The sequence below is a fragment of the Acinetobacter sp. A3 genome (assembly GCF_012371415.1).
GTDB lineage: Bacteria > Pseudomonadota > Gammaproteobacteria > Pseudomonadales > Moraxellaceae > Acinetobacter.
The window spans coordinates 36,180-84,360 of record NZ_JAAZQW010000009.1; the positions used below are offsets into that span (position 1 = coordinate 36,180).

The 48,181-nt window shown below is 42.3% G+C and carries 41 protein-coding genes, 1 tRNA gene and 1 pseudogene; 15 read left to right on the forward strand and 28 right to left on the reverse strand.

The window, feature by feature from the left end:
- The first annotated feature begins 283 nt into the window (after window positions 1-283).
- Window positions 284-360 (forward strand) — tRNA-Arg (locus HHA42_RS04960).
- 91 nt (window positions 361-451) lie between these two features.
- Here HHA42_RS04960 and HHA42_RS04965 read toward each other — a convergent pair.
- Window positions 452-1,750 (reverse strand): SRPBCC family protein, encoded by a 1,299-nt coding sequence (locus tag HHA42_RS04965; protein WP_168418760.1) that lies wholly within the window; start codon window positions 1,748-1,750, stop codon window positions 452-454.
- 157 nt (window positions 1,751-1,907) lie between these two features.
- Between HHA42_RS04965 and HHA42_RS04970 the strand changes: the two genes are divergently transcribed.
- Both HHA42_RS04970 and HHA42_RS04975 read left to right on the forward strand, forming a co-directional pair.
- Window positions 1,908-2,405: a YcxB family protein gene (locus HHA42_RS04970; RefSeq protein ID WP_168418759.1), complete on the forward strand. Its 498-nt coding sequence runs from the start codon at window positions 1,908-1,910 to the stop codon at window positions 2,403-2,405.
- 39 nt (window positions 2,406-2,444) lie between these two features.
- On the forward strand, window positions 2,445-3,083 hold the full coding sequence (locus HHA42_RS04975) for a fumarylacetoacetate hydrolase family protein (protein WP_168525601.1): 639 nt from the start codon (window positions 2,445-2,447) through the stop codon (window positions 3,081-3,083).
- 78 nt (window positions 3,084-3,161) lie between these two features.
- On the opposite strand, the gene msrA is transcribed toward HHA42_RS04975, so the two are convergent.
- From msrA to lgt, 7 genes are all read right to left on the reverse strand, one after another.
- Complete coding sequence (gene msrA / locus HHA42_RS04980) at window positions 3,162-3,683, reverse strand: peptide-methionine (S)-S-oxide reductase MsrA (protein ID WP_168525603.1); 522 nt, start codon at window positions 3,681-3,683, stop codon at window positions 3,162-3,164.
- A gap of 66 nt (window positions 3,684-3,749) precedes the next feature.
- A complete protein-coding gene (locus tag HHA42_RS04985; RefSeq protein ID WP_168525605.1) occupies window positions 3,750-4,214 on the reverse strand; it encodes an META domain-containing protein in 465 nt (154 codons plus the stop codon).
- Between the two features lie 153 nt (window positions 4,215-4,367).
- On the reverse strand, window positions 4,368-5,423 hold the full coding sequence (locus tag HHA42_RS04990; RefSeq protein WP_168525607.1) for a DUF4105 domain-containing protein: 1,056 nt from the start codon (window positions 5,421-5,423) through the stop codon (window positions 4,368-4,370).
- 69 nt (window positions 5,424-5,492) lie between these two features.
- Entirely contained in the window at window positions 5,493-6,005 is a 513-nt protein-coding gene (locus tag HHA42_RS04995) for a dihydrofolate reductase (protein ID WP_168418754.1), read from the reverse strand.
- A gap of 84 nt (window positions 6,006-6,089) precedes the next feature.
- Window positions 6,090-6,932: a thymidylate synthase gene (gene thyA / locus HHA42_RS05000; RefSeq protein ID WP_168525609.1), complete on the reverse strand. Its 843-nt coding sequence runs from the start codon at window positions 6,930-6,932 to the stop codon at window positions 6,090-6,092.
- A gap of 100 nt (window positions 6,933-7,032) precedes the next feature.
- On the reverse strand, window positions 7,033-7,416 hold the full coding sequence (locus tag HHA42_RS05005) for an AzlD domain-containing protein (protein WP_168417882.1): 384 nt from the start codon (window positions 7,414-7,416) through the stop codon (window positions 7,033-7,035).
- A gap of 108 nt (window positions 7,417-7,524) precedes the next feature.
- Entirely contained in the window at window positions 7,525-8,334 is an 810-nt protein-coding gene (gene lgt, locus HHA42_RS05010; RefSeq protein ID WP_168459987.1) for a prolipoprotein diacylglyceryl transferase, read from the reverse strand.
- A 94-nt stretch (window positions 8,335-8,428) separates the two neighbouring features.
- Here lgt and HHA42_RS05015 point away from each other — a divergent pair, with 94 nt between their 5' ends.
- Window positions 8,429-9,211, forward strand: coding sequence for an NRDE family protein (locus tag HHA42_RS05015; protein WP_168417926.1), 783 nt, complete (start codon window positions 8,429-8,431; stop codon window positions 9,209-9,211).
- A gap of 58 nt (window positions 9,212-9,269) precedes the next feature.
- Here the strand turns inward: HHA42_RS05015 and HHA42_RS05020 are convergent, their stop codons facing one another.
- From HHA42_RS05020 to rdgB, 5 genes and pseudogenes are all read right to left on the reverse strand, one after another.
- The gene (locus HHA42_RS05020) at window positions 9,270-11,516 is read right to left on the reverse strand and encodes a PhoX family phosphatase (protein WP_168417884.1); all 2,247 of its coding nucleotides are present in this window, start codon (window positions 11,514-11,516) and stop codon (window positions 9,270-9,272) included.
- Window positions 11,517-11,697: 181 nt separating this feature from the next.
- Window positions 11,698-12,483, reverse strand: a complete 786-nt coding sequence (gene tatC, locus HHA42_RS05025) for a twin-arginine translocase subunit TatC (RefSeq protein WP_168417885.1) — start codon at window positions 12,481-12,483, stop codon at window positions 11,698-11,700.
- 194 nt (window positions 12,484-12,677) lie between these two features.
- A pseudogene (tatB, locus tag HHA42_RS13620) lies at window positions 12,678-12,941 on the reverse strand (Sec-independent protein translocase protein TatB); the annotation flags it as partial.
- 18 nt (window positions 12,942-12,959) lie between these two features.
- The gene (gene tatA, locus HHA42_RS05035; protein WP_104852566.1) at window positions 12,960-13,184 is read right to left on the reverse strand and encodes a Sec-independent protein translocase subunit TatA; all 225 of its coding nucleotides are present in this window, start codon (window positions 13,182-13,184) and stop codon (window positions 12,960-12,962) included.
- A gap of 185 nt (window positions 13,185-13,369) precedes the next feature.
- Window positions 13,370-13,996 (reverse strand): RdgB/HAM1 family non-canonical purine NTP pyrophosphatase, encoded by a 627-nt coding sequence (rdgB, locus tag HHA42_RS05040; RefSeq protein WP_168417886.1) that lies wholly within the window; start codon window positions 13,994-13,996, stop codon window positions 13,370-13,372.
- A 129-nt stretch (window positions 13,997-14,125) separates the two neighbouring features.
- Between rdgB and HHA42_RS05045 the strand changes: the two genes are divergently transcribed.
- Window positions 14,126-14,371 carry a cytoplasmic protein gene (locus HHA42_RS05045; protein WP_252726299.1) on the forward strand — a complete coding sequence of 82 codons (246 nt, stop codon included), beginning with the start codon at window positions 14,126-14,128 and terminating at the stop codon, window positions 14,369-14,371.
- A gap of 50 nt (window positions 14,372-14,421) precedes the next feature.
- Here HHA42_RS05045 and HHA42_RS05050 read toward each other — a convergent pair whose 3' ends face one another.
- The 8 genes from HHA42_RS05050 to HHA42_RS05085 form a co-directional block, all read right to left on the reverse strand.
- Entirely contained in the window at window positions 14,422-15,009 is a 588-nt protein-coding gene (locus tag HHA42_RS05050; protein WP_104852563.1) for a tetratricopeptide repeat protein, read from the reverse strand.
- A complete protein-coding gene (gene metW, locus HHA42_RS05055; protein WP_104852562.1) occupies window positions 15,006-15,599 on the reverse strand; it encodes a methionine biosynthesis protein MetW in 594 nt (197 codons plus the stop codon). Before metW ends, HHA42_RS05050 begins: the two co-directional genes overlap by 4 nt.
- A complete protein-coding gene (locus HHA42_RS05060; RefSeq protein ID WP_168525613.1) occupies window positions 15,599-16,759 on the reverse strand; it encodes a homoserine O-acetyltransferase in 1,161 nt (386 codons plus the stop codon). The genes metW and HHA42_RS05060 overlap by 1 nt, the downstream gene beginning before the upstream one ends.
- Before the next feature lie 93 nt (window positions 16,760-16,852).
- Window positions 16,853-18,550: a 2-isopropylmalate synthase gene (leuA, locus tag HHA42_RS05065; protein WP_168525615.1), complete on the reverse strand. Its 1,698-nt coding sequence runs from the start codon at window positions 18,548-18,550 to the stop codon at window positions 16,853-16,855.
- A gap of 235 nt (window positions 18,551-18,785) precedes the next feature.
- Window positions 18,786-19,886 carry an alpha-hydroxy acid oxidase gene (locus HHA42_RS05070; RefSeq protein WP_168525617.1) on the reverse strand — a complete coding sequence of 367 codons (1,101 nt, stop codon included), beginning with the start codon at window positions 19,884-19,886 and terminating at the stop codon, window positions 18,786-18,788.
- Window positions 19,883-20,566, reverse strand: a complete 684-nt coding sequence (locus HHA42_RS05075; RefSeq protein WP_168525619.1) for a Fe2+-dependent dioxygenase — start codon at window positions 20,564-20,566, stop codon at window positions 19,883-19,885. The genes HHA42_RS05070 and HHA42_RS05075 overlap by 4 nt, the downstream gene beginning before the upstream one ends.
- 159 nt (window positions 20,567-20,725) lie before the next feature.
- On the reverse strand, window positions 20,726-22,960 hold the full coding sequence (locus HHA42_RS05080; protein ID WP_168525621.1) for a catecholate siderophore receptor Fiu: 2,235 nt from the start codon (window positions 22,958-22,960) through the stop codon (window positions 20,726-20,728).
- Window positions 22,961-23,253: 293 nt separating this feature from the next.
- Entirely contained in the window at window positions 23,254-25,458 is a 2,205-nt protein-coding gene (locus HHA42_RS05085) for a TonB-dependent receptor (protein ID WP_168525624.1), read from the reverse strand.
- A gap of 265 nt (window positions 25,459-25,723) precedes the next feature.
- On the opposite strand from HHA42_RS05085, the gene tig reads away from it, so the two are divergent.
- From tig to HHA42_RS05105, 4 genes are all read left to right on the forward strand, one after another.
- The gene (gene tig / locus HHA42_RS05090; RefSeq protein ID WP_168417894.1) at window positions 25,724-27,055 is read left to right on the forward strand and encodes a trigger factor; all 1,332 of its coding nucleotides are present in this window, start codon (window positions 25,724-25,726) and stop codon (window positions 27,053-27,055) included.
- 190 nt (window positions 27,056-27,245) lie between these two features.
- Window positions 27,246-27,851: an ATP-dependent Clp endopeptidase proteolytic subunit ClpP gene (clpP, locus tag HHA42_RS05095; protein ID WP_004974855.1), complete on the forward strand. Its 606-nt coding sequence runs from the start codon at window positions 27,246-27,248 to the stop codon at window positions 27,849-27,851.
- A 29-nt stretch (window positions 27,852-27,880) separates the two neighbouring features.
- Window positions 27,881-29,191 carry an ATP-dependent protease ATP-binding subunit ClpX gene (gene clpX / locus HHA42_RS05100; RefSeq protein ID WP_168417895.1) on the forward strand — a complete coding sequence of 437 codons (1,311 nt, stop codon included), beginning with the start codon at window positions 27,881-27,883 and terminating at the stop codon, window positions 29,189-29,191.
- A gap of 193 nt (window positions 29,192-29,384) precedes the next feature.
- Window positions 29,385-30,101: a DUF2846 domain-containing protein gene (locus HHA42_RS05105; protein ID WP_168417896.1), complete on the forward strand. Its 717-nt coding sequence runs from the start codon at window positions 29,385-29,387 to the stop codon at window positions 30,099-30,101.
- A 101-nt stretch (window positions 30,102-30,202) separates the two neighbouring features.
- Here HHA42_RS05105 and HHA42_RS05110 read toward each other — a convergent pair whose 3' ends face one another.
- Window positions 30,203-31,729: a fumarate hydratase gene (locus tag HHA42_RS05110; protein WP_168417897.1), complete on the reverse strand. Its 1,527-nt coding sequence runs from the start codon at window positions 31,727-31,729 to the stop codon at window positions 30,203-30,205.
- Window positions 31,730-31,965: 236 nt separating this feature from the next.
- On the opposite strand from HHA42_RS05110, the gene HHA42_RS05115 reads away from it, so the two are divergent.
- Window positions 31,966-32,577, forward strand: coding sequence for a class I SAM-dependent methyltransferase (locus HHA42_RS05115; protein WP_168417898.1), 612 nt, complete (start codon window positions 31,966-31,968; stop codon window positions 32,575-32,577).
- A gap of 121 nt (window positions 32,578-32,698) precedes the next feature.
- Here the strand turns inward: HHA42_RS05115 and pta are convergent, their stop codons facing one another.
- The 4 genes from pta to HHA42_RS05135 form a co-directional block, all read right to left on the reverse strand.
- A complete protein-coding gene (gene pta, locus HHA42_RS05120) occupies window positions 32,699-34,840 on the reverse strand; it encodes a phosphate acetyltransferase (protein ID WP_168417899.1) in 2,142 nt (713 codons plus the stop codon).
- 56 nt (window positions 34,841-34,896) lie between these two features.
- Window positions 34,897-36,111 (reverse strand): acetate kinase, encoded by a 1,215-nt coding sequence (locus HHA42_RS05125; protein WP_168417900.1) that lies wholly within the window; start codon window positions 36,109-36,111, stop codon window positions 34,897-34,899.
- Between the two features lie 338 nt (window positions 36,112-36,449).
- Window positions 36,450-36,860 carry a hypothetical protein gene (locus HHA42_RS05130; RefSeq protein ID WP_168525626.1) on the reverse strand — a complete coding sequence of 137 codons (411 nt, stop codon included), beginning with the start codon at window positions 36,858-36,860 and terminating at the stop codon, window positions 36,450-36,452.
- Between the two features lie 172 nt (window positions 36,861-37,032).
- A complete protein-coding gene (locus tag HHA42_RS05135; RefSeq protein ID WP_168459999.1) occupies window positions 37,033-38,298 on the reverse strand; it encodes a glutamate-5-semialdehyde dehydrogenase in 1,266 nt (421 codons plus the stop codon).
- Between the two features lie 303 nt (window positions 38,299-38,601).
- On the opposite strand from HHA42_RS05135, the gene HHA42_RS05140 reads away from it, so the two are divergent.
- Window positions 38,602-39,936, forward strand: a complete 1,335-nt coding sequence (locus HHA42_RS05140; RefSeq protein WP_168525628.1) for an alpha/beta hydrolase — start codon at window positions 38,602-38,604, stop codon at window positions 39,934-39,936.
- Between the two features lie 59 nt (window positions 39,937-39,995).
- Here the strand turns inward: HHA42_RS05140 and HHA42_RS05145 are convergent, their stop codons facing one another.
- Together HHA42_RS05145 and nagZ are read right to left on the reverse strand one after the other, a co-directional pair.
- The gene (locus HHA42_RS05145) at window positions 39,996-40,910 is read right to left on the reverse strand and encodes a class I SAM-dependent methyltransferase (protein WP_168525630.1); all 915 of its coding nucleotides are present in this window, start codon (window positions 40,908-40,910) and stop codon (window positions 39,996-39,998) included.
- Between the two features lie 227 nt (window positions 40,911-41,137).
- Window positions 41,138-42,217, reverse strand: coding sequence for a beta-N-acetylhexosaminidase (nagZ, locus tag HHA42_RS05150; RefSeq protein ID WP_168460003.1), 1,080 nt, complete (start codon window positions 42,215-42,217; stop codon window positions 41,138-41,140).
- Between the two features lie 194 nt (window positions 42,218-42,411).
- Between nagZ and HHA42_RS05155 the strand changes: the two genes are divergently transcribed.
- The 4 genes from HHA42_RS05155 (at window position 42,412) to HHA42_RS05170 (ending at window position 48,089) form a co-directional block, all read left to right on the forward strand.
- Window positions 42,412-44,610, forward strand: a complete 2,199-nt coding sequence (locus HHA42_RS05155; RefSeq protein WP_168460004.1) for a carboxy terminal-processing peptidase — start codon at window positions 42,412-42,414, stop codon at window positions 44,608-44,610.
- A 337-nt stretch (window positions 44,611-44,947) separates the two neighbouring features.
- Entirely contained in the window at window positions 44,948-47,014 is a 2,067-nt protein-coding gene (locus tag HHA42_RS05160) for an EAL domain-containing protein (protein ID WP_168460005.1), read from the forward strand.
- A gap of 198 nt (window positions 47,015-47,212) precedes the next feature.
- Window positions 47,213-47,602: a hypothetical protein gene (locus HHA42_RS05165; RefSeq protein ID WP_168460006.1), complete on the forward strand. Its 390-nt coding sequence runs from the start codon at window positions 47,213-47,215 to the stop codon at window positions 47,600-47,602.
- A 40-nt stretch (window positions 47,603-47,642) separates the two neighbouring features.
- Window positions 47,643-48,089 (forward strand): hypothetical protein, encoded by a 447-nt coding sequence (locus HHA42_RS05170; RefSeq protein ID WP_168525632.1) that lies wholly within the window; start codon window positions 47,643-47,645, stop codon window positions 48,087-48,089.
- Window positions 48,090-48,181: the final 92 nt, after the last annotated feature.

A 48,181-nucleotide genomic window follows, 5' to 3' on the forward strand; every position in this document is an offset into this window, starting at 1 on the left:
TAGCTCAGCTGGATAGAGCACTTGGCTACGAACTAAGGGGTCGGGAGTTCGAATCTCTCTGAGCGCACCAACTTGAACAATCAACCGCTTTATTGCGGTTTTTTTGTGCCTGAAATTTGGTGAATATTGGTATATGCATTTACCCGAAGCCAAGCCAGTACAATAGTTGTTTTACGGTAAAATTCTTTTGATTCGTCCAATATCTGTGCATTTGATTGCAAAATGATGAATTAATACTTAACAGCCAGAAAAAAACACGTATAATGCACCCCATCAAGTCGTCGCGCTCATAGCTCAGCTGGATAGAGCACTTGGCTACGAACTAAGGGGTCGGGAGTTCGAATCTCTCTGAGCGCACCAACTTGAAATAAAAAACCGCACTTTTGATGCGGTTTTTTTGTGTCTGAAATTTTTAAACTTTTCTATAAAAATGAATCTTTCTGTTTACTTATTATCTTAATTTTTGCTGTACTTTCAAAGCATATACGGTATTGCCACCTAATGCGGGTAAAACGTCATGATAGGGCATACTGCGCATGGCGCGTAATAAAAACGGTGCCTGATCATGAATCTTCATACTGCTGGTAATATGAAATAAGGTGCCATCTGACTGGGGGAGTAAGCGCATGCTACCTTTTACTAACTTTAAGTCACCGCCATTGGCACTGAAGTGGTTTTGCAGCGCATCAGGTTGGTAAAAACGCATTTTGAAATTAAACGGAATTTGAATGACCCCTAAACCTACCGAGACTTTATAGTTGGCATCTATGTTTTGGGGATTGACTGGATGTAGCTCGACTTTTTTGATCTGCCGAGGAAAAAGTTGCTGGGTCGCTTCAGCCATTAACCACGGTTGTAATTTTTCAACTGGATTTGGAAAATATTGATAGGTACTGCTGAATCTTAAATTCTCTGACGCTGCTCCATCTTTTACCTGATGATTCGGCAATAAAAAGCTGACAGGTTGACCTGATTTTTGACTGAGTTGAGCAATTTTCTGTAGCTGTTGAGCATTGAATTTCATCTGCGGAACTTGGGTTGCCAGTGCTGTAGCATGTTTATTTTTAAAACGTTGTTGCAGTGCTTCTAGCAGAAAGGCATTGGTGCTCGGAGGAATGCCAAGTTTGGCCTCAGGTAATGCATTCAGAATTTTGCTGAATAAAAAGCCTTTAGGTTGATTCAGGTCACCCCATTGCGTGACTGTCACCAGCGTTTTATGTGGGCCTAGTGCAAACCATTCCAACTTTCCAGCACCATAAGGAATTGGAGCATCAATAATCAAGCTGCTGATACTGTTGTTAGCTTGGTGATGCTGCATTACCACACTTTCTTTAAAATTCAGGACTGGAATTGGGGTAGGGATATGAATTTGATATTTAACTTGCTGGATCGAACCTTGTTGCTCCAGTACCTTGGCCGATTTTAATGTCGGAAATAGCCCCACATAATTGGGATAATGTTGCAATAATTTTTCGACTTGCGCTTCAGCCACAGGTAGCACGACAGCAGCACTGTAATATTGGGCCTTGCTGGCCGCATTATTGTTTAAAGTGGGGAGTTGGGTGTAACGTGTCGGATGGGCATAAATCAAAATCCGCTCGCCAGTCAGCTCTGCCAGTTGCTGAGCATTGCCTGAATAAGCACTGAGACTACTTGGGACTTCGGCATTCCAGGGAATAATCTTGGCCAGTGCTGTAGCAGATGTTCCTAAAAGTACACCAATGAGCATACATTGCTTTAATTTTTTCATTCAACATCCTGTTGCGTATTTTTTGTTTTAATTGCTGTTTATTTAAAACCAAATACACTCATTTCCAAAGCAAAGTTATGTAATTGATGCCACAGCTCATAAGGTGGGCGATATTTTGGTATAGTATTGGGCAAGATTTTATTTTTAATGTGATGCTATGACTGAGTCAGCACCAACTTTATCGACCCGTTATTTTCTGACTTTAGAAGAATCTCAAGATGGGTTTGCGCTTGCCACTTTTGGTAAAAAACAATTTACCCGATTTATTACCCCATTTATTAGTGTGGCGATTATCGCTTGGGGCTTTTATTTAGGTTTAGATGGTGTAGGTCGTTACTACATTGCACTTGGTGCTTTCTTTTTGCTGTTGCAAATTTTAATGCGCTACTGGTTTTTACCGATGATGTTTAAGCGTCAGTTTGTGAAATACCAATTTGGTAAAAGCGAGCAAGGTATTGATTTATTTCAGGACTATGCCGAACTGTATGCCAATGGCCGTAAACAAGTATTTCATTATAACGAAGTGCAAAATTTTGCTGTGGGTAAACTGACCTATATGCTGGAATTAAAAAACCGTACTGTGGTGATTGTACCGAAACGTGCATTTAATCAGGCCGCAGAGCAAACCATGTTTGAAAATACTTTTAAAAAGTAAGTTTTAATTTTTCCTATTTGTAAATATCAGAGGATGACCATGAGTACACGTCCATCTAAAATTGTCTGTGTCGGTCGCAGTTATGCAGACCATGCCAAAGAATTAGGTAATGCCGTACCTGATCGTCCTGTGTTATTTATTAAGCCGCCAAGCAGTTTACGCAGTTTAAATGATGGCATTTCTTGGAATAAAGTCTGGGGCAATTGCCATTATGAATGTGAACTGAGTTTACGTATTGATCAGCCATTAAATGCAGAAACAGACCCTGCCAAAGTGCTTGATGCTGTTGGTGCAGTGACTTTGGGCTTGGATTTAACCTTGCGTGAATTGCAGGATGAACTCAAGAAAAAAGGACAGCCATGGGAACGTGCTAAAGCCTTTGATGGTTCTTGTGTGTTGGCAGATTGGGTGGATGTATCAGAAATTCAGGACTGGAAAAACGTGCATTATCGTTTAGACATTAATGATGAGTTACGTCAGCAAGGCAACACAAGTTTATTGATTTTTGATATTGCTACGTTGTTGGCCGATATTAGCCAAGTGTTTAGTTTGGAGCCTGGAGATGTGGTGATGACAGGCACACCTGCGGGAGTGGCGGCATTACAGTCGGGTGATCAGTTAAAGATGAGCTTAGAGGGGCAAACGCAGGCATTTGTCTGGACGACTTTTGTGAAATAAAGTGTACGCTATAGCGGTGATGGCTTGAGCAATGACCATCACCGTGTAGAACTATTTAAATCTGATTAAATCTGACTTTTATTTTCTGAGTAAATGCTGAAATTTACTGTGTAATTTATTCAGTTTGGGTGGAATTGAAAAATTACAGTAGCCCTGATTCGGGTTTTTAGCAAAAAAATTCTGATGATAATCTTCTGCAGGGTAGAACATAGGTGCTGCACTGAGTTCTGTCACAACATTTAAACCTTCTGCTTGCAAAGCTGCAATCATGTCGGCTGCCGCCTGTTGCTGCGCTGCATCTAAATAGTAAATTACAGAGCGGTATTGCGTGCCGACATCATTCCCTTGACGGTTTAATGTGGTTGGGTCGTGTGTCGCAAAAAATACGTCCAGTAATTGTGAATAGCTGATCTGCTGTTCATCAAAATCAATCAAAATGACTTCGGCATGTCCGCTGTCGCCACGGCAAATATCTTCATAGCTTGGGTTTAAGGTGTGTCCACCCGCATAGCCACTGGTGACCTTCTCTACACCTTGCAGTTGTAAAAACACGGCTTCAACACACCAAAAACATCCGCCACCAAACAATGCTTGTTGCATGATTTTGTCCTTATATTTTATGAATGAATCGTGTGAAACCCGTTGATTTATCAACGGGCTTAAGCCTTAACGGGCAGCAGTTGCTGTGGCAAACTGAATCAGTAAATTTCCATGAAGATCTAGCAATTTCAGGGTTTTGCCATAAACCTGATAATGCGTCACTTTATTTAGCGCTTCATGGAATTTTTGATCCAGATTATTGTTGTTTAAACAAGCCATTCGTGTAGTTGCCAACTGACCGAGTTGTAAGGTGTCACGTCCTGCGACATAGCTACCACTTAAACGATTACAGCTATCTGAACCCGTAACGCTTTGTGTTGCTGCATCAAATTGTAACTGTGGTAAATTCTGAGTTGCTGTGCTGCTGAGCATGGTGTTGCCCAATTGTGTTGCAGTCCAAGTGCGCTGAGCTAAGTTGGCCTGATTGATTGCCGTGATTTGGCTGGCGCTAGTTTGGGTTGGCATATTTTCACATCCAGAGAAGAGTATGACTGAAGCAAATATTGCGATACCAAAAGATTTTTTGAACATGGGATGCTCACTTATTTTTAGGAAATTGTTGCTATCTAAACAAATTATGCATGATTGCTCTAGTTGAATTTGTAGCTTTGCTGCAATTTTGTTGAGGATACTTGGCGTTTTATGGTTGTGCTGATGTTAGCAGAACCAAATGACCAAAATAGGTCAAGGCATTACTTTGGTTTGATAGGTCGGGTAGTGATAGGTGGTTGCCTGCTTTGGCACAGCATCAAGCTGTACACCTTCGCGAATCAGACTGGAAAAGTCCTGACTGTGGATATCTTTTAAGTTTTCCACATGTGGATTAATATGCGCCTGTTGATACCAAGTTGGCATATCCCAGCGATGATCTAATGCCTGTAAGTCGTACAGATAATTAGGTAAATAGCCCGAAGCAAACAGACGGTAGTCGGCAGGGAAGCGCTTTTGGGATACGGCCTGAATCATATCAAACAACAGTGTGGTGCAATTACTGGTCAAAGTGTTGTACCAACGTGGCTTAGCTGCCAAAGCATCGGCTTTACGCAGATATTCCTGAAACAAAGCCTGCGCTTCTTGAGGGTTCATCTGAATTGGGAAAAAGTAAACTTGCTCACCCCGAATATTACTGCGGGTGTAGATAATATCTTTTTCATCGGCAGCGACTAGACTCAGTTCATATTGTCGAAAAAAGCCACCAATTGCAGAAAACTCTTCGTGTTTTTCTTTACGAATTTCAATGGAAAAAGTCAGAGGTGCTTGATTTTCAAAGTCGAAGCTGACAAGGGTGTGGGCAATTTTAGGTCCCATCCAATATGAAGTGATAATATTCACCCCAGTAATCTGTTTGAGATTAAATTGGCGGGTTTCCCAGTGTTCGGTATAGCTGCCATCGGCATGCCAGTCAAAATTACGGACATTGTGCAGCGTGACCTGATCTTGTACTTGTTCATAATGCAGCATACGTGCGACTTCAGGGTTCCAGTCACGGTCTTGCTTGGCATCCATCCCAAAATACCAGAACAGCCCCAAAGCAAAACCCAATAGATAAACCAGAATATCTTGATTGCGGCTCAGCAAATGTTGAGTGATATAAATGCCCAAAATGCTGAGCGTAAAAGCCAGCCAAGTTCCAATCAGCACACGGGTCATCAGCCAACCCAAAGGCTGATGAATCCATAAGGCCATACTCAGCCAAATAGAAGAAAGAATGACACCTAAACTGAAGATGAAATGCAGCATCCGCCATTCCTGAGACAAGTTAAATTCCGTTTAAGTCATCATAATCAAAGATTGCCAAGGCTGTCAGCATTATTTTTGGTAGCGGGCAAACTCAAAGGCAATGCCTGATTTTTCATCGACATGCTGTTCAGAGGCTACTTTTTTAAACTCGGCTGGAATGGCCGGATAATACGCATCACCCTGAACATCTAGTTCAATATGAGTCAGTTCTAGACGGTCAGCGATTGGCATGGTTTGGCTAAAAATTTCACCACCGCCAATAATAAATAGCGTATTTGGCTTTTCTGAGACTTGCACATCGGCAACGGCTTGCTGCAACGCATCTTCAATACTGTTTGCCACTTTTGTGCCTTCAAAAGCCCAGTTTGGGTCACGGGTGATCACCCAATTAACACGTTTAGGTAGAGTGCGTCCCATCGACTCCAAGGTTTTACGCCCCATAACTACCACACCACCTTGGGTGATTTCTTTGAAGTGTTTGAGGTCTGCCGAAATATGCCACGGCAATTGGTTGCCCTGACCAATGCAGCGCTGTTGATCCATCGCCACCACGTGTACAACTTCTAAATTTTGAAATGACATAAATTTGGCTCGTATTTTCTGGGTCTGCAATGCGTCTTTTCGGACGTGAAAGCAGGGCTTTTTTAATGTTGAATGAACAGTTGATTAGACGGCTACGGGTGCTTTAATTGCAGCGTGTGATTCATAGCCTACAATTTCAATATCTTCAAATTTAAAATCGAAAATATCTTTAACTTCAGGATTCAATTTTAACTGACATAAAGCCATTGGCTCACGACTGAGCTGTAACTGTGCCTGTTCAAAGTGGTTGGTATATAAATGGGTATCGCCACCTGTCCAGACAAAATCTCCCACTTCTAAATCACAGACTTGTGCAATCATGTGGGTCAGCAAAGCATAGCTGGCAATATTAAAGGGTACACCTAAAAAAACATCGGCACTTCGTTGATACAACTGACATGAAAGTTTGCCGTTGTGTACAAAAAACTGGAACAGGGTATGACAAGGAGGTAACGCCACTTGTCCTGCTTCTTGCGGGTTCCAGCCCGATACGATCAAACGACGTGAATTTGGATTGGTTTTAATTTCATTGATTAACCATGCAATTTGGTCAAAACCATCTTGCTCATACAAACCATTAGCTTTTTGTGTGGCACCAAAGTTACGCCATTGATGTCCGTACACAGGGCCAAGTTCACCTTCAGGACGACCAAAGCGTGCAGTTTGTTCTGCAGTAGACCATTCATCCCAAATGCTGACTTTATGTTCTTGTAGGTATTTGACGTTGGTATCACCTTTTAAAAACCATAACAATTCAATCACGATAGAACGGAAATGCACTTTTTTGGTGGTGAGCAGGGGAAAGCCTTGCGCTAGGTCAAATCGCATTTGATGCCCAAACACTGAACGCGTGCCAGTTCCAGTACGGTCGCCTTTATCGCCACCATGGTCAAGAATATGTTGGAGTAGGTCTAAATACTGGCGCATAGCGTTCTCTGGTCAAGCAAAAGTGAATATTTTGTGGGCTGGGCCATTCTAGGCTCAATAAATCAGAAAGAATAATAGCAGAGTTTTTAAAGTTGTGACTTTATTGTGTGTCGGAAGCTTGATGTTGATGCAGCAAAGACAACGGTGAAAACAGACAAATGGCCAAAGCGGTAAAGCCAATGCCTTGTGCACCTGAAATTAAGATTTCGCCATGTTGGATTTGCATAAAAATCAATGCGAGTAACAAAGCCAGTGGAATCCAAGTCAAAACACGTGCAATCCAGCCTGTTGGATGGTGCTGAGTAAAATGAATTTTACAGTAACGGCAAATCAGGAAAACAAGACCTGCTGCCAGAAACATTAAAATTGCATCGAATTGGAGTGGTTGTAGGGTGTATAGGCCTGCGGTAACTAGGGCAATGATAATCAGCAGGGCAATTTTCTTTAGCACTGTAACCTGAGGGTTAAACCAAAATTCCAGCATTTGAGTTCTTCAATTGTGTTCAATGAGCATTCAGAATTTGCACTGTAGCATAAAAAAAGGCGAAGATTGACTTCGCCTGAATAGATCAAATACGCAGTGCAGGGCTGCTTAGCTGTTCTTCTGCGGTCCCCAATCATAAATTTTCTTTTGATAGGCATACCACATCATCCACATGCCCACCAAAATCATTGGTAAGCTCAGGAATTGACCTTTACTCATCCATGCAATAAAGAGCTGACCGTGATCTGGCTCTCGGAAAAACTCGACTACAAAGCGTGCTAAGCCATAACCTATTAGGAATAGGGCAGAGACTGCCATACGTGGACGCGGTTTGGCGCTGAACCACCACAGCAGAATAAACAGCAGCAGCCCTTCAAATAGCGCCTGATACACCTGCGATGGATGCCGTACCAGCTGCAATGGATCGGTCGGGAAAATCATGCCCAGTGCAAAGTTTGGATCACTGACCGGACGGCCATATAACTCGCCACCAATAAAGTTGCCGATACGTCCAAACATGAGCCCGGTCGGGACACAGGGTGCAATAAAGTCCAGGGTTTGGAACCAGGTCATCTGGTATTTTTTACACCAGAACAGCATAGCCAGCATGACCCCAAGGAAGCCACCATGGAAACTCATGCCCCCGGTCCAGACCTGAAACAGCCACACCGGATTGGCCAGAAACTGCTCAAAGCCATAAAAGAACACATAACCGACGCGGCCGCCAATGACCACACCCAGCGCGCCGTAAAAGATCAGATCCGAAACCATGTCCGGTGTCCAGCCACGCTGCTTGGCGCGATAGGTGGCCAGACCCCAGGCAAATAAAAAGGCCAGTAAATACATTAGTCCATACCAGTGGACTTGTAAGGGACCCAGCGATATCGCCACCGGATCAATATTTGGATAGGTCAGCATTCCTGTTCCTTGTCATTCTGTTTTGCACAGATTTTAGCTGAATAAGATGAAAAATGTTGTACATTCAATGTGTAAAGATAGCGAGCAGGAAATTATGTGTATTGTGGCCTTTGCCTGGCAGGTTCTGGATGAGCTGCCTTTATGTTTAATTTCAAACCGTGATGAGTTTTATCAGCGTCCGACTGCGGCGTTGCATGCCTGGGAAAATAGCCCGATTTATGCCGGACAGGACTTGCAGTCGGGTGGCACCTGGATGGGCGTGACCGCCAGAGGCCGCTGGGCCATTGTTACCAATTTTCGTAATGGACAGGATCAGCACAATTATCCGACCTCACGCGGCCATCTGATTCAGGATTTTCTGGAATCTGAATTAAGTCCAATTCGCTTTGCACAAGCATTGGAGCCGCGCCAGTGCGATTATGCCGGCTTTAATTTATTTGTCGGCGACCGGGAACAGGCGGTGTATATGTGCAACCGAGGGGAGGCGCCGCAAGTGCTGGCCAAAGGGGTATATGTAGTGTCCAATGGCTTAATGGGCGAGCACTGGGAAAAAACTGGCCATTTGCGTAAACGCTTTACCCAGGAATTTTTACCGATGTTACAGCAAGCCCAGATGCCAGAAGCAGATCTGCAGCATGCTGCCTGGGATATTCTGGAAGATGAACGCAAGGTGATTGCAGATTTATTGCCAGAAACCGGCATTTCTGTCGAGCTGGAAGAGTTATTGTCGTCGACCTTTATTCAGAGTCCGGCGTATGGTACACGCTGTTCCAATATTTTAAGATTAAATGCTCAGCAATGGCACTGGTTAGAGAAAAGCCAGCAGGGTGAAACCGCCGGGCAGATCGTGGAGCTGAATATTCCACTACAGAAATAAAAAATACCGGCATCAAGCCGGTATTTTTTAAGTATAAGGATGCTTAAGCGAAAGTGTTTTATGCTTGCTCTAGTGCCTCACCTGCAATCGGACCACCGTCTTTACGGGTGATGACTACAGTAGCTGAACGAGGAACTTTACCTAACGCACTGTAGCGGGTACTTTGGTTTGCTGGCCAAGCACCACCTGGATGCTGAACATTGACAAAGATCGCTTTATAGTCAGGTGTAATGGTTACCCCGGTAATTTCACAGCCAGATGGACCAACCAGGAAGCGGCGGACACGGTCATTAGATAGCTGTGCGCCCACAATTGTTTCTTGACCACCTGCTTTGGTACTTGCTGCAATCGCGGTACCGCCATCACCGACTGAACCTGGAAGTGCTGCAAGCATCATACAGTTGGTTTCATCTGTATATTGACCATCATCGGTTTGAATCCAAAGGATACCACGTGGGTCAAACCACATACCATCCGGGCTAGAGAAGTCGTTCATATCGTCTAGACCAGACAGGTTGATGTTTGACTCAGCGCGTGCTTCAGCACCAAATAAGAAGATATCCCATTTAAATGTTGTAGCAGCTACCGTGTCGCCTTCTTCACGGAAGCGAATAATATGGCCATTCATGTTGCCGGAACTACTTGCGCTTGTGCCCTTGAAGTCAATATAGCTACGTGGGTTAGCGGCATCAGTTGGATACGAACGACCACGGCTGCTGTTATTGGTTAAGGTGACATAAACTTCGCCATTTTCCGGGTTCACTGCAACCCATTCTGGGCGGTCCATTTTGGTTGCACCCACGTGGTCTGCAGCAAGACGGGCATGAACAACGACATCATCCTGACCGGAGAAAGGATAGATTGCATTCGCAGAGGTGAGGCCATTCTGGTTATGCGACAGTTCTAACCATTCACCGGTACCATCATCATTGAACTTGGCAACATATAATGTACCGTTATTCATATATTTGTCGCCTGCAGCATAGCCGCCGTTGACATCTTTAGGGTCCCACACTGCATCTGATACGAACTTATAGATATATTCACCTGTCGCATCATCACCCATATAGAACGCTAATGGCTGACCAGGGATCGGGTTACTACAACGACAATCTTCATGTGCAAAACGGCCGAGTGCAGTACGTTTTACTGGACGTTCAGTTGCGCTAAACGGGTCAATTTCAACAATAAAGCCACAAGTGTTCATGACATTACGGTAGTCTGCTAGCGCGTTTTCACCTTTAACTGAAATATCCCAACGATCATACAGATCTTTGTCACGAGTTAACTCGGCAACTGGAGTGTTCCATAAATATTGCGAAGAACGGGCATTAGCACCACCACGACCATAACGTGATAAGGCAATTTCTTCTTTTGCAATGGCACGTGTGTCATTGGCTTGACGAGCGAAATAACCGCTCCAGTTTTCTTCTGCAGTCAGATATGTCCCCCAAGGTGTATAACCGTTACCGCAGTTTGCAAATGTACCACGTGTTAAAGTACCGTCTTGAGAGAATCGGGTTTTAACCAGATCAGAACCGCGCGCTGGACCACGGATTTCCATTTCAGTTGCGGCAGTAATACGACGGTTAAATTCAGAATTTAAATTAATTTTAACGTCTTGGGTATTTTCATCTTTGCTAATTTCAACAACAGATACACCGTGAGCATTTACTTCACGTAAAACCTGATCTTCAGGGCGGATGCCATCTACTGAAATCGTGCCCACAGGGGTATGTAACTGAGATTGCTGCAGATACTCATGGTTTAATACCAGCAAGCCTTGTTTTGATTCTTTGGCAGCATAGTTTTTGTTGGTTGGATGCATACCGAAGAAGCTCATACCATCATGGTTATCACCGGCACGGAATTGATAAGATGCACCTGATGGTAGTTCAGCATCGGTTTTTTCTGGATAAGTAGGGTTAATTGGATCGCCTACTGCATATAACACTTTTAGCTGGTAGCCTGCAGGAACACTGAAGAAGTTCGCTGTATTTTTTCTCACAGGTTCAAAGGTTAATTTATTCGGGCGGGCGTTCAGATCGCTCCACTCATGCTGGTCAGGAGAGGTTGTGTCTGGAGGAGTAGTTGGATTTTCACCTGAATTAGCAGAATCATTATCATCATCTGAACAGCCGCTCACGCTTGCTGCAAATGCTAATGCCATTGCCCCACTTGTAGTTTTTGCAATAAAACCACGACGATTCATATGTTGATCAAGAATCGTTTGAAAATGCGTATTATTTGAAGTGTTACTATCTTCGGTCAGATCCTGACACGGAATCATTTCATCGTTGTTCATTTAAAAGTCCTAGCTTTTCTTTAATGGCTTGGTTGCTGCTTAAAAGCTAGAAATAAACTACCCGCTGAATATGACAGTACCTTGAAGAAAATATTTCAAAAAAGTTAAATAAGAACAATGGTTTACTAAAATAAAAAAGAGCAGCCGGAGCTGCTCTTTTTTTAATCGGGTTTGTAAAAACTTATTCTGCAGTCAGCCGACGCTTCTCAATCAGCTTGCCAGCAAATAAGCCCAATTCGAATAACATCCACATTGGAATGGCCAGCATAATCATCGACAGCGCATCCGGTGGGGTAACAAACATCGAAACAAAGAAACAGCCGACAATAATAAAGCGACGTTTTTCGACCAGCTGCTGGGTACTAACCACACCAATTAAAATCAGCAATAGGGTAATAATCGGAATTTCAAAGGTAAATCCGAACACCAAAAATAGCTTCAAACAAAAGGTCAGATAGCTATTAATATCCGTCATCGGGGCAACCGTTTCCGGCGACACACTGATGAAAAAATGCAAAATTGACGGCAGTGCAACAAAATAGGCAAAACTGATGCCGATATAAAACAGACAAATACTGCCAATCAACAAAGGTAAGGCCAAACTTTTTTCTTTCTCATATAGTGCAGGTTTTACGAATGCCCAAAGCTGATACAAAATAAATGGCATCGCTATCAGCAGCGCCACAAAAAAGTTCAGTTTAAATGGCGCCATAAAGGTTGCCGTGACATCGGTTGCAATCATGGTCGATGTATGTGGCAATTGCGCACGTAAGGGCTCTGATAAGACCTGATAGGTTTTATTGGCAAATGGCAATAAACAAAAGAATAAGGCAATAATTAACCCGACAATTTTAAAAAGATGCTTACGCAGCACCATCAGGTGCTTGGTAATTGGCATTTCTTCTAATGCAGGTTGCTCAGACTTCACCGCTAAATGAGGAAGCTGAGTAGAATTGGGCTGACTCATACCGCGACCTTCATTTCAGTATATATTGTATTTTGAATGGGGGAGATAGATGCTGATGCAGTCCGTACTGGCGCTTTAGGGATGCGTACCATGCACTGTTTTTCTGTATTTTCAACAGGTTGATAAAACTGCTGTTGTAAGTTGTTTAAAGATGCCTGTTTTGAGTCTGTCGATGATTTTGCATCATCAAAGATTTTTTCATTTTTCATTTCAGACATCTGAGCCTGCATTTTTGCTTCAAGCTCTTGAATACGTGCCATTTCTTGCTGCATTTGTTCACGTAATTCAGATAAACGCAATTCACGGTCGATGTCGTTTTGAACATTGCTGACCATACGTTTTACTTTGCCATACCACTTTCCAACAAAACGCGCAGCTTCTGGAAGTTTCTCAGGACCCAGCACCAATAATGCAATGATGCCGAAAATCAGCAGTTCTGTCATTCCAATATTGAGCATAATCTCAAACCCTCAGCCTTAGTGTTTTACTGTCGAATTGACATCACTGCTATTGGCCTGATGTTCGATGGTACGCGGTTCTTTGAGTTGAGCTGTTTCAGCTTCATCGTCTTTAATTGATTTTTTAAAATCTTTGACTGCACCACCGACATCTTTACCCAAATTTTTCAGTTTAGATGTACCAAATAATAAAATGACCACAATTGCAAAAATCAGCACGTGCCAAATAGATAATCCTGCCATGATTTAGACCTCTCAATAGTTGAGCCTATCTCAACAGGTCTGTATGACAATGCGGTGACGAATGTGTTGCGATTTAAAGACAGGGGATTAAAGAATATAAATGGGAAAAAAAGAAACAGCCTGTACATGACCGCAGGCTGTTGTATTTGAATAATTAAAATTTGACTTAACTGATGTTCATGCAATTAAGCTTGTAGACTATCTTTAAACTGTTGCATGGCCTGACCACGATGGCTGATTTTATTTTTTTCTGCTTTTGACATCTCAGCACTCGACACACCTAATTCAGGTAACCAAAACAGTGGGTCATAGCCAAAACCATTTTCACCACGGGTTTCTGCTAAAATTTCCCCTTTCCAAATCCCCTGAAATATTTTAGGGAGTGGGTCATCGGCATGTTCAACCAAGGCTAAAACACAGACAAACATGCCTTCAATGGCTTCACCATCTTGACGTAGTGGTTTGAGTTTATTGAGCAGTTTTTCATTGTTGGCAGTATCATTACCATGTTCGCCTGCAAAACGTGCAGAATAAATGCCTGGTGCACCACCTAGAATTGGCACACATAAACCTGAATCATCGGCAATGGCTGGCTTGCCTGAAATTTTTGCGGCATGGCGAGCTTTTAAAATGGCATTTTCGACAAAGCTCAAACCATCTTCCACCGCATCTTCAATATTGAGCTGACCTTGCGGAATCACCTGTACAGGTAAATCGAGCTGTGCAAACAAGGTTTCAAATTCTGCAATTTTGCCTTTGTTATTGCTTGCTAAAACCAAAGTTCCTTGAGCGCGCCAATCAGTTGCAGTCATAATTTAGATCTAAATTGAAAACAATAGGGCATATTTTAACGGATTTTTCAGATTTAAAAGGTTAATCTTGCATAGATTTATTTTCATACATGCTAATAATATTTAGGTTGCAAAAAGTAGGGAATCATGATGAGCAAAATTTCAGAACTATATCGTGATTCAAGTCAGCATCGCGCATTACTCCAGCAAAGTGAGCATTGCGGTTGCTTTTATTGTCTTGAAATTTTTGATTATAATGAAATTGAACATTGGTGTGATGACGAGCAAACCGCAATTTGCCCGCATTGTGGTATAGACACCGTATTGGGTTCTGCATCGGTAGAAGCATTAACCCCTGAACTGTTACAGGCCATGCATCAGGCTTATTTTGAATAAAATATAAAAGCACCCGAAGGTGCTTTTAATGAAATTAAACGCAGTTAAATTTATTGCGCTTGAATCCACTTGTCGGCACGGTCACGTGCTTGACGAATTTGTTCTTGAGTCAAGTTGGCTGCCAATGCAGTTTTCTTACCTTCAGACAAAGAAATCACTTTGTTATCGAGCATGCCATCACGGGTAGATAATTCATACCACTGATATGCGCCCATATAGTTTTTCTTTTGTTCTTCCATCATGGCAAGGTTAAAGCTTGCGCGGTTGTCGCCACGGCTGGCTGCTTTTTCAAAATATTGACGCGCCAAGACTTCGTCTTTTTTCGTGCCAATGCCATCTGCCAACATACGGCCTACATTCAATTGTGCTGCAGATAAACCTTGATCTGCCGCAGCTTTGTACCAAGCAAACGCTTGACGGCTGTCTTGCTGTACGTCTTTACCTTGTTGATATTTAGTCGCTAAGTAAAATTGTGCGCCTGCCTGACCTGCTTTGGCTGCTTTCGTCAAGCCGTTAATATCCATCACAGAATATTGTGCTGCTTGGCTTGCTACAGAAGATGGTGGAACATAATCTGCATGGGCTTGAATGCTCAACAGTCCAACCAATAGCGTGGTGCTTAATAATAGTTTTTTCATAGAGCGCTCACTCGATAAATTGCGACTTCACCAAACAAATTAGGCAGATGCTTACTGAGTAAACTATCTTGTTGATTCCCATTTACGGCAAGTCGGTTAATGATGCGAATATTATTTTCGGCACAAAGTGCCTCAAAATCACGAAACGTACATAAATGAATATTTGGGGTGTTGTACCACATATAAGGTAATGCGTCTGAAACAGGCATTTTTCCTTTTAAGGCGAGAAAAGAGCGAGTCTTCCAATGCGCAAAGTTTGGAAAGGTAATAATTGCCTGTTTAGCCACACGCACCATATCTCTTAATAATACGTCAGGTGCATCTACTGCTTGCAAGGCTTGTGCCATGACCACATAGTCAAAAGACTGGTCGGCAAAGCGGCTAAGCCCCAAATTCAAGTCTTGTTGGATGATATTTAACCCGCGACTGATCGCAATTGCAATCTTTTCTTGATCAATTTCTAATCCGTATGCACGAATATTATGCTGTTTGCTCATGTGTGCCAACAGTTCACCATCGCCACAACCCAAATCGAGTACTTTAGAATTGGGTTTAATCCACTTTTCGGCAAGTTGCTGATCAAGACGCATTACACGGCCTCCTGTGGGGTTGCTTGAAGATGTTCTGTTCCACCCAAGAATGCACGCATGGCTTTCACGTATAGTGGAATTGGGAACAAGAACGAATCGTGTCCTTGTTCGGCATCAATATCTAAATAGCTGACAGGCTTATGATTGCTAATTAAGGCATCCACAATTTCCTGCGAACGCTCAGGGCTAAAACGCCAGTCGGTGGTAAAAGACACCACTAAAAACTTGCATTTTGTGTTCGCCATGGCTTTTTGTAAGGATTGTTCGTATTCACGTGCAGGATCAAAATAATCCAGTGCCTTAGTCATAATTAAATAGGTATTGGCATCAAAATTACGGCTAAATTGTTCGCCCTGATAGCGTAAATAGCTTTCGACCTGAAACTCGACATCAAAGCCATACATAAACTTGCCAGATTTTAAGTCACGACCAAATTTCTGTTTCATGGCTTCTTCAGACAAATAAGTGATGTGTCCAACCATGCGCGCCAAAATCAATCCACGTTTTGGATAGCTGTCATGTTCCAAATAACGCCCATGATGAAAATCTGGGTCAGATAAAATCGACTGACGCGCGACTTCGTTAAAAGCAATATTTTGTGCGGAGAGTTTTGGTGCACTGGCAATAATGACGCATTTTTTCAGACGATCAGGATAATCAACCGACCATTGCAAAGCCTGCATGCCACCTAAAGAGCCGCCAATAATTGAATACCAAACCTCAATGCCTAAACGGTCAGACAGCATGGCTTGGGTTTTGACCCAATCTCGCACAGTGACCAATGGAAAATCTGGGCCATAAGGGCGATTGTCATTTTCAGGGTTTGGCGATGTTGGACCAGTCGAGCCGTTGCATCCGCCAATATTGTTTAAGGCCACCACAAAAAAGTGGTTGGTATCAATGGCTTTTCCCGGGCCAATACAGGCATCCCACCAGCCTGCTTTTTTATCGTCGGCATGATGATAACCTGCAGCATGATGATGTCCTGACAACGCATGACAGATCAGAATTGCATTGGATTTTTCGGCATTAAGCGTGCCGTAGGTTTCGACCATCAGTTCGAAGCGGGGTAGAACACGGCCACATTCGAGCTCTAGGGGTTCTTCAAATTGGAATTTTTTTGGAACAACAATGCCTACTGAGTCAGCTGGAAAAGACACGGGAATAATTCGCCTTAAATCCTGAGGATGAATAAACAAAAGGATACCACTTGGGGTATCCTTTTCAAAATGCTTTTATGTGTTTGCAGCGCTTTAAACTGCAGCAGCAACCACTTGATCCGTGCTTAAAACACCTTGCTCAATCAAGCGATTTGTACAAGCAATGATCGCATCAATTGATGAAGTCACAATGTTGTCGTGTACCCCTGCACCAAAGGCAGATTTACCTGTGCCTTTCACTTGCAATTCAATTAAAGCCAACGCTTTTGCATGTGCGCCCGAGCTAATGCTGCGCTCTTCATAGTTCAAGACATCAATTGGCAATTGCAATGCATTCAAAATTGCTGAAATTGGACCATTGCCTTCGCCGCGTAAGCGTTGCATTTCGCCGTTTACCACAACATCTAGTTCAATGACTTGATTGCCATTTTCATCAGACAATTTGTAGTTTTGCGTTGCATATTGCGCATCTTTTACCGCAACGTAAGTTTCTTTAAACAAGTTCCAGATTTCGCTTGCGCTAATTTCTGTACCTTGTTCATCGGTACGTTGTTGCACAATTTGCGAGAATTCGATTTGTAAACGACGCGGCAAAGTCACGTTGTAGTTCGATTCTAACAAGTAAGCAATACCGCCTTTACCCGATTGTGAGTTGACACGAATCACTGCGTCATAGTCACGACCTAAATCTTTCGGGTCAATTGGTAAGTAAGGCATATCCCAAATTTCTTCGTTTTTCTGGAACTCAAAACCTTTCTTAATTGCATCTTGGTGTGAACCAGAGAATGCAGTAAAGACTAAGTCACCTGCGTACGGATGACGAGGGTGTACTGGCAAGCCTGTGCATTCTTCAACTGTTGCAATAATTTCGTTGATGTTTGAGAAATCCAACTCTGGTGCAACACCTTGGGTGTACATGTTCAACGCAATCGCAGCAACGTCTACGTTACCTGTGCGCTCACCGTTACCAAATACACAACCTTCTACACGGTCTGCACCCGCCATGATGGCCAATTCAGAAGCGGCAATACCACAACCACGGTCATTGTGACAGTGTACTGAAATGATCACGCCATCACGACGCTCAATATTACGGTGCATCCATTCAACTTGGTCTGCATACACGTTTGGTGTAGACACTTCCACTGTTGCAGGCAAGTTTAAAATCACTTTATTGGTTGGCGATGCTTCCCAAATTTCAGTTACCGCATCACATACATCTTTAGCCACTTCTAATTCAGTTGCAGTAAAACATTCTGGGCTGTACTGGAATACCCACTCAGTTTCAGGTTGCTTCGCTGCATATTCTTTTACTTTGGTTGCAGCGTTAATGGCCAATTGTTTGGCACCCGCAACATCTACATTTAAGACTTTTTGGCGGAAGGTAGGCGAGTTGGCATTATAAATATGCACAATTGCACGTTTCGCACCTTGTAAAGATTCAAAAGTACGTGCAATTAAATGGTCACGTGCTTGTACCAATACTTCAATATACACGTCATCTGGAATATGACCTTCTTCAATCAATTTACGCGTGAAATCGAAGTCAACTTGAGATGCCGATGGGAAACCAATTTCGATATGTTTAAAACCAATTTTCACAAGCATTTGGAACATTTTGAATTTTTGTTCAATGTTCATTGGCTCAAAGATCGCTTGGTTGCCGTCACGTAGGTCGGTACTCATCCAGACTGGCGCTTTGGTAATTTCGTTATTTGGCCATTGGCGGTCTGGTAAGTCGACACGCTGGTACATACGACGGTATTTTTTACTTGGATCTGCCAACATCATGTGAAAACTCCTTGAATAGTAGCGGTTGCATCGGTCGTGGATAACGGCAACTTACTATAAATATAGATTGTGTCTATTCTATCAATTTACAAGTTGTTTTCAGGAGACTATCGCTAAAAGTCGAATCATGGCACTTGTAAACCAATATCTGTATGTTAATCGATCTGCAAGGGTAATAATTCCCTGTTTTTTACAAATATAGCCATAGCTGTGAAAATTTTTTCTGCTATTTGTTTTATTTCTGATAAATATAACTGTCGTTAATCTGTTCGATGCAGCTTGTTCCCATGAGTGCCATGCTCACTTCAAATTCTTCTTTTAAGAGCTTGATGCTATGTGCTGCCCCTAGTGCACCTGCAACTGCCAATCCATAAATATATGGCCGTCCAATTAATACTGCATTTGCCCCTAAGGCCAATGCCTTAAAAATATCTGTGCCACGACGGATACCACTGTCCAATAGAATAGGGAAATCGTGCGGTAAAATTTTTCGCATCGTGCTTAAAACTTGAATTGGACTGACAACGGTATCTAAAACTCGACCACCATGATTAGACACAATAATCCCTTGTACGCCGTATTGATGCGCCTGTTGTGCATCGGCAGGGTGTAAAATACCTTTGAGTAAAATAGGGAGCGGGCTGCGTTGTACCAGCCAAGCAATATCTTCCCATGTGGCGGCTTGCTGCATTAAGCCATCAAATAGAGCATGCTGATTGTCTTTGAGGGTTGCTGTACTCACAGGATGATGATGCACTGCCTGAATATGTGCGGGTAACTGAAAGTAAGCGCGACGTTCCCGATCTCGAATACCCATGTGGGGAGCATCTACAGTCAGAACAATGGCTTGATAGGCATAATGTTGCGCTTGAAAAATCAAATCCAAAGCGGCTTTACGACTGCCTTGCCAATACAGTTGAAACCATTTTGGCGCAGATGAAACCTGATCAAGCGTTGCCACTGAGGTGGTGCTTAAATGACTGAGAATCATGGGCGCTTGCATAGCGGAAGCTGCTTGTGCTGTGGCAATTTCCCCCTGCGGATGAAATAGCTGTTGATAAGCCACGGGGGCTAAAAAAATCGGGTGGGGATAGTGTTCGCCTAAAAGTTGAATCTGCGTATTGGCATCTTTAAAAGAATTTAAGTGACGTGGTAATAATTGAATATTGGCAAAAGCAGTTCGGTTATTATTTAGACTGTATTCATCGCCCGCAGCGCCTTCTAAATTGGCCCATGTGGCTGCATCCAAGTGTAGTTTCGCCTGTTTTTGATAGTCGGCAATCGTTTGTAAATGTGGGGGAATATGGTTTAAGGCTGCCAATGGTGCGGTATTCATAATTGACTCCATTGACGAATCAGATTGTGATAGTGCGCAGTCAGGGACAATACTTCTGCGGTATCACCAAGTTGTTGACGTAATTGCAGAATGGTCATGTCTAAATTGAACAACATACTGCGCTGCCAGTCATCTTTCACCATACTTTGACACCAAGTAAATGCCGCAATTCTTTGGCCTACTGTTACTGGTTCAACCCGATGTAAACTGGTCGCAGGATACACAATCGCATCGCCCGCACTGAGTTTAACTTCATGACTTCCATAGTTGTCTTCAATAATCAGTTCACCACCCTGATATTCTTCGGGTTCACTTAAAAATAAAGTCATAGAAACATCAGTACGAATCGGACGTTGTGCCTGCGCACAATATTGCACCGCACTATCGACATGATTGCCATAAGTTCCTGTGTTTTGATAACAATTGAACATTGGCTGAAGAATATGCAGCGGCAAGGCAAATGACTGCAATAAAGCCTGTTGTTTGAGAGCGCTAAGTATTTCTTGCGCCAGTACTGCATAACTCGGATGTTTGGGATCAAACTGCAAATTTTGTTTAATTTTTTGTGCTTGCGCGCCTGCGCTGAATTGGCCATTTTGCCAAGCCGATGCACTGTCTAACTCAGCCCGAATTTGCTGGACTTGCACTTTACTGAGTACGTTAGGAATGTGAAGCATCATATTGATTCTTCCTGTGAAAGTTATAATTCAAAAAATTGAATACTCGACATTATGGTTCAGTAGTAAAAGTTCGAGCGATCTGTGCTATGAAAGCGACTCATCGCCCGAACCAATCTATATAGTCTCTTTTGAGCTACGCTATAGATTTATTGCAATTACTTAGAACTTGTAATTCAAGCTAAGCGTTGCCGAGCGTGGCTGTCCAAGAACCACACGACCACCACCATTGTTAAGGGTGCTGATATATTCTTTATCGGCAAGGTTGTAGAGGTTCAGATTTAGTGAAGCGTGTTTGTTAAAGTTGTAGCCTACCAAAGCATCAAAGACGACATAGCCTGGGATATTCGGCATGTTGGCAGGTGCGGTACTGTCAGTGACTACACGTTTTTGTTCATCAACATAACGAGCGCCTAAACCAAATTTAAAGCCTGCCCAGTCGTAGGTTGACCATAAGCTTGCAGTCCATTCAGGTGACCAGCGTTCAGATAGTGTTGTGCTACTCGATGAACGTTGATTCAGTTGTTTAACTTTCATGTGGGCAACGCCTGCAGAAATATTCCAGGCATCGGTAATTTGCCCCACAGCACTTAGCTCAACACCATCGACACGTTTTTTACCTTCCTGCACGGCTAGCTGGGAAATCGGATCAATGGTCGATTGATTTTCATTTTCTGTACGATACGCAGCAGCAGCCATAGCAAGTTTGCCTTGCAATAACTCCCATTTGCTGCCTACTTCATAATGATGGGTTTCTTGAGGCTGCGCATTAATGGCATCATTGCCTGATTCAGACAGCGTGAAGTTGGCACTGCCTGGCGGAGTCAGTGATTTTGCGTAAGATGCATAAACACTGCTATTTAAAGTAGGTTTATACACACCGCCAAGTTTCCAGCTTAACAATGTGTCGTGCGTACTGAGGTCTTTGGCCACCAAAGCATTTCCCCCACGTGGCAGAGTAAGCCCTTGATAATCGGTTTCATAATAATCGACCCGTACGCCACCATTCAGTTGAAAACGCTCCCCAAATTTTAGAGTATCAAATAAATATGCGGCTGCCGTTTGGGTTTCACCATCGGTATAACCACCATTGTAAATTAGTGGTGGCATGGCTTGATTGCGGTCAGGTCGATAAAGATTAGCCCAAGGTGTATTGACGGTCGCTTCACCTGGCAATTGTGTGGCCAACAGTTTGCTGGATTGCTGTTCTTTTAAAAACTCCATACCTGCAACAACATCATGTTCAACAGCGCCAGTTTGTAGATCGAAATTTAAAGTGGTTTGGTTAGCCAGAATCTTATTTTCCTGATCTACGCCTTGGCGGGAGCGATTCACTTCCCATTGTGCTGGGTCAGATGAACCATTGGCTCTTAAACCACTAGAACCAGTATTGATCCCTGTCAGCACCCGATTCATCTGCGTTTTGCCTACACGGGTGGTGTTGGTCAGTTTGAGCCGATCCGTTAAATCACTTTCAATTTTTGCCGTAAACATATCTGCATCGACATCTTCATAGTCATTGACATGACCATAAAAGTTTTCCCGATTGACTTTAGGTGCAGTCGCTAACAGCGAGTCTGAGTTATAAAAGCCCTTCATGCCGATTGTTGGAATACCACTATCTGGAATGTTCCGCTGTCTGATGTGTTGAGAATACAAATATAAACGAGTGGCCGTGTTTAATCCGAAAGCAAGAGAAGGAGCGATGGCATAACTGTTATTTTCGATATAGTCACGTCCTTCCACACCACCTTCTTGCCCCATCACGTTCAGGCGAAACGCCGTATTGGGGTTGATGACTTGGTTAATGTCTGCAGAGAGTCGGGCATGTTCTGCGGTGTTATAGCTGGCAGAAATTTCCTGACTGTTTTCACTTTGCGGTAATTTACTCACCAAATTGATATAACCCGAAGCCGCACCACGACCTGCTTCTGAACCTGATGGGCCTTTGACCACTTCAATTTGATCAAGGTTAAAGACATCACGGCTGATAGCACCTAAATCTCGAATACCATCGACATAAGTAGAGGTTTGGGTAGAAAAACCTCGCATTTGAAAGGCATCGCCTGCGCTGGTATTACCATTTTCACCAAGTTGCAGGGTAATGCCTGGAGTGTTGCGTAAGGCTTCAACCAACGAGGTTGCACCTTGCTCCTGCAAGATTTCTTTTTTAATCACAGAAATTGTTTGTGGGGTATCTAACAACGGCTGAGTGTATTTTGCGGAACTTAAGTTATCTGCCTTGTATTTGCTTTCGGCTTCCGATTTAACTGTAATGGTGGGTAAGTGGGTGACGTCATCTTCAGGGCTTGCGGCATGTGCAAGTAGTGGAAGAGAGGCGGCTAAAGCCATCAGTTGCGCAGAGCGATTGTGTTTGCGGCTTTTGATCTGTGCCATTTATGGTATTTCCCTAAATGTAAACCAACAGGAGACCACGCTTTATTCAGCGTTTTTAGTTCAAAATGAATAAAGTGTGAAGTTGTTGTTATGACGTCTATAACAATTGATGCCAATTGTATTGAGAATCATTATCAACAACAATGTACAGGTTGGTGCTTTTCTTTAATTCTTATTTGAAAATAATAATCATTATCAGTATTTTTATTTAATAAAACGATGTGAACGTGAAAGGCTTGGGAGTAAAGACAGAAAACCCTGCCGAAGCAGGGTTTAAAAAAGAAATTTAAGGCTTAGAAGTCATAAGAAACAGAGAGCCAGTAATTGCGACCTGCTAAATATGTGCCCGAAACAGCTGAACCAATGTCTAAGTATTTATAGGCAGTTGCAGTTTGAGTTTTACCTTTGTTGACATAGGTATAGCTCTGATTATCTTTGGTGAAGTCCTTATCTAATAGGTTATTCACTGCCATATTGAAACGAAGATTATCTGTTACTGTATAGCTTGCACCTAAGTTAAATACGTTATAGCCACCAAATTTATCGCCCATGATTTTGTATTCTTCAAAATCGCTAGTTTGTGGTGTTGTTGGTAATTGTTTGAAGCGCAAACGGGCTGACTTGTATTCGTGTTGTAACCACACATCAACGTTCGGATTAATGTGCCAAGTCGAGGTCAGGTTAAAGGCATTGCGAGGATTGTTGTTATAGTACAGTCCTTCATCCTTACCATCTGTAATTTCACTTTTGGTGTAAGTATAGGCCGCTTTAATATCCCATTCAGGAATAATGCTGTACTGTAAAGACGTCTCAGCACCATAGATTTTGGCTTCGTTGGCATTTACACTTCTAGAGCAATCATCTACAGGGCAAATCGCTAAATTAGAGATGTCTTGGGAAACAATCGCATCTTCAATTTGGCTGTAAAAGCCTGTGGCGGTAAAATTAAGCTGATCATTAGGCTGTAAATTAAAACCAAGTTCGTAATTGGTCGATGTTTCTGGTTTTAAAGCAGCGTTACCAAATACATAGGTCGAACCCTGACCACTCATATTGATTAAACCATCGTAGAGTGCCTTAGGCGAAGGTGCTTTATAACCTGTGCTGACACCACCCTTAATGGTTAAAATATCATTGGTGTTCCAGACTAAATAAGCACGTGGACTAAACTCGCCACCAAAACCAGAGTGGTCTTCATAGCGTGTACCAAACGTGAAGGTCAAATTGTCGAGTAAGCTCCACTCATCTTCGGCATAGATTGCCCAAGAGTCTTTCTCAAATTCATCTTTGCCGCTTTTATGTTGAGCAATATTGTCACGAATGGTGAGCTTTTTATATTCTGCACCGACTGTAACTTTGTGCGCACCAAAGGTCGAAATCAGATGGCTATCTGCAACCAGATCGGTATTTTCTAAAGTACGGTCACTGCCAATTAGAGGGTTTAAAGCCTTGATTTCATCTTCTTCAAATGCGGCAGTTGGTAAAGTACGACCTTTGGTTTCAGTCTCTGAATGGCTAACATAGCTTTTCCAAATCCCAAAATCGTAATCACCTTCATGTCCCAACGAAATTTGAGTACGGTTAAATTCCAATTCATCTGTATAACCACTTGCGGAAGGAAGTTTAGTTTTATCTTTTAAAGTAATATTCGTTGTCCAATCCAAAGTCCCTAAACGGTTATCTTCATTTTTATATTGTTGGCTAGAATGAAAACTATCAATCCAAAATGAATTTTGATCATCCAGTTTAAAGTCGAGTTTAGCACCAACATCGTAATTGTCTGCTGTACTTGGGCGTGGGTCACGACCTGTTGAGCCCTGAATGCGTTCTGAACGCTGACGGTCTAAATAGCTACCACGTAGTTGTAAGCCTAAACGTTCATTGATCAGTGGGCCATTGACAACAAAATTGGTTTTCCATGAATCTGCTTCGGCATTACTTTCCATCACATTACCGCTGACAGTGACATTTCCATTCCATTCATCAGAGACTTTTTTGGTAATGATATTGATCACACCGCCCATTGCCTCTGAACCATAGCGTGTTGCCATAGGGCCGCGAATCACTTCAATGCGTTCAATTGAGGCAAGAGGGGGTAAATAGCCACTCGCAGTTTCACCAAAACCATTCGGGGTTACATCCGAAGATGTGGTTTGGCGACGTCCATCAATCAGAATCAGGGTGTATTCTTGGCCCATGCCGCGTAAACCGATATTCAGGTTTGAGGTTTTACCTACACCGTTACGAATATCAACGCCGGGAACATCTGCTAATAAATCAGCAATACTGGTTGCATTTTTTTTCTCAATATCTTCTTTACTGACTACACTTATAGATGCGGGTGCATTTTTTAGCTCTTGTTCAAAACCTGCCGCTGAAACCACAATTGTGGAAAGTTGGTGGGTTGAAGTCGCATCGGTAGAGGTATTTGCGAAAACAGCAGTAGAGGTTGCCCCAAGTAATGCAAGACACAGCGGGTGTAGGTTGAACTTAGTCATAAAATTATATCTCTAATATGAATCAATGATCCTAATTCAGACCTATATGGTAATTAGAATCATTCATGAAGGAGTTGGCTAATAATAATGATAAGGATTCTTATTTACAACAAGAAATATACACAAAGTTGAAAATTTACAGAAAATAGCGTGCCGATTAAAAAAATTCAGTCGAGATCAGAACGTATTTTGTATATCCTTTAATGTTGTCATATAATGTGGCACTTTTTTATAAACTGTTATTACTAACTATATCGAGGAAGCCATGCAAGTAACTTCTGAAGCGGTTTCGGGCGTTGCCCGTCGTTTAAATGTATCTGTACCGACGAGCCGTATTAACGAGCAGTTTGAAGCTCGCTTGAAACGCACTGCCAAAACTGTGAAGATTAACGGCTTCCGTCCAGGTAAAGTGCCTGTAAACGTTGTTCGTCGTGAATACGGTGCGGGTATTTATCAAGAAGTGGTGAACGATATTATTCGTGACACCGTTTTTGAAGCAATCCAACAAGAAAAAATCAACGCTGTTGGTATGCCAAACATCGAAAAAACTGAAATGAAAGACGACGCTTTAGTTTACGAAGCGACAGTTGAAGTTTATCCAGAAGTTGAAGTGAAATTTGAAGGTTTAGAAGTTGAACGTAAGTCTTCAGAAGTGAACGACAAAGACGTTGAGCAAATGCTTGAAAATCTTCAAAAGCAACGTGCTTCTTGGGCAGAAACCAAAGGCATGGCGAAAAAAGACATGCAAGTGACTTTTGATTTTGAAGGCACTGTAGATGGCGAGAAGTTTGAAGGCGGTGCTGCTGAAGACTTTAAACTGGTACTTGGTTCTGGTCGCATGATTCCTGGTTTTGAAGATGGCATCGTGGGCATGAAAAAAGGCGAAGAGAAAGTTATTGATGTAACTTTCCCTGAAGACTACCAAGCAGCAAACCTTGCAGGTAAAGCAGCTCAATTCAAAATCACTGTGAAACTTGTTGAAAAGCAAAAACTTCCAGAAATTGATGCTGAATTCCTACAAATCTTCGGTATTTCTGAAGAAGATGGCGTAGACAAATTAAAAGCTGACGTTCGTAAAAACATGGAACGTGAAGTGAAAAATGGTTTACGTAACCAAGTGAAAGGCGCAACTTTTGATGCTTTGGTTGCTGCAAACGAAGTTGAACTTCCAGCAGCGATGGTTGCTCAAGAAGTTGACCGTCAACGTCAGCAAATGATTCAGCAATTCACTCAGCAGTTTGGTGCGCAAGGTGCAAAAGCATTTGACTCAAGCATGCTTCCAGATGAATTGTTCAAAGAACAAGCTGAAAAATCTGTAAAACTAGGCGTATTGGTTAGCAAAGTATTGGCAGATGCTAAACTTGAAGTTGACCAAGCACGTGTAGATGCTTACATCGAAGATATGGCTTCTTCTTATGAAGATCCAAACGAAGTAATTGAATACTTCAAAAATGACAAACAACAGCGTTCACAAATCGAAGCAGTTGTTTTAGAAGATCAGGTTGTAGATCACATCTTGGCTTCTGCAAAAGTGACTGATACATCTGTAAGCTATGAAGACTTATTGAAAGAGCAACAAGCTCGTCAACAAGGCTAATTGGCTTTAGGTAAAAAAGGCGCTTTGTGCGCCTTTTTTATTGCATCGCAGTTTTTGGGTTTTTCACAGATCGACAACATTTAACTCAAAATATCTACGATTTAAGCTGTGAATATTTTGCAATTTAGACAATTATCCCTCATATTGTGAACATGAGTCGTGTCACAAGAATTTAGGAATAAATAACCATATGTATGTTCCAACAATTGAAAATGCTTTAGTACCCATGGTGGTTGAACAATCCTCTCGTGGTGAGCGTTCTTTTGATATTTATTCACGTCTTTTACGTGAACGTGTCATTTTTTTGACGGGTGAAGTCGAAGATAATATGGCCAACTTAATTGTGGCGCAGATGTTATTTTTAGAAGCAGAAAACCCAGATAAAGATATTCACCTATACATTAACTCACCAGGCGGTTCAGTGACTGCAGGTATGGCAATTTACGATACCATGCAATTTATTAAGCCTGATGTTGTGACTTACTGTATGGGACAAGCAGCATCTATGGGTGCTTTCCTGCTCAACGCAGGTGCAAAAGGTAAGCGTTACTGTCTTGAAAATGCGCGTGTCATGATTCACCAACCACTTGGTGGTTTCCGTGGTCAGGCATCTGATATTGAAATTCATGCACGTGAAATTCTATTCATTAAAGAGCGTTTAAACCGTTTAATGGCAGAACATAGTGGTCAGGACTATGAAACTGTCGCAAGAGATACCGACCGTGATAACTTCATGACTGCACAGGCAGCGAAGGAATACGGTCTTGTGGATGAAGTTTTAACAAAACGTCCATAAGTTTTAAAGATTGAGATATTGGAGTGACTATGTCCGAACATCCTCAGGGACAAAAACATTGTTCATTTTGCGGTAAAACGCAGTCTGAAGTCGGGAAGCTGATTGCAGGCGAGGACGCATACATCTGTAATGAATGTGTGGACGTATGCTTAGACTTGGTTCAGACCAGTCAACAAGTTGAGTCGGGTGATTGGGCAACGCGTCCATTGCCAAAACCACATGAAATTCGTGCTGCGCTAGACCAGTATGTGATTGGTCAGGACACTGCGAAAAAAACCTTATCGGTTGCAGTGTATAACCATTACAAACGTCTGAAAGTGACCCAGCAAGGGCATAAGACAGACGATACTGTCGAAATTTCAAAAAGTAACATCATGCTGGTTGGGCCAACAGGTTCGGGTAAAACCTTACTTGCACAGACTTTGGCGCGCCTATTGGATGTTCCTTTTGCAATGGCAGACGCGACCACATTAACCGAAGCGGGTTATGTGGGTGAAGATGTCGAAAACATTGTGCAAAAGCTGTTGCAAAAAGCCGATTACGATGTAGAAAAAGCACAAAAAGGCATTATCTATATCGATGAGATCGACAAGATCACACGTAAGTCTGAAAATCCATCTATCACCCGTGATGTATCAGGTGAGGGTGTTCAGCAAGCCTTGCTTAAAATGATTGAAGGCACGGTTGCATCTATTCCACCTCAAGGTGGTCGTAAGCATCCGCAGCAAGAATTCATTCAAATTGATACCTCAAATATCCTGTTTATTTGTGGTGGTGCATTCTCTGGTTTAGAGAAAATTGTACAGCAACGTCAGGAAAAAGGCGGGATTGGTTTTACTGCAGACGTGAAGAAAAAAGATGAGGGCAAGAAATTGTCTGACTTATTCCGTCAGGTAGAAGCAACTGACTTGGTGAAGTTTGGTTTAATTCCAGAATTTATTGGTCGTTTGCCAGTGATTGCAACACTAGATGAACTGGATGAAGATGCATTATTGCAAATTCTGACTGAACCAAAAAATGCCTTAACCCGTCAGTATCAATACTTATTCGAGATGGAAAATGTCGATTTAGTCTTTGAAGAGGCGGCTTTACGTGCAGTGGCGAAAAAAGCCCTTGAGCGTAATACGGGTGCACGTGGTTTGCGTTCTATTTTAGAAAATGCTTTGCTTGAAACCATGTATGACCTACCAAGCCGTACCGATGTAGGTACAGTGGTGGTGACTGAAGCAGTGATTGATGAGGGTGCGAAGCCTGAATTTCAGGTCGAGCGTCAAGCCAAAGCTGAAGAGCCGGTTGAAGAAAAAGTCGACTTAAAAGTATTAGACAGCAAAACAGCTTAATTCGCTGTTCGTCTGAAACGTGCCGAAACGCTAGGTTTCGGCACGTTTTTTATTGTCAAAAAAAACAAGGCGGTGTTAATCTTAGTTCAAGGTGTGGACGCCTATTATTGAAAACAACAATTGCAAAATGAATTTGCAGCTTGATTTGCAAAAACTTAATTTACAAAAATAAGAAACGCAGTGAGGGATAGACATGCGTGATGTCGCAATCTTGGTCGTGACCAGTTTAATGTTAGTGGGATGTCATGGCAAAAAAAACGTGGTGCAACAAACGCAACCACCGAGTACTTTAAAAGTTTTAGATTTAGAACAGAAACCGGGTTTTGTAGAGCAGCACCGCTTGGGCATGATGACCATTGGTGGTTGGGTTAATCAAAAGCTCGGGCAGCGTTTTCAGCCCATTCAGGCACAGCATCAAGATGCGGCCATTGTGTATTTGTATCGCCCTGACTCTAAGTGGAACAGGCAGGAAATTGTCGCAGCCAGTATGTTTATCAATAAGCATCGAATTCCAAGTTTATTGCACAATCATTATTACTGGATTGAACTTGCACCGGGTGAGTATCGTTTAAGTGTGAGTCGTCCTTTGGGGGCATTACATTTTCAAAAACCGAAGTACTTAGATTTTCAGGTGCAAGCAGGGCAGTCGTATTTTATTAAGTATGATGAAGAAAATTTGAGTACCCGTAAGGAAGTTTCAGGGCCTTTAATTTTAATGCCTACAAGTACCGCACAACAGGAAATCGCATTTACCCAACTCAAAACAGAAAGCTATAACTTTGTTGCGGAAGATCAGCACACAGGCAAGTTACGCAAAAAGCCACAAAAAATTAAGCATGAGAAATATGACCCTGCAGAAGATGTGCATTTAACTCAGCCATTTAAGTTGTGGGATCCTAGAACCTGGTAAGGTTTTTCATCTTTATCTCGCGCATTGCTTTTATTCATTTCTAGCACGCATAAAAAAGCACCCAAAGTTGGGTGCTTTTTCTATATCACTGTATTGGAAAATTATTCTGCTGCAGCGTCTACAACAGGAATTTTACCAATTTTAGCTTGCCAGATTTTTGGTGCAATGGCGTGGATTGATGTACCGTTTACATCCACCGCAACTGAAACAGGCATATCTTCAACTTTGAACTTGTAGATTGCTTCCATACCTAAGTCTTCGAAAGCAACCACTTCTGCTTCACGTACAGCTTTAGATACAAGATAAGCCGCACCACCTACAGCCATAAGGTAAGTTGCTTTATGGTCTTTGATAGCTTCAATTGCTGCAGGACCACGATCCGCCTTACCAATCATACCGAACAAACCAGTGTGTTCTAATACTTGGCGTGTGAACTTGTCCATACGTGTTGCTGTTGTTGGACCTGCAGGGCCAACCACTTCGTCACCCACAGGGTCAACTGGGCCAACGTAGTAAATGAACTTGCCTTTTAAGTCGACTGGCAATTCTTCACCATTGTTGATCATGTCTACCATGCGTTTGTGCGCAGCATCACGACCTGTGTAAATCGTACCGTTTAATAATAAAGTATCGCCCGGCTGCCAAGTGTTCATTTCTTCTTGAGTGATGTTGTCCAAATCTACACGTTTAGATTTAGAAGAGTCCCAAGTCACTTCTGGGTAGTCATCCAGTTTAGGTGCTTGAATGTGTGCAACACCTGAACCATCTAACTGGAAGTGTGCGTGACGTGTTGCCGCACAGTTTGGAATCATACCCACTGGTTTGCCCGCAGCGTGGCAAGGATAGTCTTTGATTTTAATATCAAGAACGGTAGTTAAGCCGCCTAAACCTTGTGCGCCAATACCCAATGCGTTTACTTTCTCGAAGATCTCGATACGGAGTTCTTCCATTTTGTTTTGTGGGCCACGACGCAATAATTCGTCCATGTTGATTTCTTCCATGAGTGCTTCTTTTGCAAGCATCATGGCTTTTTCAGCAGTACCACCAATACCAATACCCAACATACCTGGTGGACACCAGCCTGCACCCATGGTCGGAACAGTTTTAAGTACCCAGTCTACAATTGAGTCAGATGGATTTAGCATGGCCAATTTAGATTTGTTTTCTGAACCGCCACCTTTAGCAGCAACCGTAATATCAACTTTGTTACCCGGAACGAGTTTGTAGTGAATGACTGCTGGGGTGTTGTCTTTGGTGTTTTTACGACCAAATGCAGGATCAGCCAATACAGATGCACGAAGCACGTTTGAGTTTTCTAGGTAACCCTGACGTACACCTTCGTTAATCGCATCATCTAAGCTCATGGTTAAATCAAATTTAACGTCTAAGCCCACTTCAAGGAATACGTTTACGATACCAGTATCTTGACAGATTGGACGATGGCCTTCTGCACACATACGTGAGTTAATTAAGATCTGTGCAATCGCATCTTTCGCAGCTTTGTTTTCTTCACGATCATAAGCACGGCTCATCGCTTGGATGAAGTCTTGTGGATGATAGTAGGAAATAAACTGAAGCGCGTCTTTGATCGAAGTGATCAAGTCATCTTGCTTGATAATAGTTGTCATATCAAAAATCTCTTGAGCGGGCGGATAGCTAGCGGACTAAATTATAAGACAAAATGTGGCCGTTGTGGGCACTTTGATCAAGCTTTGGGCGAAAGTTTAATATCGCACATGGGCTGTGGGAGATTGATGAAAGATCAAGCAAAAATAAACATTGCGATATGCACTGATTTTGCTTCTTTAAGGCTAAATTTTCCGCTATGTTCAGAACTCTATTTGCTCAATATTGAAGTTATGTGATGACAGATTCCTCTGCTTTGGCGGCTCAGATTATCCCAATGTATAAAAGGCATGCCCGAGCGTGGACGGCTTTACGTGGTCAGGTGCTATATGAGAAAAACTGGCTGGATCGTTTGCTGCGTTATTTACCTGCGCAGGCCAAAATTTTAGATTTAGGTTGTGGTTCAGGCCGTCCAATTGCAGCGTATCTATTACAACATGGGCATCAGCTTACAGGTGTGGATAGTTCAGACACCATGCTGGAAATGGCACGAGAACATTTTCCATCACAATGTTGGATTGAAGCCGATATGCGTTCTGTAGAATTGAATCAGCGCTTTGATGCTATTTTGGCGTGGGATAGTTTTTTTCATTTAACGCCACAAGACCAGCGTGGCATGTTTACACAATTTGCAAAGTGGTCTAAACCCAATGCCGTATTGATGTTTACAAGTGGGCCAGCAGCAGGCGAGGCAATCGGGGAAATGTTTGGTGAGGCTCTCTATCATGCCAGTTTATCGCAAGAAGAATACCGTCAATTGTTAGCACAACATGGGTTTAAGGTATTGGACATGCAGGCTGAAGATCAGGATTGTGCAGGGCATACGGTGTGGTTGGCGCAGAAGTTTTGATATTCGTTATGCTAAATAATCATGTGGAACAATGATTGTGAATTGAGCGTGGAACGTGAAAAACCATAAAAAAACCACCCAATTTTTCAATTAGGTGGTTTGTAAAACTTCAATTTACGAATTACTGTGCAGCTTGTTGCTCTGCTTGAATTGCAGTCAATGCAATGGTAAACACAATGTCATCTACCAATGCACCACGAGACAAGTCGTTTACTGGTTTGTTCAAACCTTGTAGCATTGGACCAACACTTACCACATTCGCAGAACGTTGTACGGCTTTATAAGTCGTGTTACCAGTGTTCAGGTCAGGGAAAATGAACACATTGGCACGGCCTGCAACTTCAGAGTTAGGTGCTTTAGAGCGACCAACACTTTCAACAGATGCTGCATCGTACTGTAATGGGCCATCAATCAGTAAATCAGGACGACGCTGTTTCGCAATTTCAGTCGCTTTCGCTACTTTTTCTACATCAGCACCTGCACCTGAAGTACCGGTTGAATAAGAAATCATCGCAATGCGTGGGTCAATACCAAACGCTTTTGCAGAGTCTGCAGACTGGATTGCAATTTCAGCCAATTGTTCCGCATCTGGGTCTGGGTTAATTGCACAGTCACCGTACACGTAGACTTCATCTGGTAACAACATGAAGAATACTGAAGATACCAATGAGTAGTCTGGAGCAGTTTTAATCAGCTGGAATGCAGGGCGAACAGTGTTGGCAGTGGTGTGTACTGCACCTGAAACTAAACCATCGACCTGATCAAGTGCCAACATCATGGTACCAAGTACTACAGTGTCTTGTAGCTGATCACGTGCTTGGTCTTCAGTGAGTTTGCCTTTACGCATTTCCACCATTTTTTCGATATAGTTTTCACGGATCAAATCAGGATCAATGATTTCTAAATCGTGTGGAAGTTCAATACCACGTGCTTTGGCAACATCTACAACAGCTTCAGGTTTTGCCAATAGAATACAGTGGGCAATACCACGTGATTGACAAATTGCTGCAGCTTGAACGGTACGTGGTTCATCACCTTCAGGCAATACAATACGTTTTTTCGCTGCAATTGATTTTTGCACCAATTCGTGACGGAATGCAGAAGGCGATAAACGTGGTTTGTGTGAATCGCTAATTAATTGCGTTAACCAGTCAGCGTTGATGTGGCTCGCAACAAAACGAGTAACTTGTTCAGCACGCTCAGTGTCATCTACAGGAATTTCATTGCTGAGATTTAACAATTGTTGTGCAGTGTCAAAGGTGCTCAATTTGGTGTGTAAAATAGGCAAGCCATTTTTGATCGCCGTTTGACAGAATTCTAAAGCTTGCGCACTTGGTGTTTGATGCTCAGTTAAAACTAAACCTGCAAGTGGAATACCATTGCTGCTAGCTAAGCTACTTGCAAGCAATACATCTACACGGTCAGAACCACTGATGATTAGTTCGCCTGCAACAAACTTGTGCATTTCATGTTCGATGTTTGATGCAATCAGGCTGCTGTGTAGAACACGGCGCTGCGCAGCTTCACCTTGGCTAATCCATTCAGCAGAAATGTGCGCAGCCAAGTCAGACATACGTGGCACACTTAAAGTATTGCTGAATGGTACTAAACCAATTACAGGCATACAGTCTTTACCAATCATTGGGTGCGTAGTTTGAATCGCACTAACGAATTGGTTGGTGTCGCTAATCAAACGTAAGTTTGGATCAAGTGTAACTGGAATTTGTGCAGAATCTTCTGGCAAACCTTTGGTACGCATGAATAATACGCCCGCAGTACGTTCGCAGCTTGCGCCACCAAAGAAACGTAATTGGTTGTCTACTTTGGCAGCTGTTTTTGCAGCGTTGTTAATGTCGGCATTGCTAACAATAATGACTTTTGCATCAAGTGCTTTGGCCAAAGTAGCATTCAGTTCAGTTGCAAAAGGATCGCGTCCGTTTGGCAACACGCCTTCAACAATAATCACATCATGGTGCTTAGAAATTTCACGATGTAAACGTACTGCATCTTCGAGCAATTCGTCGTTTTCATCATTTTTTAAGCGTTCAGTCAGCGTGCTATAAGCAATCGGCTCAACAGTTTCATGCTTGAATAAATGACGATACAACGCTGTAGTGCGGTCTGCTTCTGGCTGTAATTCTTGCGAGAAAGGCTTTAAAAAGCCTGCTTTTACGCCTTGGCATTCCAAAGCGTAAATTAAACCTAGACATGCTGATGTTAAGCCAACACCAATTTCAGTAGGAACCAAAAGTATTGTTTTCATAGTTTTTTCTAAATCATTTAGGAATTTATTGAAGGCACACCAGATACTACGATTGCTTAAGCAATCGCAGCATCACATTCAGACTTTTTTCCAGCTGACTTTAGCTCCTCAGCAACGTGCGCAGTTTCTTTAGCGATACGACCTTCTTCGTCAGTTGGTACAACCCAAATTTGTGGGCCAGTACCAGCATCGATACGACCTTCAGTACCACGTTTTAAGTTGTCGTTACGCTCTTTGCTGAAGTTAAAACCGAAGTGCGGTAAGTAAGATACTGTTTTTTCACGGATATAAGCAGAGTTTTCACCAATACCACCAGTGAAGAACAAGCCGTCTAAGCGTGGTAGACCACAGCTAAGCGCAGCTAAAGATTTAGCTAAACGGTAGCAGAACACTTCAATAGCAAGCGTTGCATCTTCATTACCTTGTTCAGATGCTTCAATTAAAGTACGCATGTCGTTCGATAAACCTGACAAGCCGAGTAAACCACTTTGGCTGTTTAGCATCTTGTCAATTTTGTAGATGTCCCAACCCAAGTTGCTTGCAAGGAAGCTGTGTAAGCTTGGATCTACATCACCACTACGGGTACCCATTACCAAACCTTCAAGTGGGGTTAAGCCCATAGATGTATCTACACTTTGACCATTCCAAATCGCACAAGTTGAGCTACCGTTACCTAAGTGAGCTGTTAACCAGCCGCCTTGTTTAAAGCTGCCAGCCAATTCTGAACCACGCTCTGAAACATACGCATGGCTTGTACCGTGGAAGCCATAACGACGTACGTTGTGGTCAGTATATAAGAATTTAGGTACTGCATAACGGTAAGCGTGTGCAGGCATAGTTTGGTGGAATGCAGTATCAAATACAGCAACTTGCGGAAGCTCTGGGAACAAACGCATCGTTGCTTCAATACCCACCAAGTGTGCTGGGTTATGTAACGGAGCAAGCGGAGTTGCTTCACGAATACGTTGAACAATTTCTTCTGTTAATAATTCTGCTTTGGTCAAAGTACCGCCGTGTACAACGCGGTGACCAATAGCTTGAGGCTTATATTGAGACAAGCGGCCTAAAATTGTTTCCAATGCTTTTTCGTGGTCAGCATGTGGAATAGAAAGTTCGAGAGGTTCACCACCGACGGTAACACCTTTAATGCGTGCATCAGCAGAACCTAGATTTTCTGCCAAACCAAAAATACGATCTTCGCGGCGCTCAGACACGAGTGCATATTTAATAGAAGAAGATCCGCAGTTAATCACTAATACTGATGTAGTCACGTTTATGTACCCGAATTCTAATTGAAGTTATCCCTAGTGAATCAAGCTGCGCGACAAGGATGGCAAATGGCAATGTGTTGCGCTGCAATCTTGATCAGTATGTATGTTTTATCATGGGTTTTTTGTTGCTCCTAGATAGACTTTAGGAGATTAGACTTAAGCATTATCGACCATGAAATCATAAATAATTAAAATTTATCAGTCCGAAACTTTCATTTATTCATGAAATAACGGTCAATTTTTCTGCTTAATTCCTGTTGTATTCTCTTAACATAGCACACTTCATTGCCTAGACGAGTGGCAAACTGTTTTAAATTATTTCTTAATTTGAATTCGGTTTATTTGGATTTAGCTGCGTACTTAATTTCCGACCAGCGGACAATCACATAAGCAATCAATGCCACCATAAAAAACACCAGCATCATCCACGCCAAACCTTGCAAGGTTTCAATAATGGTGCGGTAAATTTCTAGTACCCAGCGCTCCTGAGTCAGTTCTATTACAATTTTTTTATCATTCTCGGCATAGGTCAGCGGCGTGATGTATTTTTCCATATCGTAAATACGAATGCCTGATGATGTACCCACCACCATGCCTGCAAACTTGGTGTATTTTGCCCATGCTTCATGGATAGGGTCGTGAATGATACGTGCCAAAATAGCATTAATGGAGCCAGAGAATATACGCATCACCACAAATGACACTAAAAGTGCCAAGGCAAAAGTACTAATTATTAAGTAATAAAACATAAGCAAGGTCACTCTTTTTACTGATTTTTTCTAATCATCAATTTTTAAATTTTAGGCGAGTGTAATTTGAAAGTGTGTAGTGGAACTGTGTCCAAAGCGGGTAGTCGGGTAATGTTCAGCTTCATGTGAAACTGAACATTACATTTGAATGTTGCAAAATTACAGATGGATTTTATTGGCGAATTTGACCATCACCAAAGACTACCCATTTTTGTGAGGTTAGGCCTTCTAAGCCCACAGGGCCACGAGTATGGATTTTGTCGGTTGAAATACCAATTTCAGCACCAAGGCCATATTCAAAACCATCGGCAAAACGAGTAGATGCATTGATCATGACTGAGCTTGAATCGACCGCAGCAAGGAACTGGCGCGCCAAGCTAAAGTTTTCAGTAATAATCGCATCGGTATGATGTGAACCATATTTATTAATATGTTCAATCGCTTCATCTATGCCTGAAACCACTTTAACCGCCAAAATTGGACCTAGATATTCGGTGTACCAGTCTTCTTCTGTGGCAGTTTTGACAGTCGTGCCTAAAATCTTTTGGGTTGCAGGGCAGCCGCGTAATTCGACTTGTTTCTCTGCATACAGTTCTGCAATGCGAGGTAGAAATTGCTCAGCAACTCGCTCATCGACCAACAAGGTTTCCATAGCATTACACACGCCATAACGGTGCGTTTTGGCATTCAGTGCAATTGGTAGCGCTTTTTGCAAGTCAGCCTGTGCTTCTACAAATACGTGACAGTTACCATCTAAATGTTTAATCACTGGTATACGTGCTTCATTGCTGATGCGTTCAATCAGACTTTTACCGCCACGTGGCACAATTACATCCACATATTCAGACATGGTAATCAGTTGCCCGACTGCAGCACGGTCTGAAGTGTTAATCACTTGCACCGAAGTTTCTGGCAAACCTGAAGCTTTTAAACCGTGTTGAATCGCAGTTGCAATGGCTTGATTGGATTCCAATGCTTCAGAACCACCACGTAAAATAATGGCATTGCCTGATTTTAAAGCCAAAGATGCAGCTTCAAGGGTCACGTTCGGACGTGATTCGTAAATCATGCCTACCACACCCAGTGGCACACGCATTTTGCCTAGTTGAATACCAGATGGGCGATAGGCCATATCGGTAATTTCACCAATAGGGTCCATTAAGCCAATCACATCTTTCAGGCCTTGTAACATACCTTTAAAACGTGCGGGGTTGAGTTCTAAGCGATCTAGCAGTGCGCTATCCAAGTTATTGTTACGACCTTTGGTCATATCAATTTGGTTGGCAGCTAAAATAGCAGACTCGCTATTTTCCAATGCCGTATAAATAGCCGATAACGCATTGTTTTTAGATTGGGTAGAAGCGCTTGCTAAGACACGAGAGGCTTGGCGTGCTTGTTGTCCTACCGTTTGCATATATTGTTCAATAGACTCTTGCATAGCGGTTTGATCACTTAGAAATTTCTATCTGATATTAACAGTCTGTGCCTATACAATGAAGCATCTAGGCGGAAAATTGACTAAATTGTTCAATCTTTAAATATTTTGTAATCTATTCATCTTTAAAAGTAGATGAGCGGTCATGGAAATTGTTGCGTATAAAATCAGCACCTGTATAGAATGATGCGATAAGACAATGATGTCATTCACAACAATAAGCAGGATGCCACTTCGGTAAAGATGGCAATCGTTCATTACGAACACTTGCACAATAAAAATAAAATGCGCATGGAGGTAAGGAATATGAATTCCATGATCCAAATGGACACGGACGTACAGGACTCAGGGTCTCATGTCTGCTTTTTTGATATTTACGATAAACACAGTTTTAAACAACCCGCTCGCACCACTTGGATCAATGGCTGGAAAGTGGAATACATGGCGATTGCACAGCCTGAAACTGCTCATTTAACTCCTATTGTGATTGTTGGCGGGGCATTCCAGAATTTTAATTCTTATAAATACTGCGTAGAGCAACTATTTCGTGCTGGCCCGATTATTTTAATTGATATGCCTTCTATGGGGGCTAATCAGCAAATGACCAATGTTGAAACAGGTGAGTCTGCAGGAACGTTGGAACTGCATGACTTGGGGCACATGCTGGGTGACTGGTTGGATATAGTCGGTTTAGACAAAGTCTCGGTGATGGGCATGTCACTCGGTTCAGTGGTGGCGTCCTGTTTGGCAGATCAGCGCCCTGAATTGATTGACCGCATGATTTTAATGGGGGTGATGCAAAAGACCCGTAAAAGTTGGCGTATGTTGCTTGAAGAATCGCTGCATTTAATGAAAGAACAGCGCATGGATGAGTTTGGTCAGGCGGTGATTTTGTACTTGGTGAATCATGCCAAAATGGAACAAACCCGTATGTCGCCTACCGCAAAGCGTCTGTTTTACCGACAAATGGCAGATTTTACTGCCACTGAGCAAGATCGCTACGATGTGAACTGCAACCGTTTATTGCGCTTGACTGATGTGCCTATCCCTCAATGTAAAGTGCTGGTGGCATGTGGGCAATATGACAGTTTTACCTTGCCACATGAAAATGCCAACTTTGCCTTACAGTGCCCAAATATGGAATTTGCCATGATTGCCAATGCAGATCATGTGCCGCAATTACAACGTCGCAAAGAAACCATGAATTTATTTGCGACCTTTTTAAGAGATGAATCTATACAGGAATTAGAGGGTATTATTCCCATGACACGTGCGCAGCTTCTGACTATGGAGCGTCGTGGTGAGGCTCGCATTGCTATACAGAACCCGCATAGTCATTTGCAGCATCGTCATTCTGATTTGAATGTTGCCACGCACATTGTCGATTTAAACTTCTTTGGTGTGTTACTTGATTTTGAAAATCCAACGTTGGCTGCACAGGCAGCACAATTTGAACGGGATATGGCCTTGCAGCTACAAGATGAAGAAGGCAGCTTTAGTATAGAATGCTTGATTTTTGAAAGTGAAGGGTCGCAACTGCGTGCATTGTTTAAGCATGGTAGTTTTGATGTAGCAGAGCGTTTGTTGCGTTATGTAGCGCGTCAAAAAGCACTTGCCCAAAATTTAGAATATGCCTGCTAGGGATGTTGTGAGTTCATAGAGCTGAAATTACTTGAATAAGAAAGAATGAAAATAGCGTGCTAAGCCACGCTATTTTTTTTGTAGGCATGAATCATCCAGACTAGATCGCCCAAATGTTCTTCATTTGAGTTATCTAGCGGGGCGCTGGAAAAATATAACTGTGGCTGTTGTACCTTGACTTGCTCAAAACCTGCACTTTGAAAAAACTGTGACAATTGCTGTGGAGATTGAAAATGGAAAGTGAAGGCACTGCGTGACATAAATTTCAGTAAGCGACTCGAACTCCAAATAAAACTGGCCAATTTGTTCTTAACGGGTTCAGGGTAAATGTCAGTTAAATAATGCAGTTCTGGAAAGTCTTGGGTGTAGTTACACATGCCTTGTAATAGCTGTTGCAGCATGTCTAAGTTAAAGTAGTTAATCAAGCCTTCACTAATAATGACCAACGGCTGCGAGTGGTCAAAATTTTCAAAAATATCTTGGAAAGATTCACTGAAAATGTCACCTGTGAGCACTTCAGGCACATCGGGATTAATTTGTTGCAAAGCTTGAGTCTTAATTTTTGCCATATCTGGCAAATCTAATTCACGGTAATTCAATTCAGGAAATTTTTGTCGGAAGTTCCAACTGCGTGGCGACAGTCCAGACGCAATTTCGAGTACTTGTAGTTGCGGATATTGCTGAATCAGTTGGCTCAAATGTGCATCAATCATTTGGTGACGTTGTTTGAGTGTGCTGCGCATACTTCCGCCCACATGACGTTCTGCCCAGTTTTCTAGAGGATGCACCAATTTGGCTAAAAACTTGCCTTTTCGGGTTGCAAATACGGGGTGTGATATGCCCATTTGATACCAGATATAACCCGTGTAATGTGCAGTAAAAGAAATATGGCGATGCTTAGATAGCGGTGGTGCTACAGGGGAAGTATCTGAACTCTGCGAGTGATCTTCTTGAGAAATTACAGTTCTTGTCATACGAATTTGGACCTTAATTTTTTATATGGTGGTCATGTGGTTTCACAGCTATTTAGAAATAAATTCAGGTCAAAATCCTGAATGTAAGCTATGCTGAAAATATGAGAAATTTTATCATAATCAAAAAGAGACACGCTGTCGTGTCTCTTTATCGTAAAAGTAATACTCAGATTCTCAAATGAAGTGCAGGTTGAGTTTGGTTTAACTGCACTATTTGTACTGCTTATCTAAATTGTATAAGCGGTTGGGTCTCGACTGGCTTGCGCTGCCAATAAGGCTGTACTTTGTTCTTTAAAGGTTAAGATGCGATCACGCACTGTACGCCATTCATCACCCAAGTCGAGGGTTTCACGCAACTCAACTGTGTTTAGGGCAGGAATTTTGCCACGCATACGTTCCAATCGAGCTTGATTAGGCAAAGGAAAATCCGTAATCGCATTTAAAGCCAGTTGTTGCGCTGCACGGTTGTTGCAGACCAAGCCCATATCACAGCCTGCAGCTAAGGCTGCACGCAAACGGGCATCGGCATCGCCTGCAACACAGGCTGCTTGCATGCTTAAATCATCTGAAAAGAGTACGCCATCGTAACCCATATCTTGACGCAAGACTTGTTGTAACCAAAATTCAGAAAAACCAGCAGGGTTTGGGTCGACTTGATCATAAATCACATGTGCAGGCATTAAGGCATCTAGCTGATTTTGCAACTGGATAAAGGTTTGCAGGTCATGCTGCTGAATTTCTGCAAAGGTACGTGAATCGATGGCGGCTGCCACGTGAGAATCCGCTTTAACCGAACCATGTCCAGGAAAGTGCTTGCCTGTGGTAGCCATACCTGCACGGTGCATTCCGCGTAAAAAGGCATCTGCCAAAGCAATAATGTCGGCAGGTTGTTGAGCAAAAGCACGATCGCCAATCACATCGCTGATGTCATTTAAATCCAAGACGGGTGCAAAACTAAAATCAATACCTACAGCCAGCACCTCGGTGGCCATTAACCAGCCACACTCTTCGGCAAGTTTCAGCGCACGTTCTGGTTCAGTCTGGTACAGTTCACCAAATCTACCCATAGCAGGCAATAAGGTAAAACCTTGTTTCAAGCGTTGAACTCGGCCACCTTCCTGATCCACTGCAATTAAAATATCTGGACGGACTTGGCGCATGTGATCGGTTAAGGCACGAACTTGAGCAGGTGACTGGATATTTCGGGCAAATAAAATTACGCCACCGACTTGCGGAGCGCGTAATAGTTCAATATCTTCTTGGGTAAGCTCTGTACCTGCAATGTCGAGCATCAATGCGCCAATCATAGTGGGTGTCCGTATTCGATTTTTATCAATAAAAAAACAATACCCGAATTCTGCAATGATTTGCTACATTTTGACAGTACAGATTATGATAAAACTACACGACAGAACCTAATTAAGTTATATAAGATTTTGAATCTGCTCGATTCGCATTGAAAAGCAGAGATTGGTCAAAAACCAAGGACGTAAATATTTTTATGAAACTTCAAACCATCGCTTGTGCGGTTGCTATTGCAACTGGCGGTTTTTTCTTTTCTCACGCCATTAATGAAGCGATTGCAGCCAATAACACCGCTGCAGTGGCCAACAGTATTGTGCCGACGCAGGAACAAGCTTTGGTTTCGCGTCAATTGGCGACCTTGGTCGATCGTCAGCATTATTTAAATCAGCGTTTGGATGCGTCTACATCTCAGCGTATTTTTGATTTTTATATCGACAGTCTAGACCCAGACCACACCTTGTTTTTGGCAAAGGAAGTTGAACAGTACCGTAAACAGTATGCGGCAACTTTTGGTGCATCCTTAAAAGCGGGTAATTTGGCTGGGCCGTATCAAATTCATACGCAGTACCGTGAGCGTTTAAAACAGTTTTATAATTTCATGTTGGCAGAGCTGAAAAAACCACAAAATTTAAAACAGCCAAATGTCAGTATTGAAACAGATCGAGAAAAAGCACCGTTCTTTAAAACAGAAGCAGAAATGCGTGCGCACTGGCAAAAAATGCTGGTATCTCAGCTGATTAACCTCACCATCAGCAAAGAAGAAGAACTGGCAAAACAAAAAGCCATTAAAGACAATCCTGAGTTGACCAATGGGCAAGATTTGGCTAGTCCTGAAGATTTGACTCCAGTGCAAACGCTAACCAAACGTTATACACGTCAGTTAGAGCGCATGAATCGTTTAAAGAGTGATGATGTACTGGACAAAACTTTAAATGCGATGATGCTGACTTACGATCCGCACAGTAACTACTTCCCACCAGTCGATGCGATGGAGCTAAACCGTCAAACGACTTTACAGTTGGAAGGGATTGGGGTGTCGATTCGTCCTGAACGAGGCAATGAAGATTACACCAAAATTGAAACCATTGTTGAGGGTGGCCCTGCCAGTAAAACAGGACAGGTGAAATCGGGTGACCGCATTATTGGTGTGGCGCAAGATGGCGAAAAAATGGTGGATGTGGTCGGTTGGCCAAGTAATGAAATTGTCGGTTTGATTCGTGGTAAACGTGGCACTAAAGTGACCGTGCGTTTACTTGGGGCTGGTGCTGCCATGAATCAGGCACGTAATGTGACCATTGTGCGTGATGTCATTCAGGAAGAGGATGCAGGAGTTCGTTCGCGTACTATTGACATCCAACGTGATGGTCAAACTTATACTTACGGTGTGATTGAAATTCCATCTTTCTATTTGAACTATCGTGCACGCCGTGCGGGTAATGAATATCGCTCAGTTTCTGAAGATACCAACAATGCACTGAAAACGCTGGCTGCAAAAAATGTGGCAGGCATTATTGTAGATTTGCGCAATAACCCAGGCGGCTCACTTGAAGAAGTGGCACGTATGCTCGGGCAAGTGATTAAGTCAGGCCCTGTGGTGCAAATTCGTGATGGCAATGGCAATGTCAGCGTGTTTGAAGATGACGATGGCGGTGCACAGACTTATGCAGGCCCATTGGCGGTGATGATTAACTTAGCTTCAGCCTCTGCTAGTGAAATTTATTCTGCCGCTATTCAGGATTACCAGCGCGGGATTGTGATTGGCAGCACCACCACGGGTAAAGGCACGGCACAAGTGCAACTAGACACTTTAGCTTATGGGCAAGCGACTTTAACACAGCGTAAATTCTACCGAATTACAGGTGGCAGTACCCAAAATAAAGGGGTGATTCCAGACATTAAACTGGTGGATATTTACAATGAAGAGTTTGGTGAGCGTAAAGCTAAAAATGCATTGAAATGGGATACCATTCCAACTGCGCCATTTAAGCGTGAAGGCTCAGTACAGCCTTATATCACCAAATTAAGTCAATTGTCACAGCAACGTGTCACGCTAGATCCACAATTTAAATATTTGGAACAGCGTAAGCAAATTGCGAAGCAAGCTGAAGAACGTAAAAGTATTGTCTTAGATATTGAGCAGCGCAGAGCCGAGTTAATGGCACTAGAGCAGCAAACTTTGACTGCTGAAAACAAGCGTCGTCAGGAAACAGGACTCAAACCATTTGCAAACTGGGAAAGCTATCAGGCTTCTATTGATGCCTTGGCAGAAGCACGTGCAAAAATGAAAGCAGCACAGCGTCCAGCGTTGCCTGAAGAAGAAGCATTTGTTGTTGAGGCGGCACATGTTTTACAAGACTATGCCATGTTGCAAACAGGCGCCCAAAAAGCAGATTAAACTTGTATTAATCTAAGCGTGTTTTAAAGAAAACCAGCCCATGATTGATGATGTGCTGGTTTTTTTATGCATGTTGCAAAAGCAATGGCTGTCTGGTTTTAAGTACGTTTTAAACTGATATCAGCGCTTAAATTTAATGAGGCAAAGCTAAGTTCTATATTTATTGTAACTTTGGCTATTGACCAGAAACAAGTTGTATTAGACTCTAGCGATAATGTTTTGTTTTTATGTAATTCAAGAAGTAAATAAAGTAGTTTTAATGTTTTTTTTGTTAAGCAGAGAGCATGGGATTGAGTCAGGTAAAAACAATAAATGATGATCGAAACGGAAGCCTATAATGGTTCATGTGCACTATGATCTGAGCCTTGTAATAGGTTCAATAGCAATCTCAATTTTAGCCTGCTATTTTGCAGTGTCTATTGAGCAGTTGTTATTTCAGAATGTGCAACAAAAAAATAAAACGATTGCTTTATTTATTAGTGGTGTGCTTTTAGGTGCAGCCGTGTGGTGTATGCACTTTGTGGGTATGCTGGCCTGCCATTTTCCTGCGCCGTATCAATTTAATCTGAGTTTTACCGCACTTTCCTTTTTCATTGCTTTTCTTGCCTCTACTTTTGCAGTCTGGCTCACCACCAAATCGACTTTACCTTTACCACGCTTAATTCTGAGTGGCCTGTTGATGGGCTTAGGAATTGCGGGTATGCATTACACGGGAATGATGGGTGTGGTCGTAGAAGGCTATCGTAGTCATTATGACCCGACGATTGTGCTGCTTTCAATTTTGGTCGCCATCATTGGTGCTATTGTCACCTTCTGGTTAATGTTCAGAGCAAAATGCAGGATTAGACGTCAGGCACATTATAAAATTTTAATTGCGGTATTAATGAGTCTGAGCATTGTGGCCATGCACTATATTGGCATGGAAGCATTGCATTTTCACTCTACAGAAAACTTACCCAAGTTAAGACCTGATCAATTGGAGCAAAATCAAGCACTTTTGCTGGTTTTGACCATTACAGGGCTAATTTTTGCAGCAGCCTTGGGTGTGGCGATGCTAGAACAGCGTTTAGAAGAGCAAAGCCGTAAATTATCTATCGCAAATCGTGAACTAGCCAATCAGGCGGTTAAAGATAACCTAACTAAACTGCCAAATCGTTTGTATTTGGCTGAATATGCACAATTACTTTTTTCTGAGCATCGTCAAAAAGGTAGCAAAGTTGCATTTTTATACATTGATTTAGACCGTTTTAAAGCTGTGAATGATGTATTTGGGCATCATGTAGGTGATCAGTTATTAATTCAATTGTCCAAGCGTGTGCAAACTCGTTTGAGTGACAAAACACAATTGCTCAGAATTGGCGGTGATGAATTTTTATTGGTGATTGAGCATACCGATATTGCAGAAGCGACCTTAATTTCAGAACAGGTTTTGGAACTGATCCAACAAAGTTTCTTAATCGCGGGCAAGGAAATTAATATTTCAGGCAGTATTGGGATTGCGATGTTCCCAGAACATGGCAGCAACTTGCAAGATATTTTAATGAATGCCGATGCAGCCATGCTGACATCGAAATATCAGGGACGAAATACCAGTTCGGTATTTAGTTATGATTTGGAGTTACTAGAAGCCAAAAGCCAAAGTAAATTAATCAATGATTTATATAAAGCCGTAGAACAACAACAATTTACCTTGTTTTATCAACCTAAATTTACGGCAGTGGAACACAAAAATTGTGGGGTTGAGGCATTAATTCGCTGGTATCATCCTGTGCATGGTTTATTGACGCCCAATATGTTTATTAAAGGGGCTGAAAAAACAGGTCTAATTATTCAAATAGGTTATTGGACGCTTGAAGAAGCATTTAAACAAATTCAGGCTTGGGAAAAGGCGGGAATATCTTTATTTCCAGTGGCTGTGAACTTGTCGGCAGTGCAGTTTGAGCATAAGCATCTGTTTTCAAACTTAGAAAATTTATTTAAGCGCTATAATATTCAACCGCAGCATCTTATGATTGAAGTGACTGAAACGACTGCGATGCATCATATTGAGTCGAGTATTCGTAGTTTTGAACGCTTACGTCAAATGGGTATTCAATTGGCGATTGATGATTTTGGTACAGGCCATTCCAGCTTTTTGTATTTGAAAAAACTGCCTGTGGATGAACTTAAAATTGATCGTGCATTCATTCACGATTTAACCTTAAACAGCAAAGAAGAAGTTATTTTAGAAAGTATTATTCAATTGGCCATTAAATTAGGCCTAACAGTGACAGCAGAAGGGGTTGAAAATCAGCAACAGGCTGAAATTTTAACCCGTTTGGGGTGTCAGCAATTACAAGGCTATTGGCTCGGTATGCCCATGGATGTCGAGCGTTTAGAGAGCGTATTTACTTATCCTGCTTAAAGATTGAAAACTTTTTTAATTTTAAAAATTAACAGCTTACGCTTTATACATTTTATTTTTCAAAAGCTACGACACAACCTGTCCAACTTGGGTGAGATACTCACAGTGTGGTTGAGCATGGCAGAGCAAAAGGCTTGCTAAGAACAAGCATATGATCAGCCCATTTATATAATGAATATTACTTTGGGAATAATAACAATGCCATTTTTAATTAAGCATATTGATCAAATTGCACGAGAAAAACAACGCGATGTTTTGTATGTAGATTTTGATCGAGAATTATATCCTGATTACGATTATAAAAATTGGCAGATACGCCAAGATTTAATCAATTGGCTTGATGAGCAGGATATTTCTTATCAGTTCTGGGCGGGAATGGCGAGTGAATATAGTTTTGAGTCATATCACGGACAGCTGTATTTAGATGTGATTTATGATGAAAACGACCCTGTCTATCAGCGATTAAGTCGGCATTTGGAAGACGAGCAGGGAAAACCTAAGATTAAAGGTGTGCTTTTCTTTTATTGTCCTTTGGACATGGCCATGCAGAATAAACATCACGATGAGCCAGGTTTTTGGGAAAACTGAAGCAATCTTTTTTATAGTTCCTAATAATTCAGGTGATGCGATGCAATCTAAGCACATACGTACAGCATTATTGAATCTGCTCAAACAAAATGAGCTGTCAGCACATGACCAACAGCAGTTACTTGAATATGAAGACACTTGGCAGGGTCGCGCTGTACATGAACCGAGTATAAAAATGCTGTTGGCGCAACATCCTGCTATTGGTTTGGATACACAACGTGCGCTTTTGGCAGAAAATAATGTGGTCAGACGTTTTCTGGCTAAAAACGTTTCTATTTGTGAGGAAATTCAACTTCAGCTAGTGCATGATCAGGCTATTGTTTTGGTGGGTAATCAAAACTTAACAGCTAAAGTGCAAATGGCTTTACTTCAGCAATTTCCAGTTCATTTGGAGCGCTCGAATCGCTATTTATGGAATATCCTCTTAGATCATCCTAATGTTTCAGCGCAAGCTCAACACAAAATCATGCAGGAAATGAGAGAGTGATTGATAGCAAATAATTATATTGACAAATATAGTCAAACACATACAATTTAGGTATTAAATTTTAAAAAAACTTGCAATGAAATACTTGACTG

Excerpts from the sequence above, each read along its gene's own strand:
- HHA42_RS05070 (WP_168525617.1), bottom strand. The coding sequence starts at position 19,886 with ATGAATACCGCACCATTGGCAGCCTTAAACCATATTCCCCCACATTTA.
- tatA (WP_104852566.1), bottom strand. The coding sequence starts at position 13,184 with ATGGCAGGATTATCTATTTGGCACGTGCTGATTTTTGCAATTGTGGTC.
- HHA42_RS05080 (WP_168525621.1), bottom strand. The coding sequence starts at position 22,960 with ATGGCACAGATCAAAAGCCGCAAACACAATCGCTCTGCGCAACTGATG.
- tatC (WP_168417885.1), bottom strand. The coding sequence starts at position 12,483 with ATGAGTCAGCCCAATTCTACTCAGCTTCCTCATTTAGCGGTGAAGTCT.
- HHA42_RS05110 (WP_168417897.1), bottom strand. The coding sequence starts at position 31,729 with ATGACAACTATTATCAAGCAAGATGACTTGATCACTTCGATCAAAGAC.
- HHA42_RS04995 (WP_168418754.1), bottom strand. The coding sequence starts at position 6,005 with ATGTCATTTCAAAATTTAGAAGTTGTACACGTGGTGGCGATGGATCAA.
- HHA42_RS04985 (WP_168525605.1), bottom strand. The coding sequence starts at position 4,214 with ATGTTCAAAAAATCTTTTGGTATCGCAATATTTGCTTCAGTCATACTC.
- HHA42_RS05170 (WP_168525632.1), top strand. The coding sequence starts at position 47,643 with ATGCAATCTAAGCACATACGTACAGCATTATTGAATCTGCTCAAACAA.
- HHA42_RS05130 (WP_168525626.1), bottom strand. The coding sequence starts at position 36,860 with ATGTTTTATTACTTAATAATTAGTACTTTTGCCTTGGCACTTTTAGTG.
- HHA42_RS05020 (WP_168417884.1), bottom strand. The coding sequence starts at position 11,516 with ATGAACAACGATGAAATGATTCCGTGTCAGGATCTGACCGAAGATAGT.
- HHA42_RS05085 (WP_168525624.1), bottom strand. The coding sequence starts at position 25,458 with ATGACTAAGTTCAACCTACACCCGCTGTGTCTTGCATTACTTGGGGCA.
- HHA42_RS05165 (WP_168460006.1), top strand. The coding sequence starts at position 47,213 with ATGCCATTTTTAATTAAGCATATTGATCAAATTGCACGAGAAAAACAA.
- HHA42_RS05155 (WP_168460004.1), top strand. The coding sequence starts at position 42,412 with ATGAAACTTCAAACCATCGCTTGTGCGGTTGCTATTGCAACTGGCGGT.
- HHA42_RS05050 (WP_104852563.1), bottom strand. The coding sequence starts at position 15,009 with ATGAAAAAACTATTATTAAGCACCACGCTATTGGTTGGACTGTTGAGC.
- metW (WP_104852562.1), bottom strand. The coding sequence starts at position 15,599 with ATGCGTCTTGATCAGCAACTTGCCGAAAAGTGGATTAAACCCAATTCT.
- msrA (WP_168525603.1), bottom strand. The coding sequence starts at position 3,683 with ATGCAACAAGCATTGTTTGGTGGCGGATGTTTTTGGTGTGTTGAAGCC.
- lgt (WP_168459987.1), bottom strand. The coding sequence starts at position 8,334 with ATGCTGACCTATCCAAATATTGATCCGGTGGCGATATCGCTGGGTCCC.
- HHA42_RS05005 (WP_168417882.1), bottom strand. The coding sequence starts at position 7,416 with ATGCTGGAATTTTGGTTTAACCCTCAGGTTACAGTGCTAAAGAAAATT.
- HHA42_RS05160 (WP_168460005.1), top strand. The coding sequence starts at position 44,948 with ATGGTTCATGTGCACTATGATCTGAGCCTTGTAATAGGTTCAATAGCA.
- HHA42_RS05045 (WP_252726299.1), top strand. The coding sequence starts at position 14,126 with ATGAGCAAAATTTCAGAACTATATCGTGATTCAAGTCAGCATCGCGCA.
- HHA42_RS04990 (WP_168525607.1), bottom strand. The coding sequence starts at position 5,423 with ATGCTGCATTTCATCTTCAGTTTAGGTGTCATTCTTTCTTCTATTTGG.
- HHA42_RS05105 (WP_168417896.1), top strand. The coding sequence starts at position 29,385 with ATGCGTGATGTCGCAATCTTGGTCGTGACCAGTTTAATGTTAGTGGGA.
- thyA (WP_168525609.1), bottom strand. The coding sequence starts at position 6,932 with ATGCGCCAGTATTTAGACCTACTCCAACATATTCTTGACCATGGTGGC.
- rdgB (WP_168417886.1), bottom strand. The coding sequence starts at position 13,996 with ATGACTGCAACTGATTGGCGCGCTCAAGGAACTTTGGTTTTAGCAAGC.
- clpX (WP_168417895.1), top strand. The coding sequence starts at position 27,881 with ATGTCCGAACATCCTCAGGGACAAAAACATTGTTCATTTTGCGGTAAA.
- HHA42_RS05135 (WP_168459999.1), bottom strand. The coding sequence starts at position 38,298 with ATGCAAGAGTCTATTGAACAATATATGCAAACGGTAGGACAACAAGCA.
- HHA42_RS05015 (WP_168417926.1), top strand. The coding sequence starts at position 8,429 with ATGTGTATTGTGGCCTTTGCCTGGCAGGTTCTGGATGAGCTGCCTTTA.
- HHA42_RS05075 (WP_168525619.1), bottom strand. The coding sequence starts at position 20,566 with ATGATGCTTCACATTCCTAACGTACTCAGTAAAGTGCAAGTCCAGCAA.
- clpP (WP_004974855.1), top strand. The coding sequence starts at position 27,246 with ATGTATGTTCCAACAATTGAAAATGCTTTAGTACCCATGGTGGTTGAA.
- leuA (WP_168525615.1), bottom strand. The coding sequence starts at position 18,550 with ATGATGTTGGCAGATCCAAGTAAAAAATACCGTCGTATGTACCAGCGT.
- HHA42_RS05145 (WP_168525630.1), bottom strand. The coding sequence starts at position 40,910 with ATGACAAGAACTGTAATTTCTCAAGAAGATCACTCGCAGAGTTCAGAT.
- HHA42_RS05115 (WP_168417898.1), top strand. The coding sequence starts at position 31,966 with ATGACAGATTCCTCTGCTTTGGCGGCTCAGATTATCCCAATGTATAAA.
- pta (WP_168417899.1), bottom strand. The coding sequence starts at position 34,840 with ATGAAAACAATACTTTTGGTTCCTACTGAAATTGGTGTTGGCTTAACA.
- nagZ (WP_168460003.1), bottom strand. The coding sequence starts at position 42,217 with ATGATTGGCGCATTGATGCTCGACATTGCAGGTACAGAGCTTACCCAA.
- tig (WP_168417894.1), top strand. The coding sequence starts at position 25,724 with ATGCAAGTAACTTCTGAAGCGGTTTCGGGCGTTGCCCGTCGTTTAAAT.
- HHA42_RS05140 (WP_168525628.1), top strand. The coding sequence starts at position 38,602 with ATGAATTCCATGATCCAAATGGACACGGACGTACAGGACTCAGGGTCT.
- HHA42_RS04975 (WP_168525601.1), top strand. The coding sequence starts at position 2,445 with ATGAGTACACGTCCATCTAAAATTGTCTGTGTCGGTCGCAGTTATGCA.
- HHA42_RS04965 (WP_168418760.1), bottom strand. The coding sequence starts at position 1,750 with ATGAAAAAATTAAAGCAATGTATGCTCATTGGTGTACTTTTAGGAACA.
- HHA42_RS04970 (WP_168418759.1), top strand. The coding sequence starts at position 1,908 with ATGACTGAGTCAGCACCAACTTTATCGACCCGTTATTTTCTGACTTTA.